General features: G+C 72.8%; 54 protein-coding genes (2 of these 54 only partly in view). 31 read left to right on the top strand and 23 right to left on the bottom strand.

The features are described from left to right. Positions 1–221: the 5' end (the start) of a dipeptidase gene (locus ACFVQ3_RS10695; RefSeq protein WP_387638515.1), read on the bottom strand. It extends 1,180 nt beyond the left edge of the window; the window shows 221 of its 1,401 coding nt (coding positions 1–221); its start codon is at positions 219–221; the stop codon falls past the left edge of the window. An 85-nt stretch (positions 222–306) separates the two neighbouring features. On the opposite strand from ACFVQ3_RS10695, the gene ACFVQ3_RS10690 reads away from it, so the two are divergent. The 3 genes from ACFVQ3_RS10690 (at position 307) to ACFVQ3_RS10680 (ending at position 3,015) form a co-directional block, all read left to right on the top strand. Next, positions 307–909, top strand: a complete 603-nt coding sequence (locus ACFVQ3_RS10690; RefSeq protein ID WP_387638512.1) for a DUF3043 domain-containing protein — start codon at positions 307–309, stop codon at positions 907–909. A gap of 70 nt (positions 910–979) precedes the next feature. Continuing rightward, on the top strand, positions 980–1,984 hold the full coding sequence (locus tag ACFVQ3_RS10685; protein ID WP_387638509.1) for an aldo/keto reductase family protein: 1,005 nt from the start codon (positions 980–982) through the stop codon (positions 1,982–1,984). A gap of 158 nt (positions 1,985–2,142) precedes the next feature. After that, positions 2,143–3,015, top strand: coding sequence for a siderophore-interacting protein (locus tag ACFVQ3_RS10680; protein WP_387638506.1), 873 nt, complete (start codon positions 2,143–2,145; stop codon positions 3,013–3,015). Between the two features lie 209 nt (positions 3,016–3,224). On the opposite strand, the gene ACFVQ3_RS10675 is transcribed toward ACFVQ3_RS10680, so the two are convergent. Further along, positions 3,225–3,983, bottom strand: a complete 759-nt coding sequence (locus ACFVQ3_RS10675; protein WP_387638504.1) for a YitT family protein — start codon at positions 3,981–3,983, stop codon at positions 3,225–3,227. 61 nt (positions 3,984–4,044) lie between these two features. On the opposite strand from ACFVQ3_RS10675, the gene ACFVQ3_RS10670 reads away from it, so the two are divergent. Next, a complete protein-coding gene (locus tag ACFVQ3_RS10670; RefSeq protein WP_387638501.1) occupies positions 4,045–5,538 on the top strand; it encodes a PLP-dependent aminotransferase family protein in 1,494 nt (497 codons plus the stop codon). Positions 5,539–5,700: 162 nt separating this feature from the next. On the opposite strand, the gene ACFVQ3_RS10665 is transcribed toward ACFVQ3_RS10670, so the two are convergent. From ACFVQ3_RS10665 to ACFVQ3_RS10650, 4 genes are read right to left on the bottom strand one after another with little or no spacing between them, the layout of a single operon-like run. Next, positions 5,701–5,910: a hypothetical protein gene (locus ACFVQ3_RS10665; protein WP_387638498.1), complete on the bottom strand. Its 210-nt coding sequence runs from the start codon at positions 5,908–5,910 to the stop codon at positions 5,701–5,703. Next, positions 5,907–6,992, bottom strand: coding sequence for a quinone-dependent dihydroorotate dehydrogenase (locus ACFVQ3_RS10660; RefSeq protein WP_387638496.1), 1,086 nt, complete (start codon positions 6,990–6,992; stop codon positions 5,907–5,909). The genes ACFVQ3_RS10665 and ACFVQ3_RS10660 overlap by 4 nt, the downstream gene beginning before the upstream one ends. Continuing rightward, complete coding sequence (locus ACFVQ3_RS10655; RefSeq protein ID WP_387638494.1) at positions 6,989–7,576, bottom strand: hypothetical protein; 588 nt, start codon at positions 7,574–7,576, stop codon at positions 6,989–6,991. The genes ACFVQ3_RS10660 and ACFVQ3_RS10655 overlap by 4 nt, the downstream gene beginning before the upstream one ends. An 11-nt stretch (positions 7,577–7,587) precedes the next feature. Further along, on the bottom strand, positions 7,588–7,944 hold the full coding sequence (locus tag ACFVQ3_RS10650) for a hypothetical protein (protein ID WP_387638491.1): 357 nt from the start codon (positions 7,942–7,944) through the stop codon (positions 7,588–7,590). 95 nt (positions 7,945–8,039) lie between these two features. On the opposite strand from ACFVQ3_RS10650, the gene ACFVQ3_RS10645 reads away from it, so the two are divergent. After that, complete coding sequence (locus ACFVQ3_RS10645) at positions 8,040–9,542, top strand: leucyl aminopeptidase (RefSeq protein WP_387638489.1); 1,503 nt, start codon at positions 8,040–8,042, stop codon at positions 9,540–9,542. A 371-nt stretch (positions 9,543–9,913) separates the two neighbouring features. On the opposite strand, the gene ACFVQ3_RS10640 is transcribed toward ACFVQ3_RS10645, so the two are convergent. Continuing rightward, the gene (locus ACFVQ3_RS10640; protein WP_387638486.1) at positions 9,914–10,258 is read right to left on the bottom strand and encodes an oxidoreductase; all 345 of its coding nucleotides are present in this window, start codon (positions 10,256–10,258) and stop codon (positions 9,914–9,916) included. A gap of 259 nt (positions 10,259–10,517) precedes the next feature. Here ACFVQ3_RS10640 and lpdA point away from each other — a divergent pair, with 259 nt between their 5' ends. The 3 genes from lpdA (at position 10,518) to ACFVQ3_RS10625 (ending at position 14,743) form a co-directional block, all read left to right on the top strand. Then, complete coding sequence (gene lpdA / locus ACFVQ3_RS10635) at positions 10,518–11,900, top strand: dihydrolipoyl dehydrogenase (RefSeq protein ID WP_387638484.1); 1,383 nt, start codon at positions 10,518–10,520, stop codon at positions 11,898–11,900. Between the two features lie 29 nt (positions 11,901–11,929). Next, positions 11,930–13,723, top strand: a complete 1,794-nt coding sequence (gene sucB / locus ACFVQ3_RS10630) for a 2-oxoglutarate dehydrogenase, E2 component, dihydrolipoamide succinyltransferase (RefSeq protein ID WP_387638481.1) — start codon at positions 11,930–11,932, stop codon at positions 13,721–13,723. Between the two features lie 129 nt (positions 13,724–13,852). Continuing rightward, the gene (locus ACFVQ3_RS10625) at positions 13,853–14,743 is read left to right on the top strand and encodes a TIGR01777 family oxidoreductase (protein WP_387638479.1); all 891 of its coding nucleotides are present in this window, start codon (positions 13,853–13,855) and stop codon (positions 14,741–14,743) included. Between the two features lie 107 nt (positions 14,744–14,850). Here the strand turns inward: ACFVQ3_RS10625 and ACFVQ3_RS10620 are convergent, their stop codons facing one another. Both ACFVQ3_RS10620 and ACFVQ3_RS10615 read right to left on the bottom strand, forming a co-directional pair. Next, complete coding sequence (locus ACFVQ3_RS10620) at positions 14,851–16,575, bottom strand: hypothetical protein (protein WP_387638476.1); 1,725 nt, start codon at positions 16,573–16,575, stop codon at positions 14,851–14,853. 171 nt (positions 16,576–16,746) lie between these two features. Further along, the gene (locus ACFVQ3_RS10615) at positions 16,747–17,805 is read right to left on the bottom strand and encodes a Gfo/Idh/MocA family protein (protein ID WP_387638473.1); all 1,059 of its coding nucleotides are present in this window, start codon (positions 17,803–17,805) and stop codon (positions 16,747–16,749) included. 111 nt (positions 17,806–17,916) lie between these two features. Between ACFVQ3_RS10615 and ACFVQ3_RS10610 the strand changes: the two genes are divergently transcribed. Next, complete coding sequence (locus tag ACFVQ3_RS10610; RefSeq protein WP_387638470.1) at positions 17,917–18,645, top strand: HNH endonuclease family protein; 729 nt, start codon at positions 17,917–17,919, stop codon at positions 18,643–18,645. 163 nt (positions 18,646–18,808) lie between these two features. Here the strand turns inward: ACFVQ3_RS10610 and ACFVQ3_RS10605 are convergent, their stop codons facing one another. Then, positions 18,809–21,124 (bottom strand): MMPL family transporter, encoded by a 2,316-nt coding sequence (locus tag ACFVQ3_RS10605; protein ID WP_387638468.1) that lies wholly within the window; start codon positions 21,122–21,124, stop codon positions 18,809–18,811. Positions 21,125–21,223: 99 nt separating this feature from the next. On the opposite strand from ACFVQ3_RS10605, the gene ACFVQ3_RS10600 reads away from it, so the two are divergent. From ACFVQ3_RS10600 to ACFVQ3_RS10575, 6 genes are all read left to right on the top strand, one after another. After that, on the top strand, positions 21,224–21,613 hold the full coding sequence (locus ACFVQ3_RS10600; RefSeq protein WP_387638466.1) for a MarR family winged helix-turn-helix transcriptional regulator: 390 nt from the start codon (positions 21,224–21,226) through the stop codon (positions 21,611–21,613). Between the two features lie 9 nt (positions 21,614–21,622). After that, complete coding sequence (lipB, locus tag ACFVQ3_RS10595; RefSeq protein WP_387638463.1) at positions 21,623–22,291, top strand: lipoyl(octanoyl) transferase LipB; 669 nt, start codon at positions 21,623–21,625, stop codon at positions 22,289–22,291. A gap of 149 nt (positions 22,292–22,440) precedes the next feature. Beyond that, a complete protein-coding gene (locus tag ACFVQ3_RS10590; protein ID WP_387638460.1) occupies positions 22,441–23,799 on the top strand; it encodes an MFS transporter in 1,359 nt (452 codons plus the stop codon). A 64-nt stretch (positions 23,800–23,863) separates the two neighbouring features. Then, the gene (lipA, locus tag ACFVQ3_RS10585) at positions 23,864–24,865 is read left to right on the top strand and encodes a lipoyl synthase (RefSeq protein WP_387638457.1); all 1,002 of its coding nucleotides are present in this window, start codon (positions 23,864–23,866) and stop codon (positions 24,863–24,865) included. A gap of 144 nt (positions 24,866–25,009) precedes the next feature. Next, entirely contained in the window at positions 25,010–25,741 is a 732-nt protein-coding gene (locus ACFVQ3_RS10580; RefSeq protein ID WP_387638455.1) for a DUF4191 domain-containing protein, read from the top strand. Positions 25,742–25,851: 110 nt separating this feature from the next. Further along, positions 25,852–26,469, top strand: coding sequence for a class I SAM-dependent methyltransferase (locus tag ACFVQ3_RS10575; protein ID WP_387638452.1), 618 nt, complete (start codon positions 25,852–25,854; stop codon positions 26,467–26,469). A 76-nt stretch (positions 26,470–26,545) separates the two neighbouring features. On the opposite strand, the gene ACFVQ3_RS10570 is transcribed toward ACFVQ3_RS10575, so the two are convergent. Beyond that, positions 26,546–26,986, bottom strand: a complete 441-nt coding sequence (locus tag ACFVQ3_RS10570) for an RDD family protein (RefSeq protein WP_387638448.1) — start codon at positions 26,984–26,986, stop codon at positions 26,546–26,548. Positions 26,987–27,212: 226 nt separating this feature from the next. Between ACFVQ3_RS10570 and glnA the strand changes: the two genes are divergently transcribed. From glnA to ACFVQ3_RS10530, 8 genes are all read left to right on the top strand, one after another. Next, positions 27,213–28,637 (top strand): type I glutamate--ammonia ligase, encoded by a 1,425-nt coding sequence (gene glnA / locus ACFVQ3_RS10565; RefSeq protein ID WP_387638445.1) that lies wholly within the window; start codon positions 27,213–27,215, stop codon positions 28,635–28,637. Positions 28,638–29,312: 675 nt separating this feature from the next. Next, positions 29,313–29,876: an Ltp family lipoprotein gene (locus tag ACFVQ3_RS10560; RefSeq protein ID WP_387638442.1), complete on the top strand. Its 564-nt coding sequence runs from the start codon at positions 29,313–29,315 to the stop codon at positions 29,874–29,876. A gap of 261 nt (positions 29,877–30,137) precedes the next feature. Continuing rightward, complete coding sequence (locus ACFVQ3_RS10555) at positions 30,138–30,974, top strand: STAS domain-containing protein (protein ID WP_387638439.1); 837 nt, start codon at positions 30,138–30,140, stop codon at positions 30,972–30,974. Then, the gene (locus ACFVQ3_RS10550) at positions 30,971–31,375 is read left to right on the top strand and encodes an STAS domain-containing protein (protein ID WP_051703261.1); all 405 of its coding nucleotides are present in this window, start codon (positions 30,971–30,973) and stop codon (positions 31,373–31,375) included. The genes ACFVQ3_RS10555 and ACFVQ3_RS10550 overlap by 4 nt, the downstream gene beginning before the upstream one ends. Next, positions 31,372–31,785 (top strand): ATP-binding protein, encoded by a 414-nt coding sequence (locus ACFVQ3_RS10545; protein WP_387638437.1) that lies wholly within the window; start codon positions 31,372–31,374, stop codon positions 31,783–31,785. Before ACFVQ3_RS10550 ends, ACFVQ3_RS10545 begins: the two co-directional genes overlap by 4 nt. Continuing rightward, positions 31,782–32,816, top strand: a complete 1,035-nt coding sequence (locus tag ACFVQ3_RS10540; RefSeq protein WP_387638435.1) for an ATP-binding SpoIIE family protein phosphatase — start codon at positions 31,782–31,784, stop codon at positions 32,814–32,816. Before ACFVQ3_RS10545 ends, ACFVQ3_RS10540 begins: the two co-directional genes overlap by 4 nt. A gap of 2 nt (positions 32,817–32,818) precedes the next feature. Further along, positions 32,819–34,543, top strand: a complete 1,725-nt coding sequence (locus ACFVQ3_RS10535; RefSeq protein ID WP_387638432.1) for an ATP-binding protein — start codon at positions 32,819–32,821, stop codon at positions 34,541–34,543. Beyond that, a complete protein-coding gene (locus ACFVQ3_RS10530; protein ID WP_387638430.1) occupies positions 34,540–36,141 on the top strand; it encodes a SpoIIE family protein phosphatase in 1,602 nt (533 codons plus the stop codon). The genes ACFVQ3_RS10535 and ACFVQ3_RS10530 overlap by 4 nt, the downstream gene beginning before the upstream one ends. Before the next feature lie 55 nt (positions 36,142–36,196). On the opposite strand, the gene ACFVQ3_RS10525 is transcribed toward ACFVQ3_RS10530, so the two are convergent. From ACFVQ3_RS10525 to ACFVQ3_RS10500, 6 genes are read right to left on the bottom strand one after another with little or no spacing between them, the layout of a single operon-like run. After that, entirely contained in the window at positions 36,197–36,784 is a 588-nt protein-coding gene (locus ACFVQ3_RS10525) for a hypothetical protein (protein WP_387638427.1), read from the bottom strand. Next, the gene (locus ACFVQ3_RS10520) at positions 36,781–37,341 is read right to left on the bottom strand and encodes a DUF6286 domain-containing protein (RefSeq protein ID WP_387638425.1); all 561 of its coding nucleotides are present in this window, start codon (positions 37,339–37,341) and stop codon (positions 36,781–36,783) included. The genes ACFVQ3_RS10525 and ACFVQ3_RS10520 overlap by 4 nt, the downstream gene beginning before the upstream one ends. After that, positions 37,338–37,784 (bottom strand): Asp23/Gls24 family envelope stress response protein, encoded by a 447-nt coding sequence (locus ACFVQ3_RS10515; protein WP_387638423.1) that lies wholly within the window; start codon positions 37,782–37,784, stop codon positions 37,338–37,340. Before ACFVQ3_RS10515 ends, ACFVQ3_RS10520 begins: the two co-directional genes overlap by 4 nt. Next, the gene (locus ACFVQ3_RS10510) at positions 37,777–37,956 is read right to left on the bottom strand and encodes a DUF2273 domain-containing protein (RefSeq protein ID WP_387638420.1); all 180 of its coding nucleotides are present in this window, start codon (positions 37,954–37,956) and stop codon (positions 37,777–37,779) included. Before ACFVQ3_RS10510 ends, ACFVQ3_RS10515 begins: the two co-directional genes overlap by 8 nt. Before the next feature lie 8 nt (positions 37,957–37,964). Then, positions 37,965–38,483: a hypothetical protein gene (locus tag ACFVQ3_RS10505; RefSeq protein ID WP_387638417.1), complete on the bottom strand. Its 519-nt coding sequence runs from the start codon at positions 38,481–38,483 to the stop codon at positions 37,965–37,967. Continuing rightward, positions 38,480–39,040, bottom strand: a complete 561-nt coding sequence (locus tag ACFVQ3_RS10500) for an Asp23/Gls24 family envelope stress response protein (RefSeq protein ID WP_387638414.1) — start codon at positions 39,038–39,040, stop codon at positions 38,480–38,482. The genes ACFVQ3_RS10505 and ACFVQ3_RS10500 overlap by 4 nt, the downstream gene beginning before the upstream one ends. Before the next feature lie 169 nt (positions 39,041–39,209). On the opposite strand from ACFVQ3_RS10500, the gene ACFVQ3_RS10495 reads away from it, so the two are divergent. The 6 genes from ACFVQ3_RS10495 (at position 39,210) to ACFVQ3_RS10470 (ending at position 44,560) form a co-directional block, all read left to right on the top strand. Continuing rightward, positions 39,210–39,776: an RNA polymerase sigma factor gene (locus ACFVQ3_RS10495; protein ID WP_387638412.1), complete on the top strand. Its 567-nt coding sequence runs from the start codon at positions 39,210–39,212 to the stop codon at positions 39,774–39,776. Further along, complete coding sequence (locus ACFVQ3_RS10490; protein ID WP_387638410.1) at positions 39,767–40,234, top strand: hypothetical protein; 468 nt, start codon at positions 39,767–39,769, stop codon at positions 40,232–40,234. The genes ACFVQ3_RS10495 and ACFVQ3_RS10490 overlap by 10 nt, the downstream gene beginning before the upstream one ends. Before the next feature lie 276 nt (positions 40,235–40,510). Continuing rightward, entirely contained in the window at positions 40,511–41,173 is a 663-nt protein-coding gene (locus tag ACFVQ3_RS10485) for a PAS and ANTAR domain-containing protein (protein ID WP_387638407.1), read from the top strand. A gap of 149 nt (positions 41,174–41,322) precedes the next feature. Further along, positions 41,323–42,414, top strand: a complete 1,092-nt coding sequence (locus ACFVQ3_RS10480) for an acyl-CoA dehydrogenase (protein WP_387638405.1) — start codon at positions 41,323–41,325, stop codon at positions 42,412–42,414. A gap of 65 nt (positions 42,415–42,479) precedes the next feature. Continuing rightward, positions 42,480–43,874 carry a PIG-L family deacetylase gene (locus ACFVQ3_RS10475; protein WP_387638403.1) on the top strand — a complete coding sequence of 465 codons (1,395 nt, stop codon included), beginning with the start codon at positions 42,480–42,482 and terminating at the stop codon, positions 43,872–43,874. Next, complete coding sequence (locus tag ACFVQ3_RS10470; protein WP_387638400.1) at positions 43,871–44,560, top strand: glycosyltransferase; 690 nt, start codon at positions 43,871–43,873, stop codon at positions 44,558–44,560. The genes ACFVQ3_RS10475 and ACFVQ3_RS10470 overlap by 4 nt, the downstream gene beginning before the upstream one ends. A 92-nt stretch (positions 44,561–44,652) precedes the next feature. Here the strand turns inward: ACFVQ3_RS10470 and ACFVQ3_RS10465 are convergent, their stop codons facing one another. Then, on the bottom strand, positions 44,653–45,612 hold the full coding sequence (locus ACFVQ3_RS10465; protein ID WP_387638397.1) for a manganese catalase family protein: 960 nt from the start codon (positions 45,610–45,612) through the stop codon (positions 44,653–44,655). An 81-nt stretch (positions 45,613–45,693) separates the two neighbouring features. Next, entirely contained in the window at positions 45,694–47,028 is a 1,335-nt protein-coding gene (locus ACFVQ3_RS10460) for an APC family permease (protein ID WP_387638394.1), read from the bottom strand. Positions 47,029–47,118: 90 nt separating this feature from the next. Between ACFVQ3_RS10460 and ACFVQ3_RS10455 the strand changes: the two genes are divergently transcribed. Both ACFVQ3_RS10455 and ACFVQ3_RS10450 read left to right on the top strand, forming a co-directional pair. Next, complete coding sequence (locus tag ACFVQ3_RS10455) at positions 47,119–47,727, top strand: hypothetical protein (protein ID WP_387638391.1); 609 nt, start codon at positions 47,119–47,121, stop codon at positions 47,725–47,727. After that, positions 47,724–48,515 carry a glycosyltransferase family A protein gene (locus tag ACFVQ3_RS10450; protein ID WP_387638389.1) on the top strand — a complete coding sequence of 264 codons (792 nt, stop codon included), beginning with the start codon at positions 47,724–47,726 and terminating at the stop codon, positions 48,513–48,515. The genes ACFVQ3_RS10455 and ACFVQ3_RS10450 overlap by 4 nt, the downstream gene beginning before the upstream one ends. Before the next feature lie 9 nt (positions 48,516–48,524). Here ACFVQ3_RS10450 and ACFVQ3_RS10445 read toward each other — a convergent pair whose 3' ends face one another. The 4 genes from ACFVQ3_RS10445 to ACFVQ3_RS10430 all read right to left on the bottom strand — a co-directional run. After that, the gene (locus ACFVQ3_RS10445; RefSeq protein WP_387638386.1) at positions 48,525–49,046 is read right to left on the bottom strand and encodes a hypothetical protein; all 522 of its coding nucleotides are present in this window, start codon (positions 49,044–49,046) and stop codon (positions 48,525–48,527) included. Further along, entirely contained in the window at positions 49,043–50,278 is a 1,236-nt protein-coding gene (locus ACFVQ3_RS10440; RefSeq protein ID WP_387638383.1) for an alcohol dehydrogenase catalytic domain-containing protein, read from the bottom strand. The genes ACFVQ3_RS10445 and ACFVQ3_RS10440 overlap by 4 nt, the downstream gene beginning before the upstream one ends. A gap of 75 nt (positions 50,279–50,353) precedes the next feature. Then, on the bottom strand, positions 50,354–51,436 hold the full coding sequence (locus tag ACFVQ3_RS10435) for a YihY/virulence factor BrkB family protein (protein WP_387638381.1): 1,083 nt from the start codon (positions 51,434–51,436) through the stop codon (positions 50,354–50,356). A 228-nt stretch (positions 51,437–51,664) separates the two neighbouring features. Further along, positions 51,665–56,389, bottom strand: the 3' portion of a protein-coding gene (locus tag ACFVQ3_RS10430) for a DUF5979 domain-containing protein (protein ID WP_387638379.1). The gene runs 2,727 nt beyond the window's last position; only the last 4,725 of its 7,452 coding nucleotides appear in the window; its start codon lies beyond the right edge, outside the window; its stop codon occupies positions 51,665–51,667.

Here is a 56,389-nt window from a genome sequence, read left to right as displayed (position 1 = left end):
ACCTGCACCTCGGGCATCCCCGCACCGCGCAGGAGCTCGGCCACGGCCTCGGCGCTCGCCGCGACGTGCGCCTGGTCGAACGCGGAGTTGGACACGGACGGGATGCGCACGAGCGCCTCGAGGTCCTCGCGCAGCGCGGGGAAGAGCTCGGCGACCCGGGCGCGCAGGTGAGCGACGTCGTCGGGCTCGGAAAGGGTGCTGGTTCCAGGTGTGCTGTTCACCCGGGCAACGCTACCCGCCGCTACGCCCCCGCTCCTGCCCGCCGCACGTGACGAGGCAGCCCCCGTCCTCGACTACGCTGGACCTGTGTTCTCACGCAACAAGTCCTCCGCGCCCTCGTCGAACGACGCCCCCGATCCCGTTGCCGCCGCAGCCGAGATCGAGAAGGCAGGCAAGGGCAGGCCGACGCCCAAGCGCAAGGTCGCCGAGGCCGCGAACAAGCGACCGCTCGTGCCCTCGGACCGCAAGTCCGCGGCCAAGACCGCGCGCCAGCAGCAGCGTGACGCACGCGACCGCCAGTTCCAGGCCATGCAGACGGGCGACGAGCGCTACATGCCCGCCCGCGACAAGGGCCCGGTCAAGCGCTACGTGCGCGACTACGTGGACGCCCGCTGGAACCTGGGCGAGTTCTTCCTGCCCGTCGCGCTGGTCTTCATCGTCCTGACGTTCGTGTTCTCCCAGAACCTGAACATGGCGACGATCATCATCTTCGTGCTCTACGGGATCGTGCTCATCACGATCATCGACGCGTTCATCATGTGGCGCTCGCTCAAGAAGCGCCTGATCGCGAAGTTCGGGCCCGACTCCCCCAAGGGCAACGCGATGTACGCCGTGATGCGCGCCTTCCAGCTGCGCCGCGCACGTCTGCCCAAGCCCATGCACAAGAAGCACGGCAGCTTCCCCGCATAGCCGCTCACGTCCGGTCCGCCGGACGGACCGCAGTTCCCCGAGGTGCCCCGGGCAACTTAGTGTTGTCCCCATGCCCAACTACCGCTTCCTCGGCAACTCCGGCCTCAAGATCTCCGAGATCACCTACGGCAACTGGCTCACCCACGGCTCGCAGGTCGAGAACGACGTCGCCACCCAGTGCGTCCACGCCGCGCTCGACGCCGGCATCACCACGTTCGACACCGCGGACGTCTACGCGAACACCAAGGCCGAGCAGGTCCTCGGCGACGCCCTCAAGGGACAGCGCCGCGAGTCCCTCGAGATCTTCACCAAGGTCTACTGGCCCACGGGCCCCGGCGGCGCCAACGACTCGGGCCTGTCCCGCAAGCACGTCATGGAGTCGATCAACGGCTCGCTGACACGCCTCGGCACCGACTACGTCGACCTCTACCAGGCGCACCGCTTCGACCACTCGACCCCGCTCGAGGAGACGATGCAGGCGTTCGCCGACATCGTCCGCCAGGGCAAGGCCCTCTACATCGGCGTGAGCGAGTGGACCGCCGACCAGATCCGCGCGGGCCACGCCCTCTCGAAGGAGCTCGGCTTCCAGCTCATCTCGTCCCAGCCCCAGTACTCGATGCTGTGGCGCGTCATCGAGGACGAGGTCGTCCCGACCTCGCGCGAGCTGGGCCTGTCCCAGATCGTCTGGTCCCCCGTCGCGCAGGGCGTCCTGAGCGGCAAGTACCTGCCGGGCCAGCCCGCCCCCGCGGGCTCGCGCGCCACCGACGCCAACGGCTCGCGCTTCATCCAGCAGTTCATGACCGAGGACGTCCTGACCCGCGTCCAGCAGCTGGGGGCCGTCGCCGACGAGCTGGGTCTCACGCAGGCGCAGCTCGCGGTCGCGTGGGTCCTGCAGAACGACAACGTCGCGGCCGCCCTCATCGGCGCCTCGCGCCCCGAGCAGGTCGCCGAGAACGTCAAGGCGTCCGGCGTGGTCATCCCCGCCGAGCTCATGGCGAAGATCGACGAGATCCTCGGCGACGTCGTCGAGCGCGACGCCGGCAAGACCGCAGCGGGAGCCCCCGGGCCTCGCTGACCCCGTCCCCACGGTCGGCGGGCTCAGGCCCGACCCGCTGACGACGACCCCGGGTGCTCACCGAGCGTCCGGGGTCGTCGTCGTCCTGCCGACCGGTTGGCCGGTGCGCGCCACACCCTGGCCCCACAGGACCCCCTGCCCCGGCCTACCGTGGCCGGATGGCTTCCCCCTGCTTCCCGGCCCGCGTCGTCACGGCGACGCGCATCACGCCGCACATGGTCCGTGTCCACCTCGAGGTCGTCGGTGACTGGAGGTGGACGACCGACGGTCAGGGAGACGAGCGCATCGACCTCGCCTTCCCGGTCCCTGGCGAGACCGTCGCGGAGATCGACTTCTTCAACCAGGACGACTACGGGGTCGTGCCCGTCGAGGGCACCGAGCCCCCGTGGCGCCACTACACGGCCCGCCGGGTCCACGACGAGGGTCGGACGATCGTGATCGACCTCGCGGTGCACGCGGGCGGCCTCGCGTCCGACTGGGCCGAGCGCGCCGAGCCGGGCCACGTCCTCGGCGTGTTCGCGGGGGGCGAGTCGCGCAGCTACTACGACGCTCCCGCCGACGCCGAGTGGCGGCTGCTCGTCGCCGACCCGACCGGTCTGCCCGGGCTCGGGCGCATCGTGGAGGAGCTCCCGCCGGGCGGCGTCGCGCACGCGATCGTGGAGGTGCCCACGCCCGAGGACCGTCAGGAGCTCGAGACGCGTGGCGACGTGACCTACACCTGGCTCGTGACCCCGCAGGGCGAGCGCCCGGGCGCCGCGCTCGTCGAGGCCGTGCGCGCCCTGCCGGTCCTGCAGACCCCGGGCTACGCGTGGGTCGCGTGCGAGAGCGCCGCGAGCCGCGACATCCGCCGCACGCTGCGGTCCGCGTGGGGCATGGCGCGCGACCGCCACCAGGTCGTCGGGTACTGGACCGCCGGGGCGGTCAACGTCCGCGCGGACCGCGACGACGCGGACGCGCACGACCACGACCACGACCACGACCACGACCACGACCACGACCACGAGGATCGTCTGGAGCGGTCGCAGCACTAGGCCGCGGGCCGTCCGCGGGCCGCCTGCCCGGCGTCCGTCCGTACGGCGGCCGCCCGCCCTGGCTGCCCGACGGCGGAGCGCACCCTTGCGCCCGGGTGCGCTCCGCCGTCGGGCCTGGAGACCGCCGAGTGTGCACTTCAGGCTGCCCAGAGCAGCCCCGGACGACCCGAACTGCACACTCGACGACCGACCGGCCGCGCGGGCCCGGCCTACGCCGCGTTCGGCTCGGGCTCGCCCGGGACCTCGCCCTGGCCGCCTGCGGCCGGCGCTCCACCGGCCTCCCCCGACCCCTCCCCCGGGGCGCCGTGCCCGGGGAGGTGAGCGGCGCCGTCGGGCTGGGGCACGGGGAAGGGCACGACCGCCGGGCGCAGGTGCGGTGCGAGCCACCGCGCCGCGACCTGGACGACAGGACCCACTCCCAGCGCATACAGGACCGTCGCCCAGCCGAGCGTCACACCGAGCACGAAGCCGATCGCGACCACGAGCACCTCGATCGCCGTCTTGACCCGCCGCACGGGCCAGCCCGTGCGACCGACGAGCCCCGTCATGAGGCCGTCGCGCGGGCCAGGACCCAGGCGCGCCCCGAGGTAGGCCGCGGTCGCGACGCCGTTGAGGAGCACGCCCGCGACCGCGAGCGCCACGCGTCCGGCCGTGGAGGGGTCCGGGTCGATGCGCTCGAGCAGCAGGAGGAACGGGTCGAGGGTCGCGCCGATCACGACGATGTTGGCGATCGTGCCGATCCCGGGACGCTGGCGCAGCGGGATCCACAGCAGCATGACGACGACGCTCGACGCGACGACCACGACCCCGAGCGCGAGCCCGGAGCGCAGGGCCACGCCCTGGTGGAAGACGTCCCACGGCATGGCGCCCATGCCCGAGTGGATGAGCATGGCCATGGTCAGGGAGAAGCCGAACAGTCCGAGCGTGAGCTGGACGGTGCGGCGCAGGGGGCTGAAGGTCGTGGACACTCCCCCACTCTGCACCCGCAGTGGACTGGTGATCCATAGCCAATTCGGGAAGAGTGGCCTCATGGCCACCTCGCTCGCCACGTCCCCCGGGCCCGCTGCCCCGGCCCATCCCCCCGTGCACCGGCGCCTGTCCGCCCCCGCGCTCGCCGCGCTCGTCGCCGGGTGGCAGTCCGGCGGGCCCGCGTACGCCGCGCTCGCCGACGCCGTCCGCGGCGCGGTCCTGTCCGGTACCGTCGCCCCGCACACCCGGCTGCCGAGCGAGCGGGACCTCGCCGGGGCGCTCGGCGTCTCCCGGACGACCACGGCCGCGGCCTACGCGGCCCTGCGCGAGCGCGGGTTCGTCACGAGCCGCACGGGGGTCGGGACGGTCGCCGTCCTGCCCCGGCCCACGCGCCGCGCCCAGCCGCAGTGGTGCGGCGGCGACGCGCCCGTGCCGACGGGCGTCGAGCCGCCCGAGGACCTCGTCGACCTGGGGCAGGCCGCCCCCGCCGCCCCGCCCCAGCTCCACGCGGCCTACGGTCGCGCGCTCGAAGCCCTCCCCGGCTACCTGTCGGGCCGCGGGTACGAGCCGCTCGGCCTCCAGCCCCTGCGTGAGGCCGTCGCGCAGCGGCTCACCGAGCGCGGCACGCCCACGACCCCGGACCAGGTCCTCGTGACCACGGGCGCGCAGCACGCGATCTCGACGCTCGCCCAGTCGCTCCTGCGCCCGCGCGACCGCGTCGTGGTCCAGTCCCCCACGTACGCGCACGGCATCGAGGCGATGGTCGCGCGCGGGGCTCGCGTCGTCGGGTTCCCCGTGGGCGCGGGCCTGCCGGGCGACGGCCCGGGGTTCGACGTCGCCCTGTTCGAGTCGACCGTGCGCGCGGCGACCCCGCGGCTGGCGTACCTGGTCCCCGACTTCCACAACCCGACGGGCTACAGCCTCACGCCCGACGAGCGCGCCGAGGTCCGGCGCATCGCGCTGCGGCACCGGGTCACGGTCGTCGGTGACGAGACGCTCACCGACATCGCGCTCGACGGCCCCGCGCCCGAGCCCCTCGCGGGCGACGGTTCCGCGACGAGCCACCTGCTCACCGTGGGGTCGGCCTCCAAGACGTTCTGGGGCGGGCTGCGCGTGGGCTGGGTCCGGGCGCACCCCGACGTCGTCGCGCACCTCGCGCGCGTCCGCGGCTCGAGCGACATCGCGACGTCGGTCCTCGAGCAGCTCGCGGTCGTCGAGCTGCTCGCGCGGCGCGACGAGGTCCTCGCCGGACGCCTGCCCCTCCTGCGCTCGCAGCGCGACCTCCTGCGCTCGACGGTCACTGCCGCGATCCCCTCGTGGCACGTGACCGCGCCCGCGGGCGGGCTCTCGCTGTGGGTCGACCTGGGACGCCCGCTCGCGCACGCACTGGCGGCGGCCGCCGCGGTGCGGGGCCTGGTCGTCAACCCGGGCCCGTCGCTCACGCCCGACGGCGCCGCGACCTCCCGCGTCCGGCTCACGTTCGCGCCCGACGCCGAGGCGATCCGCCGTGCCGTGCCGCGACTGGTGGCGGCGTGGGAGCACGTGGCGGGCTAGCGCCCGGGCTTGTGGTGCTCGGCGCCGCGTCGATGCCGCGGCGGCCGGTCCTCGGTGCCGACATCGTCGAGCGTGCAGTTCGGGTCGTCCCCAGGCTCGATCGACAGCCCGAACTGCACACTCGGCGACGTCGCCCGGTTCAGCCCACACCGCGCGGCAGCGCTACGCCGTGCGCAGCTCCACGGTCGCCGTGGCCTGTGCCCCGTCGTTGAGGAGCCGCGCCGCGGCCGCTCCCTGCGCGGCGAGCTCACGCCACGTCTCGCCGAGCCACTGCTCGGCGTCGTACTGGTTGGTGAACGCCGGGCTCACGGGCGTCGTGAGGGCGCGCCCGTCCGCGTCGTCGAGCTCCCACACCCACTGGGGTCGGATCATCGTGCGCCTCCACCTCGGGTCCCCCGGGCCGTGTCACGTACCAGGGACCGGTTGATGCTCGCGGCCCAGAACGGGCCGTTGTAGATCATGCCGGTGTAACCCTGCACGAGGTCGGCGCCGGCCGCCAGGTAGGCGCGCGCGTCGTCGGCGGTCGAGATGCCGCCCACACCGACGATCGTGACGTCCGGGCCGAGGCGACCGCGGAGGCGGGCGACGACGTCGAGCCCCCGCGCGAGCAGCGGCGGGCCAGAGAGCCCGCCGGGGCCCAGGTCGTGCCCGATCGTCGTGTTGACCGCGACGACGCCGTCGAGGCCGAGCTCGAGCGCGAGGTCGGCGACCGCGTCGACGTCCTCGTCCGCGAGGTCCGGGGCGATCTTGACGAGCAGCGGGATGCGTCGGGCACCGGCCGCACGCGTGGCGTCGTCGGCAGCCTCACGGACCGCCTGGAGGATGGGGCGCAGCGCCTCGGTCGACTGCAGGTCGCGCAGGCCCGGGGTGTTGGGCGACGAGACGTTGACGACGAGGTAGTCGGCGTGCGGCGCGAGGAGCGCGGCGCTCGTCGCGTAGTCGCCCGCGGCGTCCTCGGCCGGGGTGACCTTGGTCTTGCCGATGTTTGCGCCGATCAGGATCGCTCGACCCGACGCCGACCGCCGCAGGGCCTCGAGGCGCTGCGCCGCGGCCGCGGCGCCCTCGTTGTTGAAGCCCATCCGGTTGCGGATGCCGCGCATCGACAGCTCGCGCCACATGCGCGGCTTCTCGTTGCCGGGCTGGGCGTGCGCCGTCACGGTGCCGATCTCGATGAACGCGAAGCCCAGCATCGTGAGCCCACGGATCGCCTTGGCGTTCTTGTCGAACCCGCCCGCGAGGCCGAACGGCGCCGGGAACGTACGGCCGAGCGCCTCGACGCTGCCGGGGCCGTTCGCGCCGCGGCCCAGGTACGGGGCCGCGGCCCCCTGGATCACGCCACCCACGACGGGCGTGCGACCCGCGAGGGAGATGACCGGGAACACCACCTCGTGCGCCTTCTCAGGGTCCATGTGCTTGAAGACGCCGTTGAAGAGGAGGGAGTACAGCCGGCTCATGCGGTTTCCTTCGGTTCGGTGGTGGAGGTCCGGGGCGGGCGCGTGCGCCACAGCCAGGTGAGGCCCACGACCGGCAGGACCAGCGGCACGAACCCGTAGCCGATCCCGAAGTCGGACCACACCGTGGGCTTCGGGAACGCCGCGGGGTCGAGCAGGGACCAGGCCCCGACGGCGAGCACGCCCACGAGCTCGACCGTCACGGCGGTCCATGCCACGGTCCGCGACGTCGACGACCCGCGAGCGAGCGCGATCGTCGCCACGATGTAGACCACGGCCGCGAGCGCCGAGAGCCCGTAGGCGACGGGGGCCTCGTGCCAGTCGCGCAGGAGCTGGATCGAGGCCCGTGCGGTCGCGGAGATCGCGAAGATCCCGTAGACGAGGACCAGCACGCGGCCGAACCCGCTGCCGGTCCGGCGGGGGGCGTCGGGTGCGCCCTGCATGGCGGGGCCGGCGGGGGCCTCCGCTACGTCGGGAGCGCTCTGGCCGTCCGGGGCGCCTAGCGCGGCGGGTGCGTCGGAGGAGCCCGACGGCGGCGCGCCCGTCGCCGGGTCGGGTGCGGTCTCGGGGTTCTCGGGGTGGGTCACGCCATCTCTCCTCAGGCGGTCCAGATCTGCCACAGCCGCCACTCGAGGAACGCGACGGTGATCGCGGCGACCGCGAGCACGACCGAGCTCCAGCGGGTGCGTTCGGCGAACGCCCACACGGCGGCGACGGGCAGGATGAACAGGGCGGTGATCAGGTATCCCCAGAGCTTCACGGGGTCGCTCGCCGAGCTCCCCGTCGCGGCGAGGACGCCCGCGACGATCATCTGCAGGACGATCGCGCCCTCGATGACGGCACCGCCCCAGAGCTGCTTGAGGACGACGGCGCGGTTGCGGGCGACGAACCACCCGGCCCAACCGGTGAGGGCCGCGCACAGCGCGACCACGAGGAGGACGAGGGGGAGGACCACGACGCCGAGCCTACCGGCGTCCGGCCCGCGGGCAGGAATCGCCCGTCGCTCGCCCCACCGGTGGCCCGGGTCCGCGCAGCGGCTAGCATCGAGCCGTGGCTGAACTCACTCTCTCCAGCAAGAACCCGACCGGCGTGAAGGTGGACGCGCTCGTCGTCGGGACCCAGACGACGTCCGACGGCGTGGCCGTCGTGGGGGACGACCTCCCTCGCGACGTGGTCGCCGAGCTCGAGGCCCTCGCCCCCGTGCTGGGCATCACCGGTGCGCGCGACGAGGTGCGTACGGTGCCCGCGGGCGCTCACCTCAAGGCCGGCGTCCTGGTCCTGACGGGGCTCGGTGCCCGTGACGAGTCGGGCTCGTTCGCGGCCGAGACGCTGCGCCGTGCGGCGGGTGCCGCGGTGCGCGACCTCAAGGGTGCCGCGTCGGTCGCGGTGGCCCTGCCCGCCAAGGACGAGGCCGAGGTCGCCGCGATCGCCGAGGGTGCGCTCCTCGGCGCGTACTCGTTCACGCGCTACAGGGACGCGTCGGGCACGACCGGCTCGAAGCCTGCCGGCGTCGTCTCGACCATCGAGGTCCTCACGTCGCTCGCTCGCGGGTCCAAGGCGAAGGCCGCCGTGGAGCGTGCCGCGACGATCGCCGCCGCGGTCCACGCGACGCGCGACCTGGTCAACACGGCCCCGAACGACCTGTTCCCCGCGGCCTTCGCCGACATCGCGAAGGCTGCCGCGAAGGGCACTGGCGTCAAGGTCACGGTGCTCGACGAGAAGGGCCTCGCGTCGGGCGGGTACGGCGGGATCCTCGCGGTCGGCCAGGGGTCGTCGCGCGGCCCGCGCCTCGTCAAGGTGTCCTACTCCCCCTCGCGCCCGCACGCCAAGGTCGCGCTGGTCGGCAAGGGCATCACGTTCGACTCGGGCGGCATCTCGATCAAGCCTGCCAAGGGCATGGAGGCCATGAAGTCCGACATGGCCGGCGCGGCCGCCGTCCTGCACACCGTGCTCGCGGCCTCGAGGCTCGGCCTGCCTGTCGCGGTGACCGGCTGGCTCTGCCTCGCCGAGAACATGCCGTCGGGCACCGCGCAGCGCCCCTCGGACGTCATCACGATCCGTGGCGGCAAGACCGTCGAGGTCCTCAACACCGACGCCGAGGGCCGCCTCGTCATGGCGGACGGTCTCGTCGCCGCGGTCGAGGAGAAGCCCGACGTCGTGCTCGACGTCGCGACCCTCACGGGTGCACAGATGGTCGCGCTCGGTACGCGCGTCTCGGCCGTCATGGGGTCCGACGACGTCCGCAGCGAGGTCGTCGCGGCAGCAGAGGCGGCGGGCGAGCAGTTCTGGCCCATGCCCCTGCCCGAGGAGCTCGCCGCGTCGATGAAGTCGAAGGTCGCGGACATCGCGAACATCGGCGACCGCTTCGGCGGGATGCTCGTCGCCGGCCTGTTCCTGCAGGAGTTCGTCGGGACCACGCCGTGGGCCCACCTCGACATCGCGGGCCCCTCGTTCAACGAGGGCGCGGCGTTCGGCTACACGCCGGTCGGCGGCACGGGCGTCGCGGTCCGCACGCTCGTCGAGCTGCTCGAGGCACGCGCGGCGAAGAAGTAGTCGCCGGGCGGCCGCGTTCGGCGCGGTCCGCTCCTGGGAGACGGACGGGCACGACCTCTCGGGGTCGGGCCCGTCCGTCGTTCCGGCCGGCACCGGGTCCGGACCGCGCACCGACGTGGTCGGTCGCAGCCTCAGCGCATGACCCGGGCGTCGAGATGCGGCCAACCGGGGTCAGAGAAGGACCTCGACCCCACATGGCCGCATCTCGTCCGCTGGGAGCGCCGGCCTCCGCCGGCGGAGCGCGCACCTGCGGGCGGGTCGGCGCCTGCGGACGGGACCGGCGGCTGCGGGCGAGGTCGGCGCCTGCGGGCAGGACGGGCACCCGTGGGCGGGCTCCGCACCTGCGGGCGGGTCGGCGCCTGCGGACCGGCTCAGCGCTTGCGCTGCTTCGAGTTCCAGTCCCGCATGCGCTGGGGGTACCCGGTGAAGTTCACGTCGTAGACGGGGAGCTCGAGCTGCTCGGCGACCTTGCGCGCCGTCTTCGCGTCGGGGACGCGGCGCCTCGTCCACTCCCCCGTGGTCGCGATGAGCATGAGCGTCGTAGGGGTGTCGTTCGTCGGCGGCTCGATGTACGCCTCGACCCCCACCCGGGTGCGGGCGAAGTCGGCGAGGTGCTCGACGGTCGCGCGGCGCTGGTCCGCGGTCGACGGGGCACCCGCGGGGGCACCGGCACCGTTCGCGGGCTTGCGGGAGAAGAGCTGCGACAGCCTGGACATGGAGGAAGGGTACTTGCTCCGCCTGGAGCGTTCCTGGGATCGGGCTCGGTCCCTCCTGTGGGCGAGGAGCGGCGGGGCCGCACCCGGGTGGCCCACCCTCCGGGACCGTCCGGACCACGGGACGGTCCGGATGCCCGGCGTGGCTGTCTTGAGCATCACACGCAAGAGTGTGCGTTCCGATTGGGGTACGGCTGACCGAAGTGCCAAGATGTCACGAGAACTTTGCTCTCCCTCTTTTCGTATGCCTAAGGAGCTGCACGTGGCCGAGACCGGCACACCTTTCGACGTCCTCGTCCTGGGCGGAGGCAGCGGCGGCTACGCCACCGCGCTGCGTGCCGCCGAGCTCGGACTGAACGTCGCTCTCGTCGAAGCACACAAGCTGGGCGGGACCTGCCTGCACAACGGCTGCATCCCCACGAAGGCTCTGCTGCACGCCGCGGAGCTCGCCGACAACGCTCGCGAGGGCAGCGCGTACGGCGTCCTGAGCCAGCTGCAGGGCATCGACATGAACGGCGTGAACTCGTACAAGGACGGCGTCATCGCCGGGCTGTACAAGGGCCTGCAGGGTCTCATCAAGTCCCGCAAGATCACGGTGATCGAGGGCCACGGCACGCTCGTCGCCGCGGACACGGTCGAGGTCGCGGGCCAGCGCTACACGGGCAAGAACGTCGTGCTCGCCACGGGCTCGTACGCCCGCTCGCTCCCCGGGCTGGAGATCGGCGGCCGGGTCATCACGTCCGACCAGGCCCTGACCCTGGACTACGTGCCCCAGAGCGCGATCGTCCTGGGCGGCGGCGTGATCGGCGTCGAGTTCGCGAGCGTCTGGAAGTCGTTCGGCGCCGACGTGCAGATCATCGAGGCCCTCCCGCACCTCGTCCCGAACGAGGACGAGTCGCTGTCCAAGGCCCTCGAGCGCGCGTTCCGCAAGCGCGGCATCGGCTTCACGCTGGGCGACCGCTTCTCGGGCGTCACGCAGGACGACTCGGGCGTGCACGTGACCCTCGAGTCCGGCAAGACGTTCGACGCCGACCTCCTGCTGGTCGCCGTGGGCCGCGGCCCCCGCACCGCCGACCTGGGCTTCGAGGCGCAGGGCATCACCATGGACCGTGGCTTCGTGATCGTCGACGAGCGCCTCCACACGGGCGTCGGCAACATCTACGCCGCCGGAGACATCGTCCCCGGGCTCCAGCTCGCGCACCGCGGCTTCGCCCAGGGCATCTTCGTCGCCGAGCAGATCGCGGGCCTGAACCCGACGCCGATCGTCGAGTCGGGCATCCCCCGCGTGACGTACTGCGAGCCCGAGGTCGCGTCGGTCGGCCTGACCGAGGCCAAGGCCAAGGAGCTGCACGGCGCCGACGGCGTCGAGACGCTCGAGTACAACCTTGCCGGAAACGGCAAGAGCAAGATCCTCGGGACCACGGGCTTCGTCAAGCTCGTCCGCCAGAAGGACGGCCCCGTCGTCGGCGTGCACATGGTCGGCGCGCGCGTCGGCGAGCTCATCGGCGAAGGCCAGCTCATCGTGAACTGGGAGGCGTACCCCGAGGACGTCGCCGCCCTGGTCCACGCGCACCCCACGCAGAACGAGGCTCTCGGAGAGGCCCACCTGGCCCTCGCCGGCAAGCCGCTGCACGCCCACAACTGACCCAACGATCGAAGGAGACCCGAGAGGTCATGTCTGACAACGTGCAGATGCCCGCACTGGGCGAGTCCGTCACCGAGGGAACCGTCACCCGCTGGCTCAAGGCCGTCGGTGAGAGCGTCGAGATCGACGAGCCCTTGCTCGAGGTCTCGACCGACAAGGTCGACACCGAGATCCCCTCGCCGTTCGCCGGCGTGCTCGAGCAGATCCTCGTCCAGGAGGACGAGACCGTCGAGGTCGGCACCGACCTCGCCGTGATCGGTTCCGGCGCAGGCGCAGCCCCGGCTGCTGCCGAGGCCCCGGCCGCTCCCGCCGCCGAGGCCCCCGCGCCGGCCGCCGAGCCGGCCCCCGCCCCCGCGGCCGAGCCGGCACCGGCTCCCGCCGCACCGGCGCCCGCCGCTCCCGCTGCCGAGGCGCCCGCCGCCTCGGGTGGCGAGGAGATCAAGCTCCCTGCGCTCGGCGAGTCCGTCACCGAGGGCACCGTGACCCGCTGGCTCAAGGCGGTCGGCGAGACGGTCGAGGTCGACGAGCCCCTGCTCGAGGTCTCGACCGACAAGGTCGACACCGAGGTCCCCTCCCCCGTGGCGGGCACCGTCCAGCAGATCCTCGTCCAGGAGGACGAGACGGTCGAGGTCGGCACCGTCCTCGCGATCGTCGGCTCTGGTGCGGCAGCACCGGCTCCGGCCGCCGCCGCACCGGCCCCTGAGGCCGCTCCGGCTCCCGAGGCCGCTCCGGCACCGGCTCCGGCTCCCGCAGCAGCCCCGGCACCGGCCGCCCCCGCGGCGCCTGCCCCGGCTCCGGCGGCAGCTCCCGCCCCGGCCGCCGCTCCGGCAGCAGAGGCTCCCGCCGCTCCTGCGGCCCCCGCCTCGCGTGCCGCCTCCGGCTCGACCGGTGGCTCCTACCTGACCCCGCTCGTGCGCAAGCTCGCCGCGGAGAAGGGTGTCGACGTCGCGTCCCTCACGGGCACGGGCGTCGGTGGCCGCATCCGCAAGGAGGACGTCCTCGAGGCGGCCGCCAAGGCGGAGGCTGCCAAGGCGACCCCGGCACCTGCCGCTGCTGCGCCGTCGGGCTCCGCGCCCAAGGCCGCCAGCGTCCCGGCCGTCTCGCCGCTGCGCGGGACGACCGAGAAGATGTCGCGCCTGCGCAAGCTCGTCGCGACGCGCATGGTCGAGGCCCTGCAGACGCAGGCCCAGCTCACGACGGTGGTCGAGGTCGACGTGACCAAGGTCGCCAAGCTGCGCGCCAAGGCCAAGAACGACTTCAAGGCACGCGAGGGCGCCAACCTCACGTTCCTGCCGTTCTTCACGCTCGCCGCGGTCGAGGCCCTCAAGGCCTACCCGAAGATCAACGCGAGCATCGACGGCGACTCGGTCGTCTACCACCCGCAGGAGAACGTCGGCATCGCGGTCGACACCGAGCGTGGCCTGGTCGTCCCGGTCATCAAGGACGCCGGTGACCTCAACCTCGCCGGGCTGGCCCGCAAGATCGCCGACCTCGCCGGCCGCACCCGCATCAACAAGATCGGGCCGGACGAGCTGGGCGGCGCGACGTTCACGATCACGAACACCGGTTCCGGTGGCGCGCTGATCGACACGCCGATCGTCCCCGGCGGCCAGGTCGCGATCCTCGGCACGGGCACGATCGTCAAGCGCCCGGTCGTCGTGACCGACGCCGACGGCAACGAGTCGATCGCGATCCGTTCGATGAGCTACATCTTCCTGTCGTACGACCACCGCCTGGTCGACGGCGCGGATGCAGCCCGCTTCCTGGGTGCGATCAAGAACCGCATCGAGGAGGGCGCCTTCGAGTCCGAGGTCGGTCTCTGACCCTCGGAGCTCGCTGAGCCCACCACGCCGCAGGCCCCTCGACCCTTCCGGGTCGGGGGGCCTGCCGCGTTCCTGGCGGATCCCTCGCCGGGTGGCGCGCGGTGCTCCCGGGGGCCGTACCGTGGTCGGATGGACATCGTCGTGGCCGGGTCGCACGGTCTCATCGGTACGGAGCTCCTCGAACGCCTGCGGGAGCGCGGTGACACGGTGCGCCGTCTGGTGCGCAGGCCCCCGCAGACCGCGCAAGAGCACTTCTGGGACCCGGACGAGGACGCCCTGGACCCGCGCGCGCTCGAGGGCGCGGACGCCGTGGTCAACTTCGCGGGCGCCGGCGTCGGGGACCACCGCTGGACGTCCGGCTACAAGCGCACGATCCTCGAGTCCCGGACGCGCACGACGGGCCTGCTCGCGCGCACGCTCGCGCACCTCGACGCTCCCCCTCCCGTCTTCCTCCAGGGCACGGCCGTGGGGTACTACGGCGACCGGGGCGCGCAGGTGCTGACGGAGACGTCGGGACCGGGCGCGGGCTTCCTCGCGCGGGTCGTCACGGAGTGGGAGGCCGCGACCCGCCCTGCGCAGGACGCGGGGGTGCGGGTCGCGCACCTGCGCACGGGCATCGTCATGACGCCCGACGGCGGCGCGCTGGCCCGCATGCTGCCTCTCCTGCGGTGGGGGGTCGGGGGCAGGCTCGGCAGCGGCCGCCAGTACTGGAGCTGGATCACGCTGCGCGACCACGTCTCGGCCGTGCTGCACCTCCTCGAGACCGACGTGCACGGGCCGGTGAACCTCACGGGCCCGGCGCCCGCCACGAACGCAGAGGTCACCCGGGCGCTGGCCGACGCCCTGCACCGCCCCGCCGTCCTGGCCGTCCCGTCGGTCGCGCTCAAGGTTGCGCTCGGCGAATTCGCGTCCGACATCCTCGGGTCGCAGCGTGCCCTGCCCCGTGTCCTGGAGGCCAGCGGCTTCGCGTTCGAGCACCCGGACCTGGAGTCCGCGGCCCGCTGGGTCGCCGCGGGCTGAGACCCGTCCGTCCTTGCCCGTCCTCGACACTGACCCTGTCCTCCGTGCCGGGCGGCGGGCGGCGGGCGGCGGGCGGCGAGCCGCAGGCGGCAGGCGGCGGGCGGGCGTCACGCCACCGCGCTCACCCGCCATCCGACGTCGGTCCACCGCAGCGTCAGGCGAGCCGTCGACGGCTCGGTCGCCGCGACCGCCGTGACCGAGCCGTCAGCCGCCCGCTGGGTGTGCCCGGAGACCGAGTAGGTGACGTCGACCTGCGTCTCGGTCCCCGGTCGCGGCTCCGCGACGGGCCCAGGCACCGTGCGTCCACCGCCGTCTCCCGACGTGACGGCACGCGCCGCCATGACCGATGCCGTCGCTCCGTCGATGACGATCCCCGACCCGGCGACCTGGTCCAGGAGGTCGACGTCCAGGGCTTCGGCGGGCGACCCGGGGGCCAGGACGTCCGACGGCAACCGCTCCCCTGCGAGCAGCTCGACCCGGCGCTCCGTGAGCTCGACAGCGGCGCCTGCCGGGTCGTCGGCCCGGAGCGTCGGGTCGAGCACGGTGGGGTCGGCGGGGTGGGGGTCCGCGTGGTCAGGGTCTGCGGGGTCGGGGTCCGCGGGGTCAGGATCCGCTGGGCTCGGAGCGGTGGGACGTTCGGCGCCGGGGCGTGACGGGCCGGCCTGCGGGCCGACGTCCTCGCCTGCGCGGTGCGGACCGACGCCCTCGCCCGGGCGGTGCGGGCCCACGAGCATCACCCCCGTGACGAGCACGGCGCACGCGACCAGGACGAGGCCCGCGACGAGCGCGGGGTGGTGCCCGGCCCCGGAGGCCGAGCGACGTCGTCGGGCAGTGCGCTCCCGCCGCGTGCGCGACGGCCACCCGCCCGGGCCGGGGGCCACGCGGGCCGCCGGGGAGCCCCGACCGGACGCCCCCGCCGGCCGGACGACCGTGTCGTCGCGCGGCCGGTCCCCGTCGAGGGACGACCCCGTCCGGCGCGGGGCCCCGGGCCCCGACCGGGCGGCGATGGCCGCCGCGGCGAGCCGGGCGCCGTCGGGCATCACGATCGGGGTCGGGGACGCGGCCTCGAAGCAGAGCGCCGCGAACGTCCCGACCTCGGGCCGCGTGCGGGGGTCCGCACGGCAGGCCGTGGCGAGCTCGGCGTGCAGGGCCGAGAGCTGCGGGTCGGGCTCCTCGGCACCGTCGCCCGGGACCGTCGCGGCGGCGGGGAGCGGCAGGACGCCCCTGACGAGCTCTGCCAGCGACCTCACGTCGTCGGCCGGGGGCGCGGCGCACAGGTCGAGCGGCATCCGCAGGACGGCCCGTCCCTCGGCGTCGAGCAGGACGTCCGACTCCGCGACCCCGCCGTACGACAGCCCGGACGCGTGCAGCGCGGCCAGCGCCTGCGCGAGGGGCACGAGCAGGGTCACGGCCTCCCCGGCCTCGAACGGGCCCCGGCTGACCTGCAGGAGCGGCAGACCCACGCCCTGCGGCCGCGAGGAGATCCGTACGAGGCTCCCGGTGCCGGCCTCGACGACCTCCTCGACGCGCGCGAGATGCTCGTGGTCGAGCAGGCGCAGGGCGTCGAGCCGCTCGACCAGGACGTCCCTCGCCGCGGGCTCGGCGGGCACGTGCACCAGATCGACGTCGCGACACCACCCCGAGCCGTCGGAGACGACCCAGCGGCGTCCCCGCGCCCCGTCGGGTCCGGCGCCCTCGGCGTGCCCGACGACGGCCCAGCCGCGACGTGCCAGGAGGTCCTGGATCGCCGGAGGCGGCGCCGACGGGGCGGCACCCTCCAGAGCCCTCGCGCGGGAAGGGCGGGGTGCGCGGGGCGGGCGGACGCTCGACATCGCCCCATCCCAGCAGGGCACGGCCCGACGGACAGGTTGTCCACAGCCCGAGATCTCGACGCTGCCGGAGCGCGCCCTCGCGCGCCAGCCCGGTCAGGGCGGGCCGGAGGCCGCCGTCAAGGCAGGCGACGGGCCGTCAGGGCCGTCCACGGCCTGGCCCGGCCCGGCCCCTCAGACCTCGAGCCGCCGCCCGCTGCGCGCGCTCTCCCGCGCCACGTCCAGGACCTGCGCGGTCCGCACCGCGTCGGCGGGGTCGACGGGGACCGGCCCGCCGTCGACCCAGCCGGCCACCGCGCGGTAGAAGTCGGCGTGCCCGCCCGGGGCGCGCGGCACGGGCCTGCGCTCCCGCCCGCGGGTGACCCACCCCTCGGTGCCGTCGGGCGCCGCGTCGTCGAAGACCTCGAAGGGCGAGGCGTCGTTCTCGAACGTCGTCACGACGAAGGCCCCGGCGTCGCCGAGCACCCGTGTCCTGGGGCCGGGGGCACCCACGACCGAGGCCGCCCAGAGCCGGCTGACCACCTCGCGGCCGTCCGACGACGCGTGGTGGAGCGTCAGGAAGACGTCGTCCTCGGTCGGGGTCGTCAGGGCACGGAGCTCGGCGTACACCGACCGGACCGGCCCGAAGAGCTGAGTGGCCGAGTCGACCAGGTGCGGGCCGAGGTCGAGCAGGAGCCCGCCGCCGACCGGGTCGTTCTCCTTCCAGCGCTGCTGCGGCACGGGACGCCACCGCTCCCACCGGCGCTCGAACGTGTGCACACGCCCCAGCTCGCCCGATGCGAGCACCGACCGCAGCGTCAGCTGCTCGGGGTCCCAGCGCCGGTTCTGGAAGACCGTGAACGGTGTGCCCGCAGCACCTGCCGTCGCGACGACCGCTGCGGCCTGGGCCCCGTCGAGCGCGATCGGCTTGTCCAGCACGAACGGGACGCCGGCAGCGGAGACCTGCGCCGCGTGCTCGGCGTGCAGCGCCGACGGGCTCGCGATCACGACGACGTCGAACGCGCCACGGTCGCCGAGGAGCCCGGCGAGGTCGTCGTGCAGCCGCACGCCGGGCCAGTCCGCCTCGGCCGCCGCGCGACGCTCGGGGTCCCGGGCGACGACCGCGGTCACGACGAGCCCGGCCTCCCGCGCCAGACGGGCGTGGATTCCCCTTCCTGCCCCGCCGTACCCGACCAGACCGATCCGTACGGGCGTGCTGGCCCGGCCCCTTCGCTGCGCACTCGTCGTCGTCATGCCGACCAATCTATCCGCCGTCCCGGAGCACTCCCGAAGGCTGGCAGAATGTACCGAATCCTCCTGGAACTGTCGTTCTCGGCATGTGTCCGAGTTCGGGAAGGTCGTCCGTTGAGCACCAAGAGCACGAGCCCCACGAGCAGGAAGAGCGCGCGCCTGCGACGCGCCCTGCGCATCATCCTCATCGCCCTGGCGCTGGGGATCATCATCGCCAACGCGGTGAACCAACCGACGATCGAGGCGAACGAGGCCCCCGCGACCGGGACGGCCCTCGCGGCGCTCGAGACGCTCGACGTCAAGGGGATCGCGGCAGCGACTGGCTACGAGCGCGAGAACTTCGGGTCCGCCTGGGCCGACGTCGACGGCAACGGGTGCGACACGCGCAACGACATCCTCGCCCGGGACCTCACCGATCTCACGTACTCGACCCGCGACAAGCCGTGCGAGGTACGCACCGGGACCTTCGACGACCCCTACACGGGCGAGACGATCAGCTTCGTGCGGGGCAACAAGACCAGCTCGGCCGTCCAGATCGACCACGTCATCCCGCTCATGGACGCCTGGCGCAAGGGCGCGCAGTCGTGGGACGACGAGACCCGGCGTCGCTTCGCGAACGACCCGCTCAACCTGCTCGCCTCCGACGGGTCGGCCAACCAGTCGAAGGGCGCACGCGACGCGTCGGCGTGGCTCCCGCCCAACCACGCGTTCCGCTGCACCTACATCGCGCGCCAGATCGCGGTCAAGGTCACCTACGAGCTGTGGGTCACCCCGTCCGAGCACGACGCGATGGCCGCTGTGCTCGACGGCTGCCCGTCCGAGCCGCTGCCCACGGGGAGCTGACCGCGCGGACCGCGTCGGGCGACGCGCTGGGCGGCCACGCGTCGCTCCGCAGCCCCCGCCACGGGCCGGGACCCACCAGGAGCCCGCACACCGGACGGTGACCCATGAGCGGGTCCCGGACGAGCCTCCCGACGCGAGGCGGCCCGCCCGGGCCCGCAGCTCCTCAGGGTGCGCTGCGCCGCAGCGCGCCCGGCCACCAGACCGCTCGTCCGACGTCGTGCACCAGTGCCGGGACGAGCAGGCTGCGGACGATCAGGGTGTCGACGAGGACGCCGAACGCGACGATGAACGCGAGCTGTGCGAGGAAGAGCAGCGGGATCACGCCGAGCGCGGCGAACGTCGCGGCGAGCACCACGCCGGCCGACGTGATGACCGATCCCGTGACGGCGAGCGCGCGCAGCGTGCCGCGGCGGGTGCCGATGATCGCGGACTCCTCGCGGACCCGGGTCATGAGGAAGATCGAGTAGTCAACGCCGAGCGCCACGAGGAAGCAGAAGGCGTAGAGCGGGACGGTCGGGTCGGCACCGGGGAAGTCGAGCACGTGGTTGAACACGATCGCCGACACCCCGAGGGCCGCGCCGAAGGAGAGCACGTTGGCGGCCATGAGCAGGACCGGCGCGAGGATCGAGCGCAGCAGCAGCATGAGGATCAGCAGGATGACGACCAGGACGACCGGCACGATGACGCGCAGGTCGTGGTCGCCCGCGATCTGGGTGTCGAGGCGCTGGGCGCTCGCCCCGCCCACGACGGCGTCGGGAGAGACCTCGTGCACGGCGTCGCGCAGCGCGGCGACCGTGGTGGTCGCGGCGTTGGTGTCGCTCGGGTCCTCGGTCACGACGTCGACGCGGACGTCGCCGTCGACGACGAGGGGCGGTCCCTGCGAGGGGGCGCCGGGTGCTCCGCCCGTGCCGCCCTCGGTCACGGCGGCGGCCGAGGCGACGCCCTCGGTGGCCGTGGCGGCCTGGAGCACGGCGTCGAGGTCGGCCTCGGGGGCGATCACGATCGCGGGCTGGACGCCCACTCCCCCGAAGTGCTCCTCGAGGACCTTCTCCCCGTCGACCGAGTCGACCTGGGTGAGGAACACGTCGGAGTCGCTCGTGCCCTCGGCCCGGAACGTGGGCACGAAGGCCGCGCACCCCGCGAGGACGAGTGCCGTGACGATCCACACGGCACGGTCACGGCGTCCGACGAAGCTCGCGACGCGGGACCAGATCCCGTGGCCCGCGACGTGGACCTCGACGTCGTGGCTCGCGGCGAGGGCGACGTCACGGGTCGCGGCCGGAGCGGCCGGAGCGGCCGCACCTGCGGGACGGGCGGCTCCCGCATCGACCGCGGCGGGACCTGCGGCCTCGTCGGCGGCAGCGGGGTCGTAGGCGGGCTTGCGCGGCCAGAAGATGCCCCGCGAACGCTTGCCGCCGACCACGAGCAGCGCGGGCAGGAACGTGAGCGCGCCGAGGAACGCGGCCGCGATGCCGATCGCCCCGACGGGCCCGAGGGAGCGGTTGGAGGCGAGGTCGGACAGCAGCAGGCAGAGCAGGCCCGCGATGACGGTCCCGGCCGAGGCGGCGATGGGCTCGATCGAGGCGCGCAGGGCGCGGCGGACGGCCGTGTAGGGGCTCTCGACGGCGCGAAGCTCCTCGCGGTACCTCGCCACGACGAGCAGCGAGTAGTCGACCGCGGCGCCCACGACGAGGATCGAGAGGATTCCCTGCGCCTGCCCGTTGAGCGTCAGCGTGCCCGCGTCCGCCAGGAGGTAGACGACCAGGCCCGCGAGGCACAGCGCGAAGACCGCGGTGAGGATCACCATGAACGGCAGGATCGGCGAGCGGTACACGATCGCGAGGATGATCAGCACGGCACCGAGCGCGACGAGCAGCAGGACCGTGTCGATCCCGCCGAACGCGTTGACGAGGTCCGCGACGAAGCCCGCGGGTCCGGTGACCCAGGCTTGCAGGCCCGAGTCGGCGAGGGTGGTCTCGAGCTCGGCGCGGATCTCGGCGACCACGGCGTTGTTGACGCGCTCGTCGTTCGCCATGAGGTCCGAGGACTTCGACGCGTCGAGCGACGCGACGATCATCGCGGCCTCGCCGTCCTGCGAGGGCACCACGACGGGCTCGGCCGTGAGCGCGTCCCCGACGGTCTGGGGGTCTCCGGGGCCGGCGCCGGTGAGCGGGAGCGCCGGCAGGTCGGCGGCGACGGTCTGCAGGGTCTCGAGCTGCTGGGGCGTGACGGCCCCGCCGTCGGTGGGGACGGCGACGACGAGCGCGGGCAGGGACTCGTCGGACACGAAGGCCTGTGCCTTCTCGGCCGCACGGGTGGACTCGGCGCTCGACGGGAGGAAGGCCGCTGAGTCGTTGGTCTGGACGGTGCTGAGCTTGCCCTGCGCCTGGCCTCCGAGCGCGCCGATGGCGAGCCAGACGCCCAGCACTGCGACAATGACCAGGCCTCGGAGCACACCACTCCAGCGATTACTCAGCATGCTGAGTACTATTGACGACGGAGGTCTCAGACGCAAGTGGACGCAAACCCGGTCAGCAGGGAACCGAAGGACTGGCCCACCGGCCGGCTCCTGTCGGCGGTGACCCGCCGGATCGAGCGTGAGTGGAACCACCACCTCGACGGCTGGGACCTCAACCACGCCTCGATGCCCGTCCTGCTGCACCTGCTCGCAGGCCCGCGCACCCAGCGTCAGCTAGCGGCCGAGTCGCACATCACCGAGCAGACCATGAGCCGCATCCTGGCGCGCCTCGAACGCTCGGGGTACATCACGCGCGAGGACGACGTGAACGACCGTCGCCGGCGCGCCGTCGCGATCACCCCGAGCGGGCGCACCGCAGCGCTCTCCGCCGCGAGCCCGCGCCCGGCCGAGGAGCTGAGCACCCGGGGCCTGAGCGAGGAGCAGATCGCGACGCTGCGTGAGATCCTCATCACCATGGTCGAGGCCCACCCTCGACCGGGTGAGGGCTAGCCTGACCGCATGCACCTGCGCACCGAGGGCCCCGGTCTCACCGACTACCAGGTTGCCTGGGACCTCCAGCGCCAGGTCCACCAGGACGTCGTGGACGGGCTCGCACCGGACACCGTGATCCTCGTGGAGCACCCGAGCGTCTACACCGCAGGCAGGCGCACCAACCTCGCCGACCGGCCCGACGACGGCACGCCCGTCGTCGACGTCGACCGCGGCGGGAAGATCACCTGGCACGGGCCGGGACAGCTCGTGGCCTACCCGATCGTCCGGCTCGCCGAGCCCGTCGACGTCGTCGCCTACGTGCGCGCGCTCGAGAGCGCGGTCATGGACGTCTGCGCCGCGCTGGGACTGGCGACCCACCGCGTCGAGGGGCGCAGCGGCGTGTGGCTGGCCGCGACCCCGACCCGTCGGGAGCGCAAGGTCTGCGCGATCGGCGTACGTGTCGCGCGCGGCGTGACCATGCACGGCCTCGCGCTCAACTGCTCCCCCGACCTGGGCGAGTTCTCCCGGATCGTTCCGTGCGGCATCTCGGACGCCGACGTGACGTCCCTGACGCTCGAGACCGGGCGTCGGGTCACGATCGACGAGGCCACGCCGCTCCTGGTCGACGCGCTGCACGAGCACCTGGAGCCTCTGCTGGCGGCGAGCCCGGCCGCGAGCCCCTCGGGCACTCCCTGACACGGGAGTCCGCCCGGGCGCGCAGGTGACGCGCACCTCTCCCCTTTCGAGCCCTTCGCCGCTAGAATGGGTCCACCTCAAGGGAATCATTGCGCAACCGGAGTACGGGTGGGTCGGTGCGCGGAACGGTAGACCCCTGAAGGACCCTCATGACCCGCACTCCCAGCCCTCTCGCGCCCGCGCGCCCCGTCGCTGCTGACGGCGCGGCCGACGCACCGCCGCAGGCTCCCGAGCCCGCCGAACCCCGCCGCGGCACCCTCGCCACGTACGGCGAGCTCCCCCGCCTGGCCGGCAAGGCGTTCCTGCCCATCGCGTTCCTCGCACGCCTGCCGTTCTCGATGATCACGATCGGCACCCTCCTCCTGGTCACGACGACCACGGGCTCGCTCGCCCTCGGCGGGCTCGCGAGCGCGGCCGCCGCCGTCGGCACGGCCCTCGGCGGCCCCACCCAGGGATCCCTCGCGGACCGGGTCGGCCAGCGCAAGGTGCTCCTCGTCGTCGTGCCCCTGAACGTCCTGGCGGTCGTCGCGCTCGTCCAGGCCGCGAGCACCGACGCGGCGTCGGGCGTGATCCTCGGCTCCGCAGCGCTCGTGGGCGCGTTCGCCCCGCAGGTGGGGCCGCTCGCTCGCGTGCGCTGGATCGCCATGACCCAGCACCGCCCCCGCACGCTCCTCGCCGCGATGGGCTACGAGAGCACGGCCGACGAGATCGGCTTCGTGCTCGGCCCGGCCCTCGTCGGGATCCTCGCGAGCGTGTGGTCCCCGCAGGCCGCGATGCTGTTCGCCGCCGCGGTGTGCGCGGTCTTCGGCCTGGCCTTCGCCCTGCACCCGACCGCGACCCCGGGCGCCCCCAAGCCCTCCGCCGCGGCGCAGGCCGCAGCCGGTGCCGACGCCCACGGCTCGTTCGTCGGGCTCCTGCGCCGCGTCCTGGTACCCGTCCTCGGGATGCTCGCCATGGGCATGCTCTTCGGCAGCACCCAGACGGCCGTCACGTCGTTCATGCGCGACGCGGGCGCCGAGGAGCAGGCCGGCCTGGTCTACGCGGTGCTCGGCTTCGGGTCGGCCATCACGGCGCTCGCCGTGGTCGCGCTGCCCGCGAGCTTCGGCGCACGCTCGCGCTGGGTCTCGTTCGCCTCGGGCCTCACGGTGACCGCGGTCCTCGCGTTCCTCGCGGGCGGCAGCGGGTCGCTCGGCGCGCTGATCGGCGCGCTCGCGCTGCTGGGCCTGTTCGTCGGCCCAGTCATGGTCACGATCTTCACCGTCGGCGGCGACCTCAGCCCGAGCAGCCGCAGCGGAGCCGCCATGACGATGCTCGCGAGCGCGAACGTCGTGGGCGTGGCGCTCGGCGCGAGCGTCGGCGGCCAGGTCGCCGAGGGCGTCGGGACCGCGGCCGCGTTCGCGCTGCCGGCCGTCGCCGCGGTGCTGCTCGTCGTGACGGGGCTGTCGCTCAGGTCACGTCCGGCCCACGTGGACACCACCACCCTCCCGCAGGCTCCTGGCGTAGTCTGACTTTCACCCGATACCGGGCACGACTCCAGGGGGCCACCGCCCACCACGGACTGGGAGACACCGCGTGACGATCGCACCTGAAGGGCGGCGCATGCTGCGGGTCGAGGCCCGCAACTCTGCGACACCCATCGAGAAGAAGCCCGAGTGGATCAAGACTCGGGCGACCATGGGACCCGAGTACACCGAGCTCAAGGGCCTCGTGCGCAAGGAGGGCCTGCACACGGTCTGCGAGGAGGCGGGCTGTCCCAACATCTTCGAGTGCTGGGAGGACCGTGAGGCCACGTTCCTCATCGGCGGCGACCAGTGCACACGGCGCTGCGACTTCTGCCAGATCGACACCGGCAAGCCTGCCGACTTCGACGCGGACGAGCCGCGCCGCGTCGCCGAGTCGGTCCAGGCCATGGGCCTGCGCTACTCGACCATCACGGGCGTCGCGCGCGACGACCTGGCCGACGGCGGCGCGTGGCTCTACGCCGAGACCGTGCGTCAGATCCACGCGCTCAACCCGGGCACGGGCGTCGAGCTGCTCATCCCGGACTTCAACGCGATCCCCGAGCTGCTCGACGCGGTCAACGAGTCGCGCCCCGAGGTCCTCGCGCACAACGTCGAGACCGTGCCGCGCATCTTCAAGCAGATCCGGCCAGGATTCCGCTACGAGCGCTCGCTGTCCGTCATCACGCGGGCGCGCGAGGCGGGCCTCGTGACCAAGTCGAACATCATCCTCGGCATGGGCGAGACGATCGACGAGGCGAAGGACGCTCTGCAGGACCTCCACGACGCGGGCTGCGACCTCGTGACCATCACGCAGTACCTGCGCCCGTCGCTGCGGCACCACCCGGTCTCGCGCTGGGTCAAGCCCGAGGAGTTCGTCGAGCTCTCGGACGAGGCCGAGCGCATCGGGTTCCTGGGTGTCATGTCGGGCCCGCTGGTCCGCTCCTCGTACCGCGCGGGCCGCCTGTGGGGCCAGGCCATGAAGCGTCGCGGCATGGAGATCCCGGCCGCGCTCGCGCACCTGACCGAGCCCACGACGGCCCGCCAGGAGGCCGCGAGCCTGCTGGCCCGCTGACCTCCCGGGTCTCCCGATCGGCCCGAGCCGGTCCCCGCTCCCGTCCCCTCGCCGACGTGCGAGAGAATCGGGGGCGGGGTCCGGCTCGCCGCCGTCCTCGCCCCTTCACCGGAGCACTCTCCGCCACCACTAGACTGAGGCACCATGGCCCGCAACAAGAGCACCGACCCCTCGACCGGGGTCGACGGCACCAAGCCGAAGAAGCAGAAGAAGCAGCGCTGGTATCACCAGGTCTGGGACGCGTACAAGATGACGCGTGCCGAGGACCCGGCGGTCACGTGGATCATGCTCGCCGTGTTCGTCGGCATCCTCGCCGTCGCGATCGGGATCGGCCTGGCCTGGGGCCCGTGGGTGTACACCCTCATCGTGGGTCTGCCCTTCGCGTTCCTCGGCTCGCTGTTCGTCCTGACGCGCCGCGCGGAGACCGCGGCCTACAGCCGCATCGAGGGTCAGCCCGGCGCCGCGCGCGCCGCGCTCGGCACGATCCGCCGCGGCTGGACGTTCGACGAGGAGCCCGTCGCCCTGACCCCGCAGCAGGACCTCGTGTTCCGCGGCGTCGGTCGCGCCGGGGTCGTGCTCGTGGGCGAGGGCCCGACGCACCGCGTCACCAAGCTGCTCGACGGCGAGAAGCGCCGTATCACGCGCGTCCTGCCCAACGTCCCTGTCACCACGATCCAGTGCGGCAACGGCGAGGGTCAGGTCCCGCTCAAGAAGGTCGCGCGCACGGTGCAGAAGCTGCGCCCGACGCTCACCAAGCCCGAGACCGCCGAGGTCCTCAAGCGCCTCAAGGCGCTCGGCGGCGCCAAGTTGCCGATCCCCAAGGGCATCGACCCCACGCGTGCGCGTCCCGACCGCAAGGGCATGCGCGGGCGCTGACGCCGCACCGCCTGGCACCCGGCCCGTCGGTCACCTCTCGGTGACCGGCGGGCCGTCGCGCATCCCCGTCCCCGCGCCGACGGCGCCGAGCCGGCGCCGCAAGGAGCCCCGTGAGCGACCTGTACTGGAACCACAGCACCCACTACTACCCCGACGTCACGCGGCTCGTGGGCCCGAGCACGCGCACCGCGCTCGACGTGGGGTGCGGCGAGGGTCTCCTGACGCGGCGGCTCCGAGCAGCCGGAGCCGTCGAGGTGCTGGGGCTCGACCTCGACCCCGAGCAGGTCGTTCGCGCGCGGCTGGCCGCCTGGGGCTCCCCGACCGGCCTCGCCTACGTCGCGGGGGACGTCCTGGACCCGCTCCCCGAGCTTTCCGAGCCCTTCGACCTCGTCACGACCGTGGCGACGCTGCACCACCTCCCGCTCGACGCGGGGCTGCGGCGCCTTCGTGACCTGGTCGCCCCGGGCGGGACGCTCGCGGTCGTGGGGCTGACGCGGCCGCGCACCGCCTGGGACCTGGCGGTCAGCGCGGCTGCCGTGCCCGCCGCAAGGATCGCCCGACGGCGCCGCGGGGAGTGGGAGCACGGCTCACCGATCGCGGAGGTCACCACGAGCCACGGCGAGCTGCGCGCGGCCGCGCGAGAGATCCTCCCCGGTGCACGACTGCGCCGCCGGCTCTACTGGAGATACACGCTCGTGTGGCGTGCACCCGGGGCACACGAGGACTGAGGTGGCCCGTGCGCCGAGGGCGAGCGGCGCCGTCGGGCACCGTGGGGGTGCCTGCCGACGCCGGTGGCGAGACGCGTCAGGCGCGGACGATGACCGTGCCCGCGGCCTTGTCGTGCATGCCGCGGCCGTCACCGTCCCACACCACGGCCGGGACGACCAGGCACAGCAGGACCGTGCGCACGAATCCACGCCACAGGCCGACCATGCGGCCCTCGCCGCCCAGCACCCGCACCTGCAGGCCCATGACCCGGTGGCCGACCGTGTAGCCGAGCGTGCTCACCAGGAGCAGGTTCTCGACCGCGAAGACCCCGAGCGTCGCCATCGAGTCCGCATCGAAGACCAGGTAGCTGATGAGCAGGCACAGCACCCAGTCGACGACGAGCGCGACCGCGCGACGGCCGACCGTCGCCATCGAGCCGGGGCCGTCGGACGGCAGGCCGAGGCGACCGCCTCGACCGTTCTCCCCACCGGTCGGCGTACCCTCGAGCCAGGAACCCACATCTTCACGCGACACCACGGCACCAGCCTACGTGGCGGTGAGGCAGGTTCCGGCGCCCGCCCGGTTCGTCCCGGTCGAGGGAGTCCCAGGGCCCGCCCTCGTGCACCGTGCGCGCCGATGTCACACAGCACGTCGCTGCGTAACACGGACGAAACACTCGGTACACGGAGGGGAAACCCCTGAGGCCTAGGTTCGAGGCGCCACTGGAGGTACGGCCAGAGGACCCACTACCAAGGAGTTACGGATGTTCAAGAACGCGGAGGAGGCAATCGCCTTCACCCAGACCGAGGGCGTCGAGTTCGTCGACGTGCGGTTCTGCGACCTGCCGGGCGTGATGCAGCACTTCAACATCCCGATCTCGCAGTTCGCCGAGTCCGCCTTCACGGACGGCATGATGTTCGACGGGTCCTCGATCCGCGGATTCCAGGCGATCCACGAGTCGGACATGAAGCTCATCCCCGACGTCACGACCGCCTACATCGACCCGTTCCGCAAGCGCAAGACGCTCATCGTGAACTTCTCGATCGTGGACCCCTTCACCGACGAGGCGTACTCGCGCGACCCCCGCAACGTCGCCTTCAAGGCCGAGGCGTACCTGCGCAGCACCGGCATCGCCGACACCGCGTTCTTCGCCCCCGAGGCCGAGTTCTACATCTTCGACGACGTCCGGTTCAAGACGAGCCAGAACGAGTCGTACTACCACCTCGACTCCAAGGAAGCGGCCTGGAACACCGGCCGCACCGAAGAGGGTGGCAACCTCGGCTACAAGACCCGCTACAAGGGCGGCTACTTCCCCGTCTCCCCCAACGACCAGATGGCGGACCTGCGCGACGAGATGTGCGCGGTGCTCGACCAGGTCGGCCTCGACGTCGAGCGCGCGCACCACGAGGTGGGCACCGCCGGCCAGCAGGAGATCAACTACCGCTTCTCGACGCTGACCGCAGCGGCCGACGACCTGATGAAGTTCAAGTACGTCATCAAGAACGTCGCCTGGGAAGCCGGCAAGTCCGCGACCTTCATGCCCAAGCCGATCTTCGGTGACAACGGCTCCGGCATGCACTCGCACCAGTCCCTCTGGAAGGACGGCGAGCCCCTCTTCTACGACGAGAAGGGCTACGGCGGCCTGTCCGACCTCGCCCGCTGGTACATCGGCGGCCTCCTCAAGCACGCACCCGCGCTGCTCGCCTTCACCAACCCGTCGGTCAACTCCTACCGTCGCCTGGTGCCCGGCTACGAGGCCCCCGTCAACCTGGTCTACTCGGCGCGCAACCGCTCCGCGTGCATCCGCATCCCCGTGACGGGCAACAACCCCAAGGCCAAGCGCGTCGAGTTCCGCGTCCCGGACCCGACGGCCAACCCCTACCTGGCGTTCGCCGCCCAGCTCCTCGCGGGCATCGACGGCATCAAGAACCGCATCGAGCCGCCCGAGCCGGTCGACAAGGACCTGTACGAGCTGCCCCCCGAGGAGCACGCCGCGATCCAGCAGGTGCCCGGCTCGCTCGAGGAAGCCCTCGACGCCCTCGAGGCCGACCACGACTTCCTCACCGTCGGCGACGTCTTCACCCCCGACCTCATCGAGACGTGGATCGCGTACAAGCGCGAGCACGAGGTCGACCCGATCCGTCTGCGCCCGCACCCGCACGAGTTCGAGCTGTACTACGACCTCTGATCGTCGGTGCTCGCGGTGGTAGTCGCGAGCTCCCTGCAGTGACGGCACCCCGGCCGCCCGCGTGGCGACCGGGGTGCCGTGCTGTGCGCCCCGGTCGGGCGTCCCCGCGTCACCCGTCCGCAGCACCGCCGCGCCATCGAGGCGGTGTCCGGCGTCGGACGCGCAGTCCCGCCGTACCGGCACGAAACGAGTGCCCGACCACCAGGATTTCATTCCGTCACCGTGCACTCTGCAAATGCGCGCAGGGAACACGCGCGACAAGAACACCCCCATTCATCCGTTGCGGTCCTCCAAATTCACCCTCTGCTCCGGTGGTTCGTCACCCCTGGACATATACCCCGGCGTTTCGCCGTGCCAGACTCCTCATACCGATGTCACGGAATTTCCCGAGGAGTGGCCATGACACTGCGATACAGCTCCCCGCCGAACTGGCCCCCGCCCCCTGCAGGATGGACACCTCCGCCAGGATGGCAGCCCGATCCCTCGTGGGAACCGGCGCCGCAGGGGTGGGAATTCTGGGTCGACGACTCCCTCGACACGTCTGCGGGGACGCCCGGAGACCATTCCTCCTCGACCGGATTCATCGAACCGGCCTCCGCTGGAAAGCCCACGAGTTCCTGGTTCGTTCGCCACAAGGTCCTCACCGGAGTCGGTGCAGCGTCGATTCTGCTCATCGTGCTCATCGCCGCTCTGAACGGGAGCGGCGACGGAGGCTCGGACAAGCCGGTCGCCGGCAGCGCCGCCTCGCTGGACGCACAGGACGACGAGAAGTCCGCGAAGGAGATCGCCGCCGAAGAGGCCGCCGAGGCCGAACGGCTGGCCGAGGAGGAGGCGGCTGCTGCGGCGCAGGCGGAGACGGACCGCCTCGCGGAGGAGCAGCGGATCGCGGACGAAGCAGCCGCTGCCGAGGCCGCGGTCGCCGAGGCCGCCCGGCTCGGCTCGGTCGCCCAGCAGAACGCCTACCGGTCAGCCGTGGACTACCTCGACTTCACAGCCTTCTCGCGCTCCGGCCTTGCCCGCCAGCTCGAGTTCGAGGGTTACGGTGCCCCCGATGCGGAGTTCGCGATCGCTCGCCTGGAGGCCGAGGGCGGTGTCGACTGGAACGCGCAGGCTGCGGCCAGTGCGGCGAACTACCTCTCGTTCACCTCGTTCTCGCGCTCCGGGCTCATCGACCAGCTCATGTTCGAGGGCTACACCGCGGAACAAGCTGCGCACGGCGTCGGCACGACGGGTCTGTAGACGGGTCTGCAGCTCGGGGGGTGGACCGTGCCCGCGCGCGTGCAGGCACGACTGCTCAGGCCTTCGTGAGCGCCAGCGCGTTCGTCCGGCCCGAGGACGTCACCGACTCGATCCCGTGCGGATCCGACGTCGCGCTCGTCAGTCGACGACGAGGCCCGGCGTCCCGGACGGTGGAAAAGTCCCGGTCCGCCCCCGCTAGGATGAGCCTTCGCCACTGCTTGGAGAACTTGAGCAGGCGGCAGAGACATGGAAGGAATGTCGATGGCCGACGTCGCCACAGCTGCACCCCTAGCACTCTCCCAGACACTTGCCACCCGCGCGGACGACATCCGCGGCGCGTGGCTCGAGGCGGCCGCACGCGAGCTCCACGGTCGCACCTCACGAGGTGAGCTCGAGCGCGAGCAGGCCGAGATCTTCGACGCCCTGGTCGACGGACTTCGGGCAGGTGGCACCGTCGTGACGGACGCGGCGTTCGACCAGCTCCGCGGCATCCTCGCCGACGTCTCGGCGGTGCGCGCCCGGCTCGGTTTCACGCCGCGCGAGACCGCGATCGGCCTGTTCGCCCTCAAGGACGGCCTGTACCCCCTCGCCTCGCCCGACACCGACATCGTGCCGCTGCTGCAGCTCGTCGACCAGCTCGGTCTCCTGACGTTCGAGGCCTTCGCCGCGGCCCGCGAGTCCATCATCGCCGAGCAGGCCGAACAGCTCCTCGAGCTCTCGACCCCCGTGGTCAAGCTCTGGGAGGGCATCGTCGCGGTGCCGCTCGTGGGGACGCTCGACTCCGCCCGCGCCCAGGTGGTCATGGAGCGCCTCCTCAACACGCTCGTCGACACGGGGAGCGAGCACGCGATCATCGACATCACGGGGGTCCCCGCCGTCGACACCCAGGTCGCGCAGCACCTCCTCAAGACCGTGGTCGCGGCACGCCTCATGGGGGCCGAGTGCACGATCAGCGGGATCCGGCCCCAGATCGCGCAGACGATCGTGGCTCTCGGCATCGAGTTCGGCGACATCCGCACGCGTGCGACGCTCGCCGACGCCCTCGTCGACGCACTCCGCTCAGGCCGCGGGGCACGCCAGAAGGGCCTGCCCGCGTGACCGACGGCGTTCCCGTCCTCAAGATCGGCTCGACGCTCCTCGTCTCGATCCAGGTGGACCTGCAGGACGATACCGCCCTGCAGCTCCAGGAGGATCTCGCGACGCGGATCACGGAGACCGGAGCGCGCGGGGTCATCATCGACATCTCCGGCCTGGAGATCGTCGACTCGTTCATCGGACGCATGCTCGCCTCGGCCGCCAGCATCTCGCACGTGCTCGACGCGACGACCGTCGTGGTCGGGATGCGGCCTGCCGTCGCGATCACGATGGTCGAGCTGGGGCTCTCCCTCGGGAACGTCCGCACCGCGCTCGACGTCGAACGTGCCCTCGCGCTCCTGGGCACGGTCGAGGAGTCTGCCGAGGACATCCTTCTCGCGGCCGCTGAGCGCGAGGAGAGATGAGCACCCCGACGGCGACCGTCGAACGCGTGCCCATCCTCACCGACTCCGACGTCGTCAAGGTGCGTCAGCTCGTGCGGACCCTCGCCCAGCAGGCGCGTCTCTCGCTGGTCGACCAGACCAAGCTCGTCACGGCCGCGAGCGAGCTGGCACGCAACACGCTCGTGTACGGGGGCGGTGGCGACGCCGAGGTGCAGCTGGTCTCCGACGGCCCGCGGACAGGCGTGCGCGCCGTCTTCAAGGACGACGGGCCCGGCATCCCCGACCTCGACCTGGCGCTGACCGACGGCTGGACCAGCGGCGGCGGGCTCGGACTGGGCCTGTCCGGATCGCGCCGCCTCGTCCAGCACTTCGCGATCGACACCGCGGCCGGGGCCGGTACGCGCGTCGAGATCGCGACCTGGTCGCGATGACGGCATCGAGCGGGGTCGACGAGCGTCGCAGCATCGTCGAGAACGGCACCTGGTACACCGTGGACCACCCGTCGGCGGTCGGTCGCGTGCGCCGTGCGGCGAGCGTCGTCGCCCGGGACCTGGGGTTCGACGAGGACCGTGCGGCGAAGATCGGGATCGTCGTCTCAGAGCTGGCCACCAACCAGGTCAAGCACGCCGGGTCCGGCAGGGTGCTCGTGCGTGTCTGCCGGACCGGGGACGCCGCCGAGCTCGAGATGCTCGCGGTCGACTCCGGCCCCGGCATGCGAGACATCTCCGCAGCCATGCAGGACGGGGTCTCCACCCGCGGGACCCTCGGTATCGGACTCGGCACCGTCCCGCGCCTCGCCTCCTCGTGGGACGCGTGGACCTCGCCCGGACAGGGCACGGTCATCGCCGCGACCTTCGGCGGGCGGGGCACGGTGGCGGGGCCGCGTCGCCCGACCGGCGTGGCCCGACCCATGACCGGCCAGGAGGCGTGCGGAGACGCGTTCGCCGTCCGTCACGACGCCGGTGTCGCGACCCTCATGGTGGCGGACGGCCTGGGACACGGGCCCCTCGCCGCAGCGGCCTCGGGCGCGGCGGTACGGACCTTCCTCGACGCTCCCCCGGGATCACCGGTCGCCCACCTCGAGCGGGTGCACGGCGCCCTGTCAGGAACCCGCGGAGCCGCTGTCTCGATCGCGCAGGTGAGCGGTGGCGTGCTGCACTACGCGGGCCTGGGCAACATCTCCGGGACCGTCCACGGCGGTCGCGCTCGTGGCCTGGTGTCCCACCCCGGCATCGCCGGTGTGCCGACGCGCCAGCTCCGCGAGACGACGTACCCGGTCGAGCGGGGTGACGTCGTCGTGATGCACAGCGACGGACTCACCAACCGCTGGTCGCTCGCGGACTATCCGGGCCTCGCCGCGCGGTCCCCCCTCGTCGTCGCCGGCGTCCTGCTGCGTGACCATGCTGTGCGCCCCGACGACTCCTGCGTGGCGGTGCTGCCCGTCACGTGGTCGGAGACCTGACCATGCCCATCCTCGCCACACAGCTCCGCTCCGACACGGACGTGCTCGCCCTGCGCCGCGCCGGCCGTGAGATCTGCCGCCAGCTCGGGCTCGACGTCCAGGACCAGGTCCGCATCGCGACCGCGTTGTCGGAGATGGGCAGAGCGGCAGTCGCCACAGGGACCGCCGACGTCGTCATCGCCGTCGTCCCGGGTATCCCTCAGGCGACCCTCCGTGCCGAGATCACCCCCGACGTCGCGTTCGCGCTCGACGGCGACTCGAGCGACGGTGGCCTCCCGGCGGCGCGACGGCTCGTGCGGGACCTCGAGATCGAACCGACCGGCACCCGGGTCGTCCTCACGAAGCTGCTGAGCGTCACGGCCCGGGTCGACGAGGCCTCGCTCGCCCGCGTCCGACGGTCCACGGCCGCGGCCCACGTCGCCGACGCGCTGGACGAGCTGCGCGTGCAGAACACGGAGCTCGTCCGCACCCTCGACGAGCTGACGCAGCAGAAAGAGGAGCTCCGACGCTTCAACGAGGAGCTCGAGGAGACGAACCGCGGGGTGCTGGCGATGTACGACCAGCTCTCGTCCGAGCTCGAGGAGACGAACACGGGGGTCGTCGCCCTCTACGCCGAGCTCGACGAGCGCGGCCGCGAGCTCGCGGCCGCGAACGAGGCGAAGACCCGCTTCCTGCGCAACGTGAGCCACGAGCTGCGGTCCCCGGTCAACTCGATCCTCGGGCTGACGTCGCTGCTCGCCGACTCCCACCTCGACGCGGACCAGGCACAGCAGGCGACCTACCTGCGTGAGAGCGCCACGACGATGCTCCAGCTCGTCGACGAGCTGCTCGACCTCGCACGGGCAGAGGCCGGCCACGAGGACGTCGAGCCGGCGCCGGTCGACGTCGCCCAGCTGCTCGACGAGCTGCAGGGGACGACCCTCCCTCTCCTTCGGCCCGGGGTGACGCTCAGGACCTCCTCTCCGCCCGACCTCGTCCTGGCGACGGACCGGCGCCTCGCCGCGAGGGTCCTGCGCAACCTCTTGGCGAACGCGGCGAAGTTCACGGACGAGGGGCACATCGAGTTCCGCGCGGAGATCGAGGGCGACCTGGTGCGGTTCGACGTCCGTGACACCGGTCTCGGGATCGCCGAGGAGCACGTCGAGTCGGTCTTCGAGGAGTTCGTCCAGGTACCGAACCGTCTGCAGCCCTCGGTGCGCGGGACAGGTCTGGGGCTGCCGTACGCACGGCGGACCTCGGAGGCGCTCGGTGGGACGCTCGTCGCCTCGTCGCAGCCGGACGTCGGGAGCGTGTTCACGCTCCGCCTGCCCTCGCTCCCGTCCAAGGCGTCGTCCGGGCCCGTGCGCGCCGAGGTCGTCCCTCTGGGCGGCGACCTCGGGCACGTGCTCGTCGTGGACGACGACCGTGCGTTCGCCTCGGTCATCGTCGCGATGCTCCAGGGCCACGCCGAGCGCGTCAGCGTCGCGCACGACGCGTCGCACGCCCTGGCGCTGCTGCACGACGGCGCGGCGGACCTCGCGCTCCTGGACGTACGCCTCCCGGGAACGGACGGGCCGACGCTCCGATCGAGGATCCGCGAGGTGCACCCGGCGACCGGGACCGTGCTCATGTCGAGCGCGTCCTTGCCGGTGCGGGACGACCTCGACGGTGTGCTCTTCCTCCCCAAGGCGGGAATCTCCCGTGACACCCTCGTCGCGACGCTGCGGCGTGCCAAGGAGGCCCGGTGAGCTCGCCCCACACAGTGCTCGTCGTCGACGACACCGCCGCGCACCGCTACATCATGTCGAGCTGGCTCCGTCGTGCGGGCTTCGAGGTGATCGAGGCGGCGACCGGTGCCGAGGCGCTCGTCCGCGCGAACCCGCACATCGACGCGATGGTTCTCGACGTCAACCTGCCGGACATCCACGGTGGTGAGGTCTGCAGGAGGCTCAAGGCCGAGCCGTCGACCGCCCACATCCCCGTCCTGCACGTGTCGGCGACGGCCGTCGACGCCGCTTCCCGGACCGCCGGTCTGGAGGGTGGCGCGGACGCGTACCTGCCCGAGCCCCTCGACCGGGACGAGTTCATCGCGACCATCAGCGCCCTGTGCCGACGCCACGACGCCCAGCGAGGCGCGGGGCGCACCGCTCGCCGTCTCGAAGCGCTCACCAACGCCCTCGTCCCCCTGCACGAGGCCCGTTCGTACGAGGCCGTCGTGGACCACACCGCCCGCGGTGCCTGTGCCGTCCTCGGCCGGGCCGTGGTCGCGATGGTGGTCGCCGATGCCGGGCTCGTGCTGCGCTCGGTCTGCGTGACGGAAGGTTCCGCGCTCGTCCGTGGCCGGGGGCCGTCGGCCGTCCTCGCCCCCGGCGACGCCAACCCGGCCGTGTTCGGAGCGGACGAGGTCCCGGCTCCGTGGCTCCCCCTGCTGATGGAGGCCGGGATCGGCCCGTCGCAGTGGTGGACCATGTGGCTCGTCGACAGCAGCGGTGCCCTCGTCGGCGGTCTCGGGATCCAGGTCGTGGACAGCGACAGGAGCCTCACGGACGAGGAGCAGGCAGCCGTCGGACGATTCGCCGAGGCCGCGACCGTCGCGCTCTCGAACCTGAGGACGTTCGCGGAGGAGCAGCGCATCGCCGTCGCTCTCCAGCGTGCTCTGCTGCCGTCGAGCCTGCAGGTGAGCGGCCTCGAGGTGGCAGCCAGGTACGAGGCGTCCGACGCACGACTCGACGTGGGTGGGGACTTCTACGACGCGTTCGACCTCCCGGACGGTCGGGTCGCCGTCGTCATCGGTGACGTCCAGGGCCACTCGCTCCGCGCAGCGACGGTGATGGCAGAGGTGCGCGTCACGCTGCGCGCCTATCTCCGAGAAGGTCATGACGCCCAGCACGCGTTGAACCTCCTGAACGATGCGCTGCGCTCCGACCACCCCGAGTACGCAACCGTGTGCGTGTGCGTGATCGACCCACGGACGGGTGCCGTGGAGATCACCGACGCCGGCCACCTGCCCGCTCTCGTCGTCCGTGCGGACGGCACGGTGCTCCAGGTGAAGGAAGGCTCACGCCTCCTCGGCCTGCCGAACCCGGACGGTCGGCCCGTGCACCAGGACGTGCTGCAGCACGGCGACCTCCTCGTGCTCGTGACCGACGGGTTGGTCGAGCGTCGAGGGGCCTCCCTGTCTGACGCCCTCGACCGGTTGACCCTGCTGACCGCCGAGAACGCGGGGGTCGACCCGGCGACGATGTGCGAACGACTCGTCTCCGCCTTCGACGACGCGGGCCGCGAGGACGACGTCGCGGTCGTCGCGGTCGGTCGTCGCACGGCGCACGCCGGGTCGGCCACCTAGGCGTCGGACGCCGGGTGCCTCACCGACCGGAGGCACGCCGCGCACGCACCCCACGCTACTCGACGCGGGATGCCCGGTCGGAGCGGCGGCTCGTCCTCATCCTGACGGTCGTGCGGGACCGGAGTCTCTCGTCGGGAAGGACCGTCGCGGCATCTGCGAGGACGTCGTCGAGCCGGGTGGCGGCGGCGGGCAGGTCGGTCGCGGGATCGACCGTGACGAGCAGACTGAGGACGAGCTCGGACCCCTCGTCGCGCAGGGTCGCCGACGCTCTGCGGACCGACGGGATCTGCTGGGCCGCGCGCGCGGTCGCGTCGGCGACCGCACCCCGGTCGATGCGCAGGCGCATGGTGCGGCTCGAGCCGGGCAGGTCCTGCTCGGGCACCGTGCGCGCGGGGAGGTGCGCGAGCATCCACCACACCGCCACGATCGCCAGGAGCAGCGCGACGGCGCCGGTCGCGTAGGGCCACCACGTCTGGGAGGCGGCAGTGGTCGCGCCTGACGTGTCGAGGGCGTCGGGGACGCCGTCGACGTACTCGGCCAGGGTGCCCGTGGTCCACAGCAGCGCGGCGACGCCGACGACGACCAGCACGAGGCCGGCCACGGCGAGGAGCGCACGATCGAGCCTCAGGACGGTGCGGTTCATGGTCGTCGCCCTTCGCTCGGTCGGACCGACAGGCTCGGTGGTTGCTCGAGCGCCGAGAGCTGACGAGCGACCTCCTCTCGGACCTCGGAGAGGATGTCCGGGGAGCCGGTCGTGCGGACGGTGACGCGCACCGAGCGCCGGGTCACCGACGTGCTCGTGTCGAGGACCCCCGGCACGTCGCCAGCCGTGGCGTTCACCCAGCGCGCGACATCGGCAGAACGCAGATGTATCCCGCTGCTCGCCACCACTCGCAGGGTCGTGCGGGGCCGGGGACGGACGGCCTGCCAGAGCAACCAGAGTCCGACCAGGGCGACGAGGACTCCGACCACGCCGACCCAGGTCTCGGGCTCGAGCCCGTCGAGGGCGTCCGTGAGGGACTCGAACCAGCTCGTGCCCTGCCCCCGCGCCGCCACGTACGCGGCCTGACCGGCGAGCACCGCGACGGCCAGGAGCACGATCGCCAGGACGAACGCCCACGAGGTCAGGACGAGCGCCGCCCGGGGCGACCTGGCCGGGGCGGGGACGGGCCGGGCGGGAGATGCCGTGGTTGCGCTCATCGGACTCGTCGCTCCTTGGTCGTTCCGGTGGCCCCGAGGACGTCCGAGGGGTCCACGATGCGTGCGACGGTCGCGCGGACCTCGTCCACGTGCACCCCCGTGAGGGTCCGGAGCTGTTCGGTCACTGCCTCGCAGACCTGGCGGGCGACCATCGCGGCCGGGGCAGGCCACACGAGCGCGATCTCGAGCTGGACACGAGCGCGGTCGCCCGCGCGGGAACAGGTGATGTGCGGGTAGGCCCGGCCCAGCGCTCGTCCGACCGTTCCTGTCGTGGCCACGTCCGGCGCGACACCGGCGACACCGAGCACGGCGGCGCGGGCCACCTTGTCGACCACCTTGTCCGCGACGCGGAGGACGCCGCGCTCCGAGCCGTCGGAGCGATCGCCCACGGACGCGGGTGAGCGCTCGTCGTCCATGGCCAGGAGCGGGGGCCTCTCAGACATGGCGGCGACCGCGGAAGGCGGCACCGAGGTCGATGCGCCCTTCGACCTGGGCCGCGACGAGCCATCCGGCACCGCCGAGGACGACGGCGAGAAGAAACCCCCAGAATCCCCCGAGGATCGCGGCGATGGCCAGCAGGAGGCCGGTGAACAGACCGGTCGTTGACACAGACATGGGCTCTCCTAGGACGGTGCCCGCTCAGGGGCGGGCGGTGATGAGGGCGGGGACTCGACGTCCTCGACGAACACGCGCACGGGCCCTGGGACCAGCGCGCGCACGGCCTCGTGGACGTCTCGAGCCACCTCGGGGATCGGGCGGGCGACCGAGACGACCAGGTGAACCTCGGTCTCGGCGGGACGGAGACGCACCCCGGTCACGGCGCGGCCGGGCAGGTAGGTCGCGACCTCCCCGAGGACCCCGGCGTGCAGCCGCACGACGCCAGGCACGGCGAGCACGGTGGCGACCACCCGGTCGGCCACCTCGTCCTGGACTGGTGCGCCGGCGGTGTCCCCACGGACGGGTCGGTCGTGCGCGCCGACGGGGGCCGACCGGGCGGGCGCCGGGCCGGGGGGCCCACCCGCCGCCGCTCCCTCGTGAGCGTGCTCGAACGACTCGGCGACGTCGAGCGGGGTGGGGACGGCGCCGTCGTCGCCCTGGCCCGTGAGCCCGGGGTCGGACGACTCGGGCACGAACGTGGTCATCGGACCCGCCCGCCACCGTCCTCGCCCTCACCGCTGCCGGAGGACTGGTCGCGCTGGCCACGCCGGTCGGGGCCAGGGTCGGCGTCGTCACCGGGCAGGTGGACGTCGTTGACGTCGATGTTGACCTCGGTCACCTCGAGCCCGGTCATGCGCTCGATCGACGTGATGACGCTCCGGCGGACCGCCTGGGCGAGGTCCGCGATCGAGACGCCGTAGTCCGCGACGAGATCGAGGTCGACGGCGGCCTGGCGTTCGCCGACCTCGACGTGGACACCGGAGGTGGTGTCGCTGCCGCTGCCCGGGATGTACTCGCGGATGGCGCCGAACGCCCGCGCCGCTCCCCCGCCGACGGCGTAGACGCCCTGGACGTTGCGTGTCGCGAGCCCAGCGATCTTCGCGACGACCTGGTCGGCGATCGTGGTGCTGCCGTGCTCGGAGGCGAGCGCCGAGGGACGGTCGACCGTCTCGCGCTGCGGGCGCGCCTGTCCGGCATCCCCGGGACGTGAGGCCGTGCCAGGAGCCGAGGCTCCCGTGGTGGATGTGCTCTGCTCGCTCATCGTTCGCTCCTCGTCGTGCTCGGGTCGACCACCCAGGAGGCCGGGCGGTCCTCGACGTTCTCCAGTGGGTGCCGCTCCGCTGCAGGAACGTCACGGCAGAAATATGTGATCTAGATCACAGTAGTTGTCGCCGATGGCGAGCGCTTCCCAGGAAGCTATCGTCGAGCAGGTGGAAGCAGTCGGCACCGGTGACGACGCGGGGGCGGTCTCCGACCTGTCGCTCGCGCGCCGGGCGGCCCTGCGCGATCGCGAGGCGTTCACCGAGCTCGTCGACCGGCACGGCCCGGCGTTGTACCGGTACGTCCTGCGCATGGTCCACGATCCGGAGGTCGCAGCCGACTGTCTGCAGGACACCCTGGTCGCGGCATGGACCGGGTTTCCCGGGTTCCGGGGCGAGTCCACGCCGCGCACGTGGCTCTTCGGGATCGCGACACGGCAGGCGTACCGCCACCGAGGACGCGCGGCGCGCCTCCCCGTCGCCCTGCCGGACGAGCTCGTCGAGTCCGCGTCCCGCCCACCCGACCAGGACGCCGTGGATGCTGCGCTCGTCGAGGCCCTCGACATCGCCCTGCTCGGTCTGCCACCGTTGCAGAGGTCGTGCTGGCTGCTGCGCGAGGTCGAAGGGCTGCACTACGCCGAGATCGCCGACATCCTCGGCACGACGCGCGACACCGTGCGCGGGATGCTCCACCGGGCTCGCGCGACGCTGGCCGAGAGGATGGAGGGATGGCGATGACCGACGACGCCGTCCTCGACCGCGCGACCCAGGCCCTGCGACGCCACACCGACCAGGGGTGGACCCTGGTGCGTGAGAACGCCCTGCTCAGAGCCCTCTCGGCCTTCCGCCCGTCGGCCCCTGTCCGAGGGCGGACCGAGGCACCCTCGGGCACCGTCGACTACCTCGTCGCCGCCGACGTCGTGACCGCCGCCCTCCGTGACGCCGTCGCCGCAGTACCGGGCGCCTCCCCGCTCACGATCACCTGCTCGACCGACGACCAGGACCGGCTCGTGATCGTCACGATCGAGATCCTCGCAGCGTTCGACGAGCCTCTGCTCCCCTTGGCGAGCACCGTCCGGCTCGCCGCCGGCACGAGCCTGCGCTCGGTGCTCGGCGAGCTAGCTCCCGCCGCGCACGTCGTCGCCGTCGACATCGCGATCACCGACGTCTCGAACGTCACGGACGACCTCTCCTAGGCCCCCACCGCACCGTCGCCGGACGGCCCGTCCGAGCCGTCCAGCCACACCTCGGGTACGCGCCGCGCGGCATGGCGCCCCTCCGCCGCGTGCAGGTCGTAGCGTCGGGCCGCCGAGAGCGCCCAGCCGTTCGCGGGCCGCGAACCGCAGTCCCCGGGTCGGCCTCCGGCGCTACCCTCCGGTCAGGAGTCTGGAAGTAGGCCCTGACCTTCCTTGCCCCTTGGAGCTGAGATGACGACCTCGTACGACCTGGATCGCCCTCTTGACGCAGACCTCATGGAAGTCCTTCTCGCCGGGACGCCCCAACCCGTCGGCCAGTTCGTCCTGACCGTCCGCACGGGGACCTGGTGGTGGTCGGACGGCCTCTACGAGATGCACGGCTTCACGCCGGGCGAGGTGGTCCCGACCACCGCGCTGATGCTCGCCCACAAGCATCCCGACGATCGTGCGCGCGTCCAAGCGGTCCTCGCGAACGCCTGCTCGACAGGTGAGCCGTTCGCGTGCGTGCACCGCATCATCGACGCGCACGGCCACACCCGGACCCTCGGGGTCGTGGGCCGCGCACGCAAGGAGCCCGGGTCGGACGAGGTCGCACAGGTCTCCGGGTACTTCGTCGACCTCACGATCACACAGCGCGAGCTCTCCCAGCGCGAGGCGACGGCGGCCATCCAGTCGTCCGCACAGAGCAGAGCCGTGATCGAGCAGGCCAAGGGCGCGGTGATGACCGTGTACGGCATGACCGAGAACGAGGCCTTCGATCTCCTGCGCCACCACTCGAACGTCACCAACGAGTCGATCCGGCACCTCGCTCGCCGGCTCATGACGACTCTCTCGGAAGGCGCCGGGACCGCTGCTCCCACGGCCGACGACCTCGACCTGTTCTTCGAGTCGGCCCGTACCTCGACGGGCAGCAGCCGCGCAGCGCGAGAGCACGAGTGAACCGGGCGACGACGAGACCGTGCGTGCCGGCCCTTCCCTGACGCCGCCTCCCAAGGTGGTCGTCCTCCCCCACGAGCGTGCCCGCCGCGTGCGAGGCTCTCGGACCGCGCCTAGTGTGCGGAAACCCCCGCTCGACCACTGGAGCCGTCGTGACCGATCCGCGCACCACCACCGTCCTTGCGCCCGAGCCCGCCGTCCTCGACCCGTCACGGTACGAGGACTCGCGCTCCCAGCCGCTCAGGACCACCGTCGCGTCCGTACCGACGATGAGCGGCGACGTCGTCGCGGCCCTGTCCTGGGCCGCCGAGATCGGCCGCACCGTGCCGGCCCCCGGCACCGGCAGGACGCTCGAGCTGTGGGAGCTGCTCGCCTCGACCGCCGCGGCCGACGTCGGGGTCTCTCGGGTCCTCGAGCCGCACCTCGACGCACGCGCCATCCTGGGACAGGTCCCGGACGAGGTGGACCTGCTGTCGATCGACGCCGACGAGACCAGCACCTGGGGCGTCTTCGCCGCTGAAGGTCCGGGCGTACGCCTGGAGGCTGAGGAGAGCGAGGACGGCTGGCAGCTCACGGGAGTCAAGCCGTGGTGCTCGCTCGCCGCGACGCTCTCGCACGCACTGGTGACCGCGTGGACCGTGGACGGTCGACGGTTGTTCGCCGTCGACCTCCGGGCGCCCGGCGTCCGGCCCGACGACGGCCCGTGGGTCGCGCGCGGGTTCCCGGAGATCGTCAGCGCTCCCGTGCGCTTCGACCGCGCCGCGGCCGTCCCGGTCGGGTCTCCCGGCTGGTACCTCGACCGCCCCGGTTTCGCCTGGGGCGGCATCGGTGTCGCAGCCTGCTGGTGGGGCGGTGCCGTGGGCCTCGCCCGTGAGCTGTATGCGGCGACCACACGTCGCGAGCCCGACCAGCTCACGCTCGCCCACCTGGGAGCGGTCGACATCGCGCTGACCAGCGCACGGACGACGCTCGTCGAGGCGAGCCGGGCCGTGGACGGAACCACGGAGGCCGAGGTTGTCGCCCCAGGGGTGCTCGCACGCCGGGTGCGGGGCGCCGTCGCGCGTGCGGTCGAGGAGACCGTGCAACGCTGCTCGCGGGCCCTGGGTCCAGGACCGATGACGGCCGACGAGGCATATGCGCGTCGCCTCGCCGACCTGCAGCTCTACGTACGCCAGCACCACGCCGAGCGTGACGACGCCTCCCTGGGCCGTGACCTCGTGGCCCGCGGGGCCGCTCCGTGGTGACGTTCGACCATCGAGACCCGGGTACCACCGAAGACGCATGGAGGGCCGCCGGCCTCCTCGACCGGTTGGCGCCCCTCGACCTTCCCGACGGCGTCTCCCACCTCGTCGTCCTCGCCGCCCACCCCGACGACGAGTCCCTGGGGGTCGGCGGCCTCCTGGCACGGCTCGCCCGCCGGGGCACGCCCGTCACGGTCGTCGTCGCGACCGACGGCGAGGCCTCGCACCCCGACTCCCCCACCCTCACGCCCGCGCGGCTCGCGGCCCTGCGACGTCGCGAGCTCGTAGACGCGGTCGACGTGGTGGCCCCCGGTGCCGTCGTGCTCTTCCTGGGGCTCCCGGACGGAGGGCTGCGGGAGCGCGGCGGCGCCTTGCACCGGCGGCTGTGCGCGGTCCTGACTGCGGTGACGGAGGACGAGCCCGGACACCGCGAGAGGGGTTCCGTGGTGCTGTGCGCCCCGTGGCGGGGCGACGGCCACCGTGACCACCGCGTCGCCGGCGAGGTCGCGGCCGCGGTCGCCGGCGAGCAGGGCGCACGGCTCCTGGAGTACCCGATCTGGTGGTGGCACTGGGGCGACCCGAGCGACCGGACCGCCACCGAGGACATGCGGGCGCTCATGCTCACGCCGCAGGAGCGAGCAGCCAAGAGGCTTGCGCTGGCCGCGCACCGGTCCCAGGTCGAGCCGCTGTCCCCGGACCCGAGGGACGCGGCGACCGTCGGGCCGGAGATGCTGCGGCACGCCGACCGCGACATCGAGGTCTTCGTCGAGGCAGCGTGCCCGTCGCCGGCCCAGCCCGCACCGTCCCCGGCGGCTGGGCCCGCACCGGGGTCGGGGCACGGACCGGGGGCGGGATCGGCGTCCTCCGAGAGCCTGCCGGCCGGCTTCTTCGACGCGTTCTACCGCGGCCGGTCCGACCCGTGGGGCTTCGAGACCCGCTGGTACGAGGAGCGCAAGCGTGCGGTGACGCTCGCGTCGTTGCCCCGCCAGCGCTTTCGCGCGGGCCTGGAGATCGGCTGCTCGACCGGTGTCCTGACCGCGGAGCTCGCGACCCGCTGCGACCGCGTCGTGGGGGTCGACGTCGCCGCGGACGCGCTTGCAGCCGCCCGTGAGCGCCTCGGTGACGACATCGAGCTCCTACGTCTCCAGACGCCTGCGGAGTGGCCCGAGGGGGACTTCGACCTCGTGGTGCTCTCCGAGGTCGGGTACTACTACGGCGCGAGCGACCTGGAGACCGCGATCTCCCGCGCGGTCGGGTCCCTCACCGCGGACGGCGTCCTGGTCGCGTGCCACTGGCGGCACCCGGTACCCGAGTACCCGCTGCGGGGCGACGACGTCCATGCAGCCCTCGCCGCGCGCGCCGAGCTCGTGCGCCTCGTGCACCACCTCGAGGAGGACTTCGTCCTGGAGGTCTTCGTCCGACCACCGGCACGCTCGGTCGCCGCCCAGGCGGGGCTGGCATGAGCGCACCCGACCGCGTGACGCGACTGGCCGTCGTCGTGCCCGTGAACGACGAGGAGGAGCTCCTCCCCCGCTGCCTGGCCGCGCTCGACGTGGCCGTAGCACGGGTCCGGGGCGAGCGGCCGGCCGTGCGGGTCGAGGTCGTGATCGTCCTCGACGGCTGCACCGACGGTTCGGCCGCGCTCGCCCGTCCGTCCTCGTTCACCGTGCTCGAGACCGGATACCGGCGGGTCGGTGCGGCCAGAGCCGCCGGGGTCGAGACGGCGACCCCGCTGCTCGGCAGGGTCCGCCCGTCACGGCTGTGGATCGCGAGCACCGACGCCGACTCGCAGGTCCCGCCGCACTGGCTCACGCACCAGGTCGCGACCGCCGAGGCGGGAGCGGACCTGGTGATCGGCACGGTACGCCCCGACTTCGCCGACCTCTCGGCCGCCCAGCGCACGGCCTGGGTCGTGACGCACCCCGCCGGGCACGTGAACGGGCACGTGCACGGCGCGAACCTCGGGGTCCGCGGCGACCTCTACCTCGCCGCAGGCGGCTTCCCGAGGGTCGCCGAGCACGAGGACGTCGACCTCGTGGCACGCGCCCGGGGTGCGGGCGCGCGCATCGTGGCCTCCGACGGCCTGCGTCCTCACCTCGGGCCGCTCGACCGGGCGCACCCCCGGGGGGTACGCGCGGCACCTGCGTGAGGACCTCGTCCGGTCGGTGAGCGCCGGCTGAGGCCCTCCGCACACGCACCGGAGGGTTCTGCCAACGCGGGTCGGTGCGTGCACGGACCGCGCTAGGCCTTGCTCGTCGGCGCGAACAGCGGGTCGGCGGCGTCGGCCATCTCGAGGTCCGCGGTCGCCTGGACGAGGGCCAGCAGGTCAGGGTCGAGGCCCGGGGAGAACTCCTCGTAACGTTCCGCGGCGATGGTCGACGGGACACCGGGCGGGGCCTGCTCGGTCCCGTCGAGCTCGGTCCCGTCGTTCGAGGGCGACATGCCCTGGAAGATGCGCCCGGCTTCGGAGGCCCCCTCGAGGTCAAACGTGTACTGCTTGGACTGCAGGCCCAGGTCGACGAGCTTCTTGACCTCGGGGAACTTCTCCGCGTTCGTCTTGGGGATCGGCAGGACCTTGCCCCAGTCCACACCGAGGGTCTCGAGCGCCTTGGCGTAGGCGTTCTCGTGCGCCTGGTCGCGCACGATCAGGTAGGCGATGGTCGAGCGCGCGGTCTTGTTGTCCGTCATCTCGTAGATCCGACACTTCTGCAGGCGTCCGGTCGACTCGAGCATCAGGTTGTACAGCAGGTCCAGCACGAGGTTCCCGGAGTTGTAGACGTAGCTGCCGCTCCACGGGTTGCCCGCCGCGTCCACGGGCAGCGCCCCCTGGGCCGCGACGAGGTAGTGGTGGATGTTGCCCGCCCCCAGCGCGAGGTCGAGCGGGGTCTTGCCGCCCGCGCCCGGGGTGTCCAGGGGGTCGGTCTTCTTCCCGTTGTACCGGGGCGAACCGTCGAGCAGACGGGCGATGGTCGTGCCGATCAGCTCGACGTGGCTGATCTCCTCGGTCCCGATCCCCTGGAGCAGGTCCCGGTAGGGCTTGCCCGTGGGCCCCCGGAAGTTGATGCTCTGGAAGAGGTACTGCATCATCGTGCGCATCTCCCCGAACTGCCCTCCCAACCCTTCCTGGAGCGCGTTCGCCGCTGCGGGATCCGGCTCGTCGGCCACGATGTCGTTGATCAGTCGCTGCACGTGCAGATACATCTCATGCCTCCTCGGTGAAACCGATGTGGCCAACCACCGTGCGCCCCTCCTCGCCCACTGGCATCTGGGGAGCCCGACCGGTCATCGGTCACCGCTGGTCTGCACGGCCGTCCGACGGCGGGCGAACCGCGTGACCAGGTAGAGCGCGACGCCCACCAGGACGAGAGCCCCCGCGCGGAGCCAGGTCTGCCCGGCCTGCTGCGTCAGGAGCAGGACGCAGCTCGCCGTCCCGAGCACCGGCACGATCGTCGCGACGCGGAAGTGGTCCTCCTGCACGGTGTCCTTGCGCAGGACCAGGACCGCGACGTTGGTGCTGATGAACACCACGAGGAGCAGGAGCACCACGGTCTCCGCGAGCGCACCCAGGTCTCCCGTGAAGACGAGCCCCGTCGCGACGACGGTCGTCGCGACGATCGCGACCCACGGGGTCCGGCGGCCGGGGAGCACCCGGGCCAGCCCCGCAGGCAGCAGCCCCTGCCGCGCCATGCCGTAGGTGAGGCGGCTCGCCATGATCATGGTCAGCAGGGCGCCGTTCGCGACCGCGACGAGCGCCACCACGGCGAAGACGCGCTCCGGCACGACGTCGGCGACCCTGACGACCTCGAGCAACGGCCCGGTAGAGCTCGCGAGCTGCTCGGGGGGCGCCACCGCGACGGCGGCCACACCGACGGCGACGTAGACGACGCCCGCGGTGATCAGTGCGCCGAAGAGCGCCCGGGGGTAGACCCGACGGACGTCCTTGACCTCCTCGGCCAGGTTGGCCGAGGTCTCGAAGCCGACGAACGAGTAGTACGCGATGAGCGAGGCCGAGAGGACCGCGAGCGCCGGGGTGGTGCCCTCGGTGAACTCGAGGGCCCGGCCCGGCGACGCGTCGCCCCGGGTGAGGACGACGGCCGCGAGCACCACGATCAGGAGGAGCCCGGAGAGCTCGATCGCGGTCATCGCCACGTTCGCCCGCAACGACTCCTGGATGCCGCGCGCGTTGAGCGCCGCGACGAGGAGGAGGAAGACGAGCGCGACCGGCACGACAGGAAGGTCGACGAACGACCCGAAGTAGTCACCGGCGAACGCGAGGGACAGGCCGGCTGCGCTCGTGACTCCTGCGGCGAGCATGCAGAACCCCACGAGGAACGACACGAGGGGCACCTTGAAGGCTCGCTCGGCGAACACCGCGGCACCCCCGGCCGCGGGGTACTTCGTGACGAGCTCGGCGTAGGATCCCGCGGTCAGCAGCGACAGCCCGAGCGCGACCAGCAGCGGCAGCCAGACGGCGCCACCCACCTTCCCGGCCATCTCACCGACCAGGGCGTAGACCCCCGCACCGAGCACGTCACCCAGGATGAAGACGTAGAGCAGTCGTCCCCCGACCGTGCGGTTCAGTGGCGTGGACGTGGACGTGGCGGTCGTGTCGGGCATCCCGGCAGGCTCGCACGGGCACACCCCACTCGCGACCTCCCGTGCCCCGGCCGCTGAGCGGGACACCACGGGGGTCGTTACGTTTGCTCGATGACCACCGGCGAGATCGACCGACGCTCCACGGTGTCCACCGTCGTGGGGGACGTCGTGCGCATCCTCGCGGGGATCGCGATCCCGGTGGGCACCCTTCTCTACGGGCTCGTGGCGACCGCCCTGCTCTCCCTCGTCCTGCTGGGCGCGGTGATCCCCCGGGCCGTCGGTCTCAAGGGGCCGCTCGATCCGTTCGTCGGTCTCGTCCTGAGCGCCGCCGCCTGGATCGCGCTGCTCGACCTCTACGCGCAGCTCTCCTGGCTCGACCTCGCCGTGCACCTGGTGGCGACCGCCGTGCTCACGGTCCTGGCGTACGCGGTCCTCGTCTTCCTGGGGGCGCTTCCCTCGCCCGGCCCCCTGTTCGACGGACTGGGCGGCCGACCCGCCCGCTCTGTCGTGGACGGCCTCTCGCGCCCTCGGCTCGGCGCTGTCGTCACGGCGACGGCGCTCGGGGTCCTGCTCGCCCTGCTGTGGGAGGTCGGTGAGTGGCCGGGCACCACGTTCGTGGACCCTGCCATCAACGTGGGCTACCTCGACACGTTGGGCGACCTCGTGGCAGGGGGGATCGGGGCCTTCGCCGCCGGTGTCCTCCTGGTGCGCGGGTCATGAGCCCCGCCTCCCGGGCAGATGCGTTGCCGTTGACCGTCGTCATCCCCGTGAAGGACGACGCCCGGCACCTGGAACGTTGCCTCGAGGCCGTCGCCAGGCAGGGCCGGCCACCCCACGAGGTGGTGGTGGTCGACAACGCCTCGACGGACGACAGCGCCGACGTGGCACGGCGGGCGGGCGCCCGGCTGGTCGTTGAGCCCTCGCCCGGCATCCCGGCGGCGGCCTCGACGGGCTACGACGCCGTGGCGTCCGGTGTCATCGTGCGCTGCGACGCGGACACTATGCCCCCGCCGGACTGGTTGGAGCGCGTGCACGAGGCCTTCGCGGGGGACCCTGGTCTGACGGCGCTCACCGGCTCCGGGCGGTTCTACGACCTGCCTGCCCTCCGCGCTCGCCTCGCGCAGTTCTTCTACATGCGCTGCTACTACTGGGGGATGCACGCCGCGTCGGGCAACGTGCCCCTGTGGGGCTCCAACATGGCGATCCGTTTCGACGCGTGGCGCGACGTCAGGCTTCTCGTGCACCGGGACGACCCGCACGTCCACGACGACACCGATCTGAGCCTCCAGCTCGGAAGTACCGCTCGGGTGCGCTACGACGGTCGGCTGGTGGTCGGGGTCTCGGGACGCACGTTCGAGTCCCGGCAGGCTCTGGCCCGACGGTTCCGCTGGGCCTGGCACACGCTCGCCGTGAACTGGTCGATCAGCCCGCCCTGGGAGCGATGGGCGGCGCGGATCACCGCGCGGCGGCGCGCCAGGCGCGACCGGTCGTCCCCCTCGACACCATGATCCGGTCGGCTACTCTCCCCCGTCGGGCGACCGACGCCGGAACACCCTGGCGTGCAGGACCTCCAAGAGGTCGGAGAGCACGCGAACCTGCTGATCGGCCTGGGCGACGAGGCCGTCGAGGTCCGCGACCAGCCCGGCGTCGAGCCCCAGGTCCGCGCCCTGCGCCTGGAGGGTCTGCCAGCCGCTCTTCTTGCCGGTGACCGCGCCCCGGAGCAGCTCGACCTCGAGCAGTGCGCTCAGCGGCGACGTCCTGCTCACGTGCCCGTTGAGCGTGAGGCGTCCGACTCTCTCGGCAAGGGAGGCACCGACGACCTTGTACGCCCGGACGGGGATGTCGAGGCGGTGCACGCACCGGATCAGCCAGGCGCGCTCGTCCTCGAGCTGGGCCACGAGCGGGCTGATCGCCTCGCCGACGACCGTGCCCTCGTACGCCTTCGCCATGCGCCGGATCCGCTGCACCCCCACGGTGGCCCCGGCAACGTGGTCGTTGAGGTAGATCGCGAGCAGGCGGGTGTCGACCGACGTCGTCATCGCACGGGACCGTTCTCCGGGGAGTCCGGGGCGGACGACGTCCGCACCGCGGGATCGAGGACGACCTTGATGCACCCGTCCTCCTTCTTCTGGAAGAGGTCGTAGCCGCGGGGCGCGTCCTCGAGCGACAGCCTGTGGGTCCGCAGGTCGAGGACGCCCAGCGGGTCGGCGGGGTCCGCGGCGAGGGGCAGCAGATCGTCGATCCACCGGCGGACGTTCGCCTGTCCCATGCGGAGCGTGACCTGCCTGTCGAAGAGGTCCATCATCGGCAACGGGTCCTTGGCGCCGCCGTAGACGCCGGCGATCGACACGGTGCCTCCGCGGCGGACGAGCGAGATCGCGGTGAGGAGCGCGGCCAGGCGGTCGACGCCCACCTTCTCGTTGATGGCCCCTGCGACGGTGTCCGGCAGGACCCCCGCCGCCTTCTGGAACAGGGAGGCGCCCGGTGAGCCGTGGGCCTCCATCCCGACGGCGTCGATCACCCCGTCCGCGCCCCGCCCCTGGGTCAGGTCCCGGACCGCGCCCACGACGTCGTCGACCGCCGACAGGTCGACGACCTCGACACCGTGCCGCCGGGCCATCTCCAGGCGCTCGGGCACGAGGTCGAGCCCGACGACCTGCCCCGCCCAACGATGCCGTGCGACCCGCGCAGCCATCTGACCGATCGGGCCGAGCCCGACCACGACGACCGTCCCGCCGGGCGGCACCGCCGCGTACTCGACGGCCTGCCACGCGGTGGGGAGCACGTCGGACAGGTAGAGGTAGCGCTCGTCGGGCCCGTCGTCGGGCACCACGACCGGTCCGTAGCGGGCCTGCGGCACACGCAGGTACTCCGCCTGCCCACCCGGGACCTGGCCGTACAACTTGGTGTAGCCGAAGAGCGCCGCACCCTTGCCCTGCGACCGGACCTGCGTCGTCTCGCACTGCGACTGCAGTCCGTGGGTGCACATCCAGCACGTCCCGCACGCGATGCCGAAGGGCACGACGACGCGGTCGCCGACCTTGAGCCGGGTCGCGTCCGCGCCGACCTCCTCGACGACGCCCATGGTCTCGTGACCCAGCACGTCACCCGGGTCGAGGTACATGCCCAGCACCGAGTACAGGTGCAGGTCGGAGCCGCAGATCGCGGTCGACGTGACCCGGACGACCGCGTCCGTCGGTTCCTCGATCCGCGGGTCGGGGACGTCCTCGACCGAGACCTTCTCGCGTCCCTGCCAGGTCAGTGCTCGCATGTTCCTCGTCCTCTCGTGCGTCGTCCTGTCGGATGGTCGTGCCACGTCCCGGCCGGGAGGTCCCGGCCGCGACGTTCAGTCCCGCACCGTCGGGGAACCGGTGGACTCCTCCTTCGTCTCCTGCTGCGCTGCCCTGCGGATCTCGGCGCCTCGCTCGACGTCCTCCTGGAGCTTCTGCGCACGCTTCTCGCTCGCCCGCGTGTCCCGGGGTGGGAGCTGGAGGGTCTGCTCGGCCGCGATTCCGCCCTCCAGCTCACGAGCCCGCTCGAGCTCCGCATCGAGCTCGGCACCGAAGAGCAGGGCGAGGTTGGTGATCCACAGCCACAACAGGAAGACGATCACGCCACCGAGCGCGCCGTACGTCGAGTCGTAGGACGCGAAGGTCGCCACGTAGAGGCCGAAGCCGACCGAGGCGAGGATCCAGACGAGGATCGCGACGATCGCGCCCACGCTCAGCCAGCGGAACCGGGGCTGACGCACGTTGGGCGTCGAGTGGTACAGCACGGCCACGACGAGGATCACCAGCAGCAGCACCACGGGCCACTTTGCGACGTTCCAGGTCGTCACCGCGACCGACCCCAGCCCGACGGCGTCCCCGATCGCCCGGGCGACCGGTCCGGACACCACCAGCGCGACCACGACGAGCGCGGCCATGAGCACGACCGCGGCGGTCACCACGAGCATCACGGGCCGGAGCTTCCAGACCGGGCGCCCCTCCTCGACCTCGTAGATGCGGTTCATCGACCGTCCGAACGCGCCTACGTACCCGGAGGCGGACCAGAGCGCCACGACGACACCGACGACCAGCGCGAGCCCCGCCCGGTCGCTGCCGCCGACGACCTGCTCGACCAACGGTTCGAGCGTCGCCATCGCGTCGGCGGGGACGACCGACGACGCGACGTCCAGCACCTGGGCCACGATCTTCTCGCTGTCCCCGACCAGGCCGATGAGCGAGACGACGGCCAGGAGCGCCGGCGCCGAGGCGAGCACGGCGTAGTACGTCAGGGCCGCCGCCAGGTCGAGGCACTGGTCGCGCGAGAACTGGCGGACGGTCGTCCGGGCGACGTGCTTCCACGAACGCCCCGGCAGGTCCGTGGGCGAGTCCGGCTTGCGGGGGTCGTCAGGAGCGGGCTCCTGGCGGGTCTCGGTGTCGGTCATGCAGATCCTCCTCGTGATCGGCGCGACCGAGCCGACCCACGACGATCACGGGCGAAGGAACAGACCTCCGGCGCGTCGGTCCACGGGAGACCAGGTCGAGCGGCGCGGTGCACCTGGCTCCGGTCGGCCACTTCCTGACCACCTTCGAACCTAGGCGACCTGGCCCGACTCGCCACCCGGGCGACCATCGCGCCCCGGACGCGACGCGGAGGACGAGGCCAGAGCCGCTCAGGCCTCTCGGCGACGCACCAGCACCAGCACCGTCGCCCCGAGCACGAGCAGGATCGCCGCGAGGGCCCCCGCCCGGACGAGGTCGGCGCCGGTCCCGGGCAGGGCCGGTGTCGCGCCGTCGCAGCCGGCGGCGACCGCCACCTCGGCCGGTGACAGGGCCGTGGTCAACGCGCTGTGCAGCGCCGTCCCGCCGCCCATGCCGCCGCTCGTCGGGGACCACGTGTTGACGACCTCGACGGGCTCGCAGACGTCCGGCCCCACGGGGAGCGCGAACTCGACCGACTCCGGGACGGCCGTCGAGGGGTCCGTCAGCGTGCTCTCGCCGTCGACGACGACCTGCACGGTGTCCGCGCCGCCCGCGTCCGTCTCGGTCACGACGCACGTCGCTCCCTGAGGCAGGTCCGAGTACACCGCGACCCAGTCGCCCGCGCCCGAGAGGGTGCGCGTCGGACCACCGGGAATCACGACGTCGACCGTGTCACCGTCGACGTCCTGGGTGCACGCGAGCGAGACGGTGAAGACGTCGCCCCGGTGCTCGGCGGCGTCGGCCCCGGCCAGCGTCTTGACCACGCGGACCTCGCCGACGTCGAACGTGTTGGTCACGGTCACGCTCCCGGGGCCACCTGCCGGGACGACGACGGCTCCCGGCTCGCCCTCCCCGACGGCGGAGACGGACGTGGTGGTCGCGCCGCCCGTCGCGGTCTCGGTGATCTCGCACTGCGCGCCCACGGGCAGGCCGTCGTACGTCACGGGGGCCCCGGGCTCGAGCTCGCGTGCGGCACCGCCCGGGATGTCGACCGGCCGGCCGTCGAGGGTGCACGCGAGCGACACCTCGAACGGACCGGCGCCGTAGAGCGTGGCACCGTCGCCGTCCACGACCTTGTCGACCACGAGCGACCCGAGGTCGAACGTGTTCGTCGCCACGACGCCCACCGTGGTGGGCGCCCCCTCGTCGTCGACGGGGGTCACGACGACGTCGGCCGTCGGGCCGTCGGTCTCGACGGGTCCCCCGCCGGCGACCGTGACGGTCATGGTCGACGACGTCGCCCCGCCGTCCTCGGTCTCGGCGACCGTGCACCTCGCTCCGACGGGCAGGTCGTCGTAGACGACGGGTGTCCCCGGCACGAGCTCGCGCGTGGGACCACCGGGGACGGTGAGCGGCTCGCCGTCGACCGTGCACGCGAGCGTCACGGTGAACGGCCCGGCCCCGTAGAGATCGGCCCCCTCACCGTCCACGACCTTGTCCACCGTGATCGCCCCGACGTCGAACGTGTTGGTCGCCGTGACCGTCACCGAGGCCCCCGCGACCACCGTCACCGGGCTGGGGGCTATCGACGTCGACGTGGCGCCGCCGTCGTCGGGCTCGGTCACGTCGCAGACCGCGCCCGCGGGCAGGTCGTCGATCTGCGCCTCGAGCGGCGCCCCCGCGCCGAGGACGACCGTGTCGTCGTAGACGACGCGCGGCGCGCCCGGCCCCGCGCCGTCGTCGTCGAACGTGCAGCGCACCGCGAGGGTGAACGGCCCGGCCCCGTAGGTGGGCGCACCCTGGCCGTCGACGACCTTGCGGAGGTCGAGCCCCCCGACGTCGTAGGTGTTGGTGAGCACGACGTCGTTCGTGCTCACGCCCTCGTCGGTGTCGGCGCCCAGCGTGAGCGTCGTGGACGCCCCGGGCGTGGTGACGGGCGGAGCCGCCTGCTGCGTCACCGTGATCGTGACCGACGAGGCGTTGCCCGTCCCGGTCTCCTCGACCGTGCAGACGGCACCGACGGGCAGCCCGTCGAGCTCGACCGTCTGGTCGTCCTCGATCTCGACCACCATCGGGTCGTCGGGGCCGTACCCGGTCGCGTAGACCGGCTCGCCGAGGAAGGTGCAGTCGACCGTGACCTCGAACGGGCCGAAGGGGACCGGCTGCCCGTCCTGGTCGACGGCGTCCGTCACGACGTCCTTGGACACCTCGATGCTCGCCAGGTCGTAGCGGTTGACCGCCGTGATCGTGTTCACGGTCGGTGTCTCGCCGATCGTCACGGTCCCGACGATGAGCTCGGTCTGACCGTTCGAGCCGTCCTCCGTGATGGTGCACACGGCACCGAACGGCAGGTTGGGCACCGTGACCGGGGTGTTGCGGGTCACGGTGATCGGTATCGGGTCCAGCACGGTCTCGACGGGGGTCCCGGGCGCCGAGGTGCACTGGACGAAGAGGTCGAACGTGTCGGGGGCGTTGACGGCCCCCGCTCCGACGACCCGCTTGATCACCTGGAGAGAACCCGTCGCGGTCGCGACCCCCACCTTGGTGCCCTCGGTCGGCAGGAGGTTCAGGTCGCCCTGCGGGGAGACCACGACGGCGGACGCCGCAGCCGAGTTCCAGGCAATCGACCGGTCGCCTGCGTCCGGAGGGACGGCCGGGGTCAGGGTCGTCCCCTCGATCGCGATGTACTCCCCCGGCTGGAACTCGTCGCCCGCGGGGAACTGGACGACGAACTTCAGCGCCCTGACCGTCGCGAGCAGCGCGGCGTCCTCGGAGCCGTCGAGCTGCACCCAGCCCGTCGCAGGGTCGTCGGTGGGACAGACCGGCTCGGCCATGGGGTCGGTGAGGTCGTCCATGCAGTAGTCGTCCGACGTCGTGTAGTAGACCGAGCCCACGCTTCCCTCGGGGGCGTTGACGAGCTCGGGGGGCGGGTCGACCGTCAGGATCGGGGTCCACTGCGAGCCCCTCGAGGACGAGGACGAGGATCCCGTGTCCCCGACCGCCGGCAGGCGGTCGTACACCACGACCTTGTCCATCGGCAGGTTCCCGACGTTGTCGATGCGGATGTGCCACGTCTGCGCGTGCCCCGGCGCGATGACAGGGGTGCACGGGTACGCGTAGAGGCCGGTCGGGAAGGGCGTGCACACGACGGGAGGGCCGGTGTAGGCCGGGTCCACGATGACGTCGAGCGCGTCGTCGTCCGTCGCGCGCACGAGCTTGGACTGCGCGAGGACCCCCGCCGGGACGGGTGTGACGTCGGCGTCCGCCTCGCACGCTCCCGTCTGCGCGTCGAGCCGGGTCTGGCACTGGTCCCACGGCCGGTCCGCCGTGGCCCCCGCGGTGTTCTCCACGAGGGTCAGCGGCGCCAGGCCCACCCGGAACCGCACGAGGACCGTGATCGTGTAGGTCTGCCCGACGCCGAGCACGGTCCCGTCGGGAAAGCTGAACCGGAGCCCGAGGAGGTCCCCGGTCTGGGTGACCGTCACGTCGGCGGGATCGACGGGGAGCGGGTCGCCCTCGGCGGGGGCCAACGGCGGCCCCGTGAGCAGGTACGAGAACGGGTCGGCCGTGGCCGCCAGCCGGAGCTGCGCCCCCTGGGTGTCCGACGGCATCGGGGCATCCTCGACCACGAGCTCGCTGATCGCACGGTTGCCGGTGTTGGTCACGGCGATGCTCATCGGGAAGGTCGCGTCGGGTGCCTGAGTACCCCCGGAGACGACGCGGTCGAACGTCTTGACCACCTGCACCCCGTTGGTCGCGTGCGCGTAGACGAGCTCCGCGGTCTCGTCGTCGGTCGACGAGACGGGCACCGTCTCACCGCTCTCGGGGTCGACGACGAGGTCGGCCCCTGTGACGGTGCCGTCGACGGTGTTGCTCGCGACACCGGGCGCCGTCTCGCCGGGGGCCGGCGCGTTGGCGGCGAGATCCGTCAGGACCGGCCCTCCGGTGCGCATCTGCGCCCGGCGCTCGACCGAGATCGGGACGGTCTGGACCGGCGTCGCGGGGTTCTCCCAGATCGACCCGTCGGTCCTGCTGAACGTGAACCGCAGACCCTGCACGTCGGCCGGCGCCACCCCGTCGGGCAGGGCGAACGTCGCCGACTCGTCGCCCAGGACCCACGAGCCGCCCGACACCACGACACCACCCGGTCCTGCGGTGAAGGTCCCACCCGTGAACGCGTCGACACGCACCTGCTGGATCGGCGCGGTGAGGGCCGCTCCCGCGAACGCGTCGAAGTCGTACTGGTTCCAGAACCGGGGATCGTCGTCGACGAGCACCATCTCGACCGCGCGCGACGGCCCGAGGGGCTGTCCGCTGAGCGTCATGGTCACGGGCCCGGTACCCGGCTCGACGATCTGCGCCGGGTCGAACGTCTTGCCGACGTCGAGCGCGATCCCGGCGTCCTGCAGGACCATGTCCGCGTCGTCGTGGGCGAGCCGGACGTCCTGGTCGGTACCGCCCGGGTCGGCGATCGTCGCGACGGCGCCGTTCGGCACGGGGCTGTACCCCGCGACCGTGACGGGCGCCTGCGTGTACCGGTCGAGCTCGCGCAGCTGCAGCGTGAGGTCCATGCTGCCCGACGCCCCGGGCGCCACGAGGCCGTCGAACGACGTCACGACGCCGACGACGTCGGCCAGGTCGCTGGTCGTCAGCGCTTCCGCCTGGGCCTCGGTGAAGCTCGCCGTCGACCCGCCCAGGTAGGTGAGGGTGACCGTCGTCGTCTGCGCCCCGTCGGGCGGGTCCAGGCTGATCGCGCGCAGCGTGAACGCGTCGAACGGCTTGGTCCCGGGCGCCGTCTGCACGTCCCCCGAGGTCTCGACGCCCGGCTCGACCAGCCGGAGCTGGCTCACCTTCGCGGCCGACGCGTTGGTCCCCGTGACGACCACGTCGGTCGTCGGGTAGAACTGCGCCGGGGTGGCCGACGGCGGGACCGAGAGGGGACCGCCGGTCCAGTCCTTCGCGACGGTCACGTTGAG

This window comes from Oerskovia sp. NPDC057915 (genome assembly GCF_042887685.1).
Lineage (GTDB): Bacteria > Actinomycetota > Actinomycetes > Actinomycetales > Cellulomonadaceae > Oerskovia.
The sequence above is the reverse complement of the archived record's forward strand: the minus strand, read 5'-3'. Positions and strand labels throughout refer to the sequence as shown.

Bases quoted from the DNA above. Each gene is read 5' to 3' on its own strand.
- ACFVQ3_RS10450 (WP_387638389.1), top strand. From the start codon at position 47,724: ATGAGCCCCGCCTCCCGGGCAGATGCGTTGCCGTTGACCGTCGTCATC.
- ACFVQ3_RS10455 (WP_387638391.1), top strand. From the start codon at position 47,119: ATGACCACCGGCGAGATCGACCGACGCTCCACGGTGTCCACCGTCGTG.
- ACFVQ3_RS10460 (WP_387638394.1), bottom strand. From the start codon at position 47,028: ATGCCCGACACGACCGCCACGTCCACGTCCACGCCACTGAACCGCACG.
- ACFVQ3_RS10510 (WP_387638420.1), bottom strand. From the start codon at position 37,956: ATGTCTGTGTCAACGACCGGTCTGTTCACCGGCCTCCTGCTGGCCATC.
- ACFVQ3_RS10670 (WP_387638501.1), top strand. From the start codon at position 4,045: ATGGCCACCTCGCTCGCCACGTCCCCCGGGCCCGCTGCCCCGGCCCAT.
- ACFVQ3_RS10465 (WP_387638397.1), bottom strand. From the start codon at position 45,612: ATGTATCTGCACGTGCAGCGACTGATCAACGACATCGTGGCCGACGAG.
- ACFVQ3_RS10525 (WP_387638427.1), bottom strand. From the start codon at position 36,784: ATGAACCGCACCGTCCTGAGGCTCGATCGTGCGCTCCTCGCCGTGGCC.
- ACFVQ3_RS10545 (WP_387638437.1), top strand. From the start codon at position 31,372: ATGAGCACCCCGACGGCGACCGTCGAACGCGTGCCCATCCTCACCGAC.
- lipB (WP_387638463.1), top strand. From the start codon at position 21,623: ATGCACCTGCGCACCGAGGGCCCCGGTCTCACCGACTACCAGGTTGCC.
- ACFVQ3_RS10625 (WP_387638479.1), top strand. From the start codon at position 13,853: ATGGACATCGTCGTGGCCGGGTCGCACGGTCTCATCGGTACGGAGCTC.
- ACFVQ3_RS10665 (WP_387638498.1), bottom strand. From the start codon at position 5,910: ATGATCCGACCCCAGTGGGTGTGGGAGCTCGACGACGCGGACGGGCGC.
- ACFVQ3_RS10685 (WP_387638509.1), top strand. From the start codon at position 980: ATGCCCAACTACCGCTTCCTCGGCAACTCCGGCCTCAAGATCTCCGAG.
- ACFVQ3_RS10500 (WP_387638414.1), bottom strand. From the start codon at position 39,040: ATGAGCGAGCAGAGCACATCCACCACGGGAGCCTCGGCTCCTGGCACG.
- ACFVQ3_RS10620 (WP_387638476.1), bottom strand. From the start codon at position 16,575: ATGTCGAGCGTCCGCCCGCCCCGCGCACCCCGCCCTTCCCGCGCGAGG.
- ACFVQ3_RS10440 (WP_387638383.1), bottom strand. From the start codon at position 50,278: ATGCGAGCACTGACCTGGCAGGGACGCGAGAAGGTCTCGGTCGAGGAC.
- ACFVQ3_RS10640 (WP_387638486.1), bottom strand. From the start codon at position 10,258: ATGTCCAGGCTGTCGCAGCTCTTCTCCCGCAAGCCCGCGAACGGTGCC.
- ACFVQ3_RS10520 (WP_387638425.1), bottom strand. From the start codon at position 37,341: ATGAGCGCAACCACGGCATCTCCCGCCCGGCCCGTCCCCGCCCCGGCC.
- ACFVQ3_RS10605 (WP_387638468.1), bottom strand. From the start codon at position 21,124: ATGCTGAGTAATCGCTGGAGTGGTGTGCTCCGAGGCCTGGTCATTGTC.
- ACFVQ3_RS10490 (WP_387638410.1), top strand. From the start codon at position 39,767: ATGGCGATGACCGACGACGCCGTCCTCGACCGCGCGACCCAGGCCCTG.
- ACFVQ3_RS10535 (WP_387638432.1), top strand. From the start codon at position 32,819: ATGCCCATCCTCGCCACACAGCTCCGCTCCGACACGGACGTGCTCGCC.
- ACFVQ3_RS10680 (WP_387638506.1), top strand. From the start codon at position 2,143: ATGGCTTCCCCCTGCTTCCCGGCCCGCGTCGTCACGGCGACGCGCATC.
- ACFVQ3_RS10615 (WP_387638473.1), bottom strand. From the start codon at position 17,805: ATGACGACGACGAGTGCGCAGCGAAGGGGCCGGGCCAGCACGCCCGTA.
- ACFVQ3_RS10435 (WP_387638381.1), bottom strand. From the start codon at position 51,436: ATGACCGACACCGAGACCCGCCAGGAGCCCGCTCCTGACGACCCCCGC.
- ACFVQ3_RS10540 (WP_387638435.1), top strand. From the start codon at position 31,782: ATGACGGCATCGAGCGGGGTCGACGAGCGTCGCAGCATCGTCGAGAAC.
- ACFVQ3_RS10555 (WP_387638439.1), top strand. From the start codon at position 30,138: ATGGCCGACGTCGCCACAGCTGCACCCCTAGCACTCTCCCAGACACTT.
- ACFVQ3_RS10445 (WP_387638386.1), bottom strand. From the start codon at position 49,046: ATGACGACGTCGGTCGACACCCGCCTGCTCGCGATCTACCTCAACGAC.
- ACFVQ3_RS10505 (WP_387638417.1), bottom strand. From the start codon at position 38,483: ATGACCACGTTCGTGCCCGAGTCGTCCGACCCCGGGCTCACGGGCCAG.
- ACFVQ3_RS10470 (WP_387638400.1), top strand. From the start codon at position 43,871: ATGAGCGCACCCGACCGCGTGACGCGACTGGCCGTCGTCGTGCCCGTG.
- ACFVQ3_RS10580 (WP_387638455.1), top strand. From the start codon at position 25,010: ATGGCCCGCAACAAGAGCACCGACCCCTCGACCGGGGTCGACGGCACC.
- glnA (WP_387638445.1), top strand. From the start codon at position 27,213: ATGTTCAAGAACGCGGAGGAGGCAATCGCCTTCACCCAGACCGAGGGC.
- ACFVQ3_RS10515 (WP_387638423.1), bottom strand. From the start codon at position 37,784: ATGTCTGAGAGGCCCCCGCTCCTGGCCATGGACGACGAGCGCTCACCC.
- ACFVQ3_RS10590 (WP_387638460.1), top strand. From the start codon at position 22,441: ATGACCCGCACTCCCAGCCCTCTCGCGCCCGCGCGCCCCGTCGCTGCT.
- sucB (WP_387638481.1), top strand. From the start codon at position 11,930: ATGTCTGACAACGTGCAGATGCCCGCACTGGGCGAGTCCGTCACCGAG.
- ACFVQ3_RS10660 (WP_387638496.1), bottom strand. From the start codon at position 6,992: ATGAGCCGGCTGTACTCCCTCCTCTTCAACGGCGTCTTCAAGCACATG.
- ACFVQ3_RS10485 (WP_387638407.1), top strand. From the start codon at position 40,511: ATGGAAGTCCTTCTCGCCGGGACGCCCCAACCCGTCGGCCAGTTCGTC.